At 74.1% G+C, this 48,644-nt stretch carries 40 protein-coding genes and 1 pseudogene; 23 read left to right on the top strand and 18 right to left on the bottom strand.

The window, feature by feature from the left end; genetic code table 11:
- Positions 1-158: 158 nt before the first annotated feature.
- Complete coding sequence (locus MWU57_RS14365; RefSeq protein ID WP_243400779.1) at positions 159-1,451, top strand: ABC transporter substrate-binding protein; 1,293 nt, start codon at positions 159-161, stop codon at positions 1,449-1,451.
- A gap of 110 nt (positions 1,452-1,561) precedes the next feature.
- On the opposite strand, the gene MWU57_RS14360 is transcribed toward MWU57_RS14365, so the two are convergent.
- Positions 1,562-2,632: a LacI family DNA-binding transcriptional regulator gene (locus MWU57_RS14360; protein ID WP_246910019.1), complete on the bottom strand. Its 1,071-nt coding sequence runs from the start codon at positions 2,630-2,632 to the stop codon at positions 1,562-1,564.
- Positions 2,633-2,775: 143 nt separating this feature from the next.
- Between MWU57_RS14360 and MWU57_RS14355 the strand changes: the two genes are divergently transcribed.
- From MWU57_RS14355 to MWU57_RS14345, 3 genes are all read left to right on the top strand, one after another.
- Positions 2,776-4,815, top strand: coding sequence for a DUF2264 domain-containing protein (locus MWU57_RS14355; RefSeq protein ID WP_246910017.1), 2,040 nt, complete (start codon positions 2,776-2,778; stop codon positions 4,813-4,815).
- Positions 4,812-5,813, top strand: coding sequence for a hydroxyacid dehydrogenase (locus tag MWU57_RS14350; protein WP_246910015.1), 1,002 nt, complete (start codon positions 4,812-4,814; stop codon positions 5,811-5,813). Before MWU57_RS14355 ends, MWU57_RS14350 begins: the two co-directional genes overlap by 4 nt.
- A 119-nt stretch (positions 5,814-5,932) precedes the next feature.
- Positions 5,933-8,659, top strand: coding sequence for a Tat pathway signal sequence domain protein (locus MWU57_RS14345; protein WP_246910013.1), 2,727 nt, complete (start codon positions 5,933-5,935; stop codon positions 8,657-8,659).
- A gap of 18 nt (positions 8,660-8,677) precedes the next feature.
- On the opposite strand, the gene MWU57_RS14340 is transcribed toward MWU57_RS14345, so the two are convergent.
- Entirely contained in the window at positions 8,678-8,938 is a 261-nt protein-coding gene (locus tag MWU57_RS14340; RefSeq protein WP_246910011.1) for a hypothetical protein, read from the bottom strand.
- Between the two features lie 121 nt (positions 8,939-9,059).
- Here MWU57_RS14340 and MWU57_RS14335 point away from each other — a divergent pair, with 121 nt between their 5' ends.
- A complete protein-coding gene (locus MWU57_RS14335) occupies positions 9,060-11,090 on the top strand; it encodes a cytochrome c oxidase assembly protein (protein WP_246909992.1) in 2,031 nt (676 codons plus the stop codon).
- Positions 11,091-11,132: 42 nt separating this feature from the next.
- On the opposite strand, the gene MWU57_RS14330 is transcribed toward MWU57_RS14335, so the two are convergent.
- Complete coding sequence (locus tag MWU57_RS14330) at positions 11,133-12,305, bottom strand: FAD-dependent oxidoreductase (protein ID WP_246909991.1); 1,173 nt, start codon at positions 12,303-12,305, stop codon at positions 11,133-11,135.
- A gap of 207 nt (positions 12,306-12,512) precedes the next feature.
- Between MWU57_RS14330 and MWU57_RS14325 the strand changes: the two genes are divergently transcribed.
- Both MWU57_RS14325 and MWU57_RS14320 read left to right on the top strand, forming a co-directional pair.
- A complete protein-coding gene (locus tag MWU57_RS14325) occupies positions 12,513-14,645 on the top strand; it encodes an alpha/beta fold hydrolase (RefSeq protein WP_246909988.1) in 2,133 nt (710 codons plus the stop codon).
- 176 nt (positions 14,646-14,821) lie between these two features.
- A complete protein-coding gene (locus MWU57_RS14320; RefSeq protein WP_246909985.1) occupies positions 14,822-16,312 on the top strand; it encodes a mannitol dehydrogenase family protein in 1,491 nt (496 codons plus the stop codon).
- Here the strand turns inward: MWU57_RS14320 and MWU57_RS14315 are convergent.
- Both MWU57_RS14315 and MWU57_RS14310 read right to left on the bottom strand, forming a co-directional pair.
- Entirely contained in the window at positions 16,233-17,375 is a 1,143-nt protein-coding gene (locus MWU57_RS14315; RefSeq protein ID WP_246909984.1) for a protein kinase family protein, read from the bottom strand. The two genes, MWU57_RS14320 and MWU57_RS14315, sit on opposite strands and share 80 nt — an antisense overlap.
- Positions 17,362-18,327, bottom strand: coding sequence for a sugar-binding transcriptional regulator (locus MWU57_RS14310; RefSeq protein WP_246909982.1), 966 nt, complete (start codon positions 18,325-18,327; stop codon positions 17,362-17,364). The genes MWU57_RS14315 and MWU57_RS14310 overlap by 14 nt, the downstream gene beginning before the upstream one ends.
- Before the next feature lie 155 nt (positions 18,328-18,482).
- Here MWU57_RS14310 and MWU57_RS14305 point away from each other — a divergent pair, with 155 nt between their 5' ends.
- The 3 genes from MWU57_RS14305 to MWU57_RS14295 are packed head-to-tail and all read left to right on the top strand — an operon-like array spanning position 18,483 to position 21,723.
- A complete protein-coding gene (locus MWU57_RS14305; protein ID WP_246909980.1) occupies positions 18,483-19,895 on the top strand; it encodes a sugar ABC transporter substrate-binding protein in 1,413 nt (470 codons plus the stop codon).
- Complete coding sequence (locus tag MWU57_RS14300) at positions 19,895-20,851, top strand: carbohydrate ABC transporter permease (protein ID WP_246909978.1); 957 nt, start codon at positions 19,895-19,897, stop codon at positions 20,849-20,851. The genes MWU57_RS14305 and MWU57_RS14300 overlap by 1 nt, the downstream gene beginning before the upstream one ends.
- Positions 20,848-21,723, top strand: coding sequence for a carbohydrate ABC transporter permease (locus MWU57_RS14295; protein WP_106264439.1), 876 nt, complete (start codon positions 20,848-20,850; stop codon positions 21,721-21,723). The genes MWU57_RS14300 and MWU57_RS14295 overlap by 4 nt, the downstream gene beginning before the upstream one ends.
- On the opposite strand, the gene MWU57_RS14290 is transcribed toward MWU57_RS14295, so the two are convergent.
- Complete coding sequence (locus tag MWU57_RS14290; protein ID WP_207767665.1) at positions 21,716-22,390, bottom strand: TetR/AcrR family transcriptional regulator; 675 nt, start codon at positions 22,388-22,390, stop codon at positions 21,716-21,718. The two genes, MWU57_RS14295 and MWU57_RS14290, sit on opposite strands and share 8 nt — an antisense overlap.
- A 142-nt stretch (positions 22,391-22,532) precedes the next feature.
- On the opposite strand from MWU57_RS14290, the gene MWU57_RS14285 reads away from it, so the two are divergent.
- Together MWU57_RS14285 and MWU57_RS14280 are read left to right on the top strand one after the other, a co-directional pair.
- The gene (locus MWU57_RS14285) at positions 22,533-25,457 is read left to right on the top strand and encodes an efflux RND transporter permease subunit (protein ID WP_246909976.1); all 2,925 of its coding nucleotides are present in this window, start codon (positions 22,533-22,535) and stop codon (positions 25,455-25,457) included.
- Positions 25,454-27,829 carry a YhgE/Pip domain-containing protein gene (locus tag MWU57_RS14280; protein WP_246909973.1) on the top strand — a complete coding sequence of 792 codons (2,376 nt, stop codon included), beginning with the start codon at positions 25,454-25,456 and terminating at the stop codon, positions 27,827-27,829. Before MWU57_RS14285 ends, MWU57_RS14280 begins: the two co-directional genes overlap by 4 nt.
- 1 nt (position 27,830) lies before the next feature.
- On the opposite strand, the gene MWU57_RS14275 is transcribed toward MWU57_RS14280, so the two are convergent.
- The gene (locus MWU57_RS14275; protein WP_106264444.1) at positions 27,831-28,055 is read right to left on the bottom strand and encodes a hypothetical protein; all 225 of its coding nucleotides are present in this window, start codon (positions 28,053-28,055) and stop codon (positions 27,831-27,833) included.
- Between the two features lie 129 nt (positions 28,056-28,184).
- Here MWU57_RS14275 and MWU57_RS14270 point away from each other — a divergent pair, with 129 nt between their 5' ends.
- Positions 28,185-29,261, top strand: a complete 1,077-nt coding sequence (locus MWU57_RS14270; RefSeq protein ID WP_246909970.1) for a S1 family peptidase — start codon at positions 28,185-28,187, stop codon at positions 29,259-29,261.
- Between the two features lie 21 nt (positions 29,262-29,282).
- Here the strand turns inward: MWU57_RS14270 and MWU57_RS18490 are convergent, their stop codons facing one another.
- The gene (locus MWU57_RS18490) at positions 29,283-30,002 is read right to left on the bottom strand and encodes a GntR family transcriptional regulator (RefSeq protein WP_165799928.1); all 720 of its coding nucleotides are present in this window, start codon (positions 30,000-30,002) and stop codon (positions 29,283-29,285) included.
- A gap of 7 nt (positions 30,003-30,009) precedes the next feature.
- A complete protein-coding gene (locus MWU57_RS14260; protein WP_106264448.1) occupies positions 30,010-30,471 on the bottom strand; it encodes a PTS glucose transporter subunit IIA in 462 nt (153 codons plus the stop codon).
- Between the two features lie 130 nt (positions 30,472-30,601).
- Between MWU57_RS14260 and ptsP the strand changes: the two genes are divergently transcribed.
- A complete protein-coding gene (gene ptsP, locus MWU57_RS14255; protein ID WP_246909968.1) occupies positions 30,602-32,275 on the top strand; it encodes a phosphoenolpyruvate--protein phosphotransferase in 1,674 nt (557 codons plus the stop codon).
- Here ptsP and MWU57_RS14250 read toward each other — a convergent pair.
- Both MWU57_RS14250 and MWU57_RS14245 read right to left on the bottom strand, forming a co-directional pair.
- Positions 32,256-32,543 carry an HPr family phosphocarrier protein gene (locus tag MWU57_RS14250; RefSeq protein ID WP_246909965.1) on the bottom strand — a complete coding sequence of 96 codons (288 nt, stop codon included), beginning with the start codon at positions 32,541-32,543 and terminating at the stop codon, positions 32,256-32,258. The genes ptsP and MWU57_RS14250 overlap by 20 nt on opposite strands.
- A gap of 48 nt (positions 32,544-32,591) precedes the next feature.
- Entirely contained in the window at positions 32,592-33,344 is a 753-nt protein-coding gene (locus tag MWU57_RS14245) for a TetR/AcrR family transcriptional regulator (RefSeq protein WP_106264452.1), read from the bottom strand.
- A 92-nt stretch (positions 33,345-33,436) separates the two neighbouring features.
- Between MWU57_RS14245 and MWU57_RS14240 the strand changes: the two genes are divergently transcribed.
- Both MWU57_RS14240 and MWU57_RS14235 read left to right on the top strand, forming a co-directional pair.
- On the top strand, positions 33,437-34,450 hold the full coding sequence (locus MWU57_RS14240) for an ABC transporter ATP-binding protein (RefSeq protein WP_246909962.1): 1,014 nt from the start codon (positions 33,437-33,439) through the stop codon (positions 34,448-34,450).
- The gene (locus MWU57_RS14235; RefSeq protein WP_106264455.1) at positions 34,447-35,286 is read left to right on the top strand and encodes an ABC transporter permease; all 840 of its coding nucleotides are present in this window, start codon (positions 34,447-34,449) and stop codon (positions 35,284-35,286) included. Before MWU57_RS14240 ends, MWU57_RS14235 begins: the two co-directional genes overlap by 4 nt.
- Positions 35,287-35,375: 89 nt before the next feature.
- Here MWU57_RS14235 and MWU57_RS14230 read toward each other — a convergent pair whose 3' ends face one another.
- Positions 35,376-36,218 (bottom strand): aldo/keto reductase, encoded by an 843-nt coding sequence (locus MWU57_RS14230; protein WP_246909960.1) that lies wholly within the window; start codon positions 36,216-36,218, stop codon positions 35,376-35,378.
- 80 nt (positions 36,219-36,298) lie between these two features.
- Here MWU57_RS14230 and MWU57_RS14225 point away from each other — a divergent pair, with 80 nt between their 5' ends.
- Entirely contained in the window at positions 36,299-36,520 is a 222-nt protein-coding gene (locus MWU57_RS14225) for a hypothetical protein (protein ID WP_106264459.1), read from the top strand.
- 8 nt (positions 36,521-36,528) lie between these two features.
- Here the strand turns inward: MWU57_RS14225 and MWU57_RS14220 are convergent, their stop codons facing one another.
- Positions 36,529-37,404, bottom strand: a complete 876-nt coding sequence (locus MWU57_RS14220; protein WP_246909958.1) for a potassium channel family protein — start codon at positions 37,402-37,404, stop codon at positions 36,529-36,531.
- 101 nt (positions 37,405-37,505) lie between these two features.
- Between MWU57_RS14220 and MWU57_RS14215 the strand changes: the two genes are divergently transcribed.
- Positions 37,506-38,693, top strand: a complete 1,188-nt coding sequence (locus MWU57_RS14215; RefSeq protein WP_246909956.1) for a GNAT family N-acetyltransferase — start codon at positions 37,506-37,508, stop codon at positions 38,691-38,693.
- Here the strand turns inward: MWU57_RS14215 and MWU57_RS14210 are convergent.
- Positions 38,690-39,115, bottom strand: coding sequence for a ChaB family protein (locus MWU57_RS14210; protein WP_246909954.1), 426 nt, complete (start codon positions 39,113-39,115; stop codon positions 38,690-38,692). The two genes, MWU57_RS14215 and MWU57_RS14210, sit on opposite strands and share 4 nt — an antisense overlap.
- Before the next feature lie 415 nt (positions 39,116-39,530).
- Between MWU57_RS14210 and MWU57_RS14205 the strand changes: the two genes are divergently transcribed.
- The 5 genes from MWU57_RS14205 to MWU57_RS14185 all read left to right on the top strand — a co-directional run bounded on the left by MWU57_RS14205 (position 39,531) and on the right by MWU57_RS14185 (position 45,843).
- Positions 39,531-40,232: a hypothetical protein gene (locus MWU57_RS14205; protein WP_246909952.1), complete on the top strand. Its 702-nt coding sequence runs from the start codon at positions 39,531-39,533 to the stop codon at positions 40,230-40,232.
- A gap of 65 nt (positions 40,233-40,297) precedes the next feature.
- A complete protein-coding gene (locus tag MWU57_RS18485) occupies positions 40,298-42,277 on the top strand; it encodes an ATP-binding protein (RefSeq protein WP_246909951.1) in 1,980 nt (659 codons plus the stop codon).
- The gene (locus MWU57_RS14195) at positions 42,274-42,945 is read left to right on the top strand and encodes a response regulator transcription factor (RefSeq protein WP_246909949.1); all 672 of its coding nucleotides are present in this window, start codon (positions 42,274-42,276) and stop codon (positions 42,943-42,945) included. The genes MWU57_RS18485 and MWU57_RS14195 overlap by 4 nt, the downstream gene beginning before the upstream one ends.
- A gap of 46 nt (positions 42,946-42,991) precedes the next feature.
- Positions 42,992-44,968, top strand: coding sequence for an NHL domain-containing thioredoxin family protein (locus MWU57_RS14190; protein ID WP_246909946.1), 1,977 nt, complete (start codon positions 42,992-42,994; stop codon positions 44,966-44,968).
- Between the two features lie 2 nt (positions 44,969-44,970).
- Positions 44,971-45,843, top strand: coding sequence for a PfkB family carbohydrate kinase (locus MWU57_RS14185; protein ID WP_246909943.1), 873 nt, complete (start codon positions 44,971-44,973; stop codon positions 45,841-45,843).
- A 1-nt stretch (position 45,844) separates the two neighbouring features.
- On the opposite strand, the gene MWU57_RS14180 is transcribed toward MWU57_RS14185, so the two are convergent.
- From MWU57_RS14180 to MWU57_RS14165, 4 genes and pseudogenes are all read right to left on the bottom strand, one after another.
- Complete coding sequence (locus MWU57_RS14180; protein WP_246909940.1) at positions 45,845-46,663, bottom strand: SDR family NAD(P)-dependent oxidoreductase; 819 nt, start codon at positions 46,661-46,663, stop codon at positions 45,845-45,847.
- 50 nt (positions 46,664-46,713) lie between these two features.
- A complete protein-coding gene (locus MWU57_RS14175) occupies positions 46,714-47,709 on the bottom strand; it encodes a phosphotransferase family protein (RefSeq protein WP_246909936.1) in 996 nt (331 codons plus the stop codon).
- A 41-nt stretch (positions 47,710-47,750) separates the two neighbouring features.
- Positions 47,751-48,443 (bottom strand): response regulator, encoded by a 693-nt coding sequence (locus tag MWU57_RS14170; protein WP_374108564.1) that lies wholly within the window; start codon positions 48,441-48,443, stop codon positions 47,751-47,753.
- Positions 48,440-48,644 (bottom strand): annotated as a pseudogene (locus MWU57_RS14165) (hypothetical protein); the annotation flags it as partial. The gene MWU57_RS14170 and the pseudogene MWU57_RS14165, both read right to left, overlap by 4 nt.

The following is a 48,644-nucleotide window of genomic DNA, read 5'->3' as shown; positions in this document are numbered from 1 at the left end:
GTGGCGTGCCAAAGCGGTCCGGACCACGACGTTCGGCACGGTGACGGTGGCGGGGGCGTGCACGTTTTTGTCCGCTCGTCCTCCGGCGCTCCCTCGGGCTGCCAGCATCGGGGCCAGGACGCCGTCGACCGACGGCACACGTGCGCAAGGAGGCACACATGGTGACCATGACTGGTCGACGGGTGCGCGGGGGCACCGCCGTCCTCGCCGCGAGCGCGCTGGCGCTCACCGGCTGTGCGGGCGGGGCCGACGGAGACGCCGGCGACGACGGCGCGGCGACGATCACGTTCGCGTGGTGGGGTGACGCGACCCGCGCCGACCGGTACGAGGAGGCGATCGACCTCTTCGAGGAGCAGAATCCCGGGGTGACGATCCAGACGTCGTACGCCGGCTGGGGTGACTACTGGACGGCACGCAACACCGAAGCGGCCGGCGGCGCCCTGCCGGACGTCTTCCAGATGGACGTCGCCTACCTGCGGCAGTACGGCGCGACGGGACAGATCCAGCCGCTCGACCAGTACGTGGGCGAGCAGATCGACATCTCCTCGTTCCCGGAGTCGGTGATGCCGGCGACGAAGATCGACGACCAGATCTACGGCATCCCCACGCAGACGACGATCCTCGGGACCTTCTTCAACAACGACCTGCTGGACCAGGTGGGTGTGGACGTGCCGTCGGGTGACCTCACCTGGGACGAGTACGACGCGTTCCTGGGCGAGGTCGGCGCGGCGGGTGCCGACGCCGACCCCCGGATCGAAGGGTCGGTCCAGTACGTGCAGATCTGGTCCGTCTTCGAGATCTGGCTGCTGCAGCAGGGCAAGTCGCTGTACGCCGAGGACGGTGGGTTCGGCTTCACCGAGGCGGACCTGGCGGCCTGGTGGGGCCGGGCGGCGCCACTGTTCGCGAACGGCGGGTTCATGGACCCGGGCAGGGCCGAGCAGATCGAGAGCGACCCGCTGAGCGCGCAGTACACCGCCAGCGAGATCAGCTTCTACAACTTTCTGGTGCGCTTCACCGAGGGCACCGGCGGCGACGAGTTCTCGATGACGGGCGTCCCCGCGGACGACCCGGCGAACCGGGGCGTCTACCTCAAGCCCGGTCTGCAGCTGTCGATGTCGGCCCAGACCGAGCACCCGGAGGTCACGGCGGAGTTCATCGACTTCCTCACGAACGACCCGGCCGTCGAGGAGATCTTCGAGATGTCCCGCGGTGTGCCTATCTCGGCCGGCGCGCGCGAGGGGATCCAGGCGGAGGGCCTCGACCAGGAGATCCTGGCGTACTGGGAGTCGGTCGAGGCCACGGCGATCGACGCCCCCGCGCCGCCGCCCCAAGGTGCGGGTGCCGTCGAGGCGGAGTTCACCCGCATCGCTCAAGACATCGGCTTCGGTGCCCTGTCCGTCGAGGACGGTGTCGAGCAGTTCTTCCTCGCCGGCACCGACCTGCTGGGATAGGGCGACCCACGAGACGTGGCCGCCGGCACGGGCCCTGATCCCGTGCCGGCGGCCACTGCGCTGCCGGCTGCGCGTCGAGATGCCGAGGTGCCGAGATGCCGAGGTGCCGCTCAGACCGCGGCGACGGCCCCGCACGACTCCCGGACGGTGAGCCGGGGGAGCAGCTCGACGTGCCGCGGGGGCCGCCGGTCGCCGTCGTCCTCGGTGAGCCGGTCGACGAGGAGCCGCAGCGCCTCGCGACCGAGCTCGCGTCGGGGCGGGGTGACGGTGGTGAGCGGTACCGCCGCGAGCTCGGCGTTCTCGTCGTCGTAGGCGACGACGGCGAAGTCGTCCGGCACCGTGACCCCCCGGTCGAGCGCGACCTCGAGGAGGCGGGCCGCATGGTCGTCGGTGTGCACGAACGCGGCGCGCGTCCCCGTCGCGAGGCAGTCGTCCAGGAACGACTCGAGCTCGGCACGCAGCCTCGCGGGGTCGTCGTCGCCCTTGGACAACGAGACGTCCGGCCCGGACACCAGGTCGAGGCGTTCGACGGCGGTCGTGAAGCCGTCCCGCACGTGGCGTGCGGTCGGCGTGCGGTCGTAGACGGCGACGGCTACCTGCCGGTGACCGAGCCCGTGCAGGTGCTCGACGGCCACCACGGCACCGTGGGCGTGGTCCGTCCGTACGAGGTCGAGCTCGCTGAGGCTCGTGGTGCCGTCGATCCGCCGTTCGACGAGCACGACGGGTACGGGGATCGATCGCAGCCAGGCGGCGAGCTCCTCCGAGGTCCGCCCACGAGTGGTGGGGGCGACGGCCAGCGCCGTGGCACCGAGAGAGAGCAGGCGGTCGACCTGGGTGGCCTCTACCTCGGGGCGGTAGTGGGAGACACCGAGGACGAGGCGGACGCGGAGCGCGGGAGCGAGGGCCTCCATACCGCGCACGACGTCGGGGAAGTGAGCGGTGGTGCTCGGCACGACCAGCCCGACGAGAGCTCGCGCCGCCTGCGGCCCACGGTTCGCGCTGAGCGCGATCGCGCCGCCGTGCACCCGCGCGAGCCGGCCCGCGCGGTCGAGCTCGATGATGTCGCGGCGGACGGTCACCTCGGAGACGCCCAGGTGGGTCGCGGCCTCGCCGGAGCGGACGCTACCGCGCAGCGCGATCTCACGCAGCAGGTACTCGTGCCGTGCGCGGGGCAGGTGCATGGATCTCCCGTCTCCGTCGACGTCGGTCGCGCGCCGTGGTCTCGTGGCGGTCCGGACCCCAGGACTGTAGCGCGGACGGTGGGCGGCTGATCGAAAATGTCCGAGCGGACGACATCGGCTCCGCACGCACGCAGGATGCCGATGTGACGGATGCAACGACAGCGGTGGTCACCGCGGCACTGGAGCCGACCCGACGGTGGGAGCGGCAGCACTGGCTCGCCACGGCCGACAGGCTGCTCGCCGCCGTCGAGCCGTACGCGTCGTCGGGGCGTTCCCTGATCCGGCTGCCCGGGCCCACCAGCGCCTCGGGAGCCTGGAGCGACGGGCTCGAGGGGTTCGCACGCACCTTCCTCCTTGCGGCGTTCCGCGTGCGGGGCGAGCAGGGGGCCGACCCGCACGGGCTGCTCGAACGCTACGCCGAGGGGCTGCGGCACGGTACCGATCCCGCCGGCGCCGAGCGGTGGCCCCGGATCGACGAGCGTCGGCAGGCCGTCGTCGAGGCGGCGTCCGTCGCGATCGGCCTGTCCGAGACACGCCCGTGGCTCTGGGACCGGCTCGACGACGCCACCCGAGGCCACGTCGTCGACTGGTTGGCGGGCATCGTCGGCACCAGCGGCTACCGCAACAACTGGGTCTGGTTCCAGAACGTGGTCGAGGCGTTCCTCGCCTCGGTCGGCGGCCCGTGGGACCAGGCTGACCTCGACCGCAACGAGGAGCTCGCCGAGGGCCTCTACGTGGGAGACGGCTGGTACTCCGACGGCCGCGGACGCGACGGGCGGCGCCAGTCGTTCGACTACTACGCGGGATGGGCGTGGCACCTGTACCCGCTGCTGCACGCGCGGATCGAGGGCCGTCCGCTGGACCAACGGCACGCGGAGCGGCTGCACGCCTACCTCGGGCAGGCGCAGCACCTCGTCGGCCCGACCGGCGCGCCCGTGCTCCAGGGAAGGTCGATCACCTACCGGTTCGCGATGCTGGCGCCCTTCTGGGCCGGGGCGCTCGCGGGCTCGACGCCGCTGCCACCGGGTGCGACGCGGGCGATCACCTCCGCCGTCGCGGAGCACTTCGTGGCCGCGGGATCCGTCGACGAGCGCGGGCTTCTCCCCACGGGGTGGCACCACCGGTACGACGGCGTGCGTCAGCTCTACAGCGGCGGCTCGTCGCCGTACTGGGCGAGCAAGGGGTTCCTCGGGCTGCTGCTCGACGCCGACGACCCGGTGTGGACGGCCGCGCCCGAGCTGCCGCCGTCGTGGGCGGAGGACCGCGTCACCGCCCTGCCCGTGCCGGGCTGGCTGGTGTCCGCGACGCCGGGCGACGGCATCGTCCGGGTCCTGAACCACGGGTCGGACCGGTTGCTCGAACCGGTCGTGCAGCAGCGTGCCGACGACCCGTTCTACCGCCGGCTGGGATACTCCAACGTGACGTCGCCGCAGCTGACGACCGACGCCGTCGCGGCGCCCGTCGAGTCACATGTCGCGCTGCTCGACGGTTCGGGGGCCCCGTCGCACCGCGACGGCATCGACCGGGTCCGGCTGTCCGAGGACGTCGCCGTCTCCAGGTCGCGCGTGCACTGGCTCGACCTGCCGGGCGGCCGGCCGAGCGACGCGGCGGTGTGGTCCTCGATGCGACGCGGACCGTTCGTGACCACGGCGGCGGTCGTCCGTGGCCGGTTCGAGGTGCGGCTCGCCTGGTGGGACCCGGTGCGTGCCGACGTCGGGCTGCCGCCCGCGACCCCGGTCCCCGCCGCCACCCTGGACGCGGAGGCGGCCTGGCCGGCCGACCCCGGACCCTGGCAACTGCACGTCGGCGGCTGGCCGCTCGCGGCGGGGCGCGACCGGGACCTGCACGTCGAGACCGACGTGGACTGGGTGCGGGTGACCCGGCAGGACGGCACCTCGTCGCTGGTCCGCGGGCTGCGGGGCCTCGATCGCGCCGGCACGACCTCCCGCACCGGTGCCGACCCGTACGGGGAGGCGTCCGTGACCCCGTGGGTGCGCAGCCGGTCCACGGTCGGCCCCGGCGACGTCTCGGCGGCGCTCGTCGTGCTCAGCGGTCGCGGTACCCCGTGGGTGCGCGACGTCGACGCGGTGACCGAGGTGCGGCACGACGAGGGCGAGGTCCACGTCGTGTGGCGGGACGGCCGGGTCGACACCCTGTCCGTGACCGAGGGGGACGACGCATGAGGCGTCTGCGTGCCGCCTTCGCGCTGCGACGGCCCGAGCTCCTGCCCGACCTGTTCGACGCCACGGCCCGCGAGCGCCTCGCGGCGGTGGCGGACGTCGCCCCGGAGGCCGTCACGGCCGCCGACGGCGAGGGCGTCGACCGTGTGCTGCGCGACGTCGAGGTCCTGGTGACCGGTTGGGGAGCGCCTCGTCTCGACGCGGAGCTGCTGGCCCGCGCGCCGCGGTTGCGCGCGGTGGTGCACGCGGCCGGGTCGGTGAAGAAGTTCGTCACCGAGGAGGTCTGGACGCGGGGGATCGACGTCTCCAGCGCCGCGACGGCGAACGCCCGACCGGTCGCGGAGTACACGCTCGCGATGATCCTCCTGGCCGGCAAGCGGGTGCTCGAGTCGGCGGCGGCGTTCGACCGGCATCGGTCCTTCACCGGTTGGCACCTGCCGCCGCACGGGAACAACGGCCTGGTGGTCGGCCTCGTCGGTGCCTCGCGCACCGGCCGGCAGGTCCTGGAGCTGCTCGCGCCGTTCGACACGGACGTGCTGCTCCACGACCCGTTCGTCGACGCCGCGGAGGCGCGCTCCCTGGGGGCCACCGCCGTCGGGCTCGACGAGCTGCTGCGCCGGTCCGACGTCGTCTCCCTGCACGCCCCCGCGCTGCCCGAGACGTACCGCATGATCGGCGGGCGTGAGCTCGCGCTCCTGCGCGACCACAGCACGCTGCTCAACACGGGACGCGGGCAGCTGGTCGACACCGCCGCGCTCACGGCCGAGGTGCTCGCCGGCAGGCTGCGGGCGATCCTCGACGTCACGGACCCGGAGCCGCTGCCCGCGGACCACCCGTTGTACGGGGCGCCCGGTGCGTTGCTGACGCCGCACGTCGCCGGGTCGTCGGGCAACGAGCTGCGCCGGCTCGGGGACAGCGCCGTCGCGGAGGTGGAGCGGCTGGCCGCGGGCCGGGGACTCGCGCATCCCGTCCGGCCCGAGCACCTGGCCCGGACGGCCTGACGTGCCGTCCACCTGGCCGCGTCCGGTTTTGATCGTTTGACCGCGGGTCCGCCACGGACCTCCCACCCTGAGGGTGTCCATCGAGGGGCACGACAACCCGTCACGAAGGAGTGACCACCATGGCCGACGTCAGTCGCCGAACCGTCCTGACCAGCGCCCTGACCGCAGGCGCCGCCACCGCGCTCGGGTCACAGACCGCCCACGCCGCGCCGACGACGGCGCTGCCCGCCGCGCCAGACCTCACGGGTCACGACCCCGTCGACGTGCGGTGGCTGGAGGGCACGCCCGCGGCGCTCGCCGCCGGGACCACGTGGGGCGTGCCCTGGCCGCGGGGTGCGCTCGGGACCAACCAGCGGTTCGCCCTGACGGCCACCACCGGCGAGGACGTCCCGCTCCAGACGTGGCCGACCGCCTGGTGGCCCGACGGCTCGGTGAAGTGGACGGCGCACGCGGTGAGCGGCGACGCCCCACGGGCCGCGTCGTACCGGCTCGGGCCCGGCCGACCCGCCCGGCCGGGGGTGGCCGTCGTCGTCGCCGAGCGGCACGACCGGGTCGTCGTCGACACGGGGACCATCGAGGTCGTCTTCGCACGTCACGGCCAGCGCGTCGTGCGCACGATCACCCGGGACGGCGAGGTGATCGCCCGTCACGGGCGGCTCGTCGCCTCGCGGCAGGACGCCGCCGACACGGACGACCCGCGCAGCGTGCGGTACGAGGACTTCGAGGGCACGGTCGAGGACGTCACGGTCGAGCAGGCCGGCCCGGTCCGGGCCGTGATCAAGGTGGAGGGCAAGCACCGCCGCGGGGCGCGCGAGTGGCTGCCCTTCGTGCTGCGGTTCGCGTTGTTCGCCGGCTCGGACGGCATCCGGCTGGTCCACACCTTCTTCTACGACGGTGACGAGGAGCGCGACTTCGTCCGCAGCCTGGGGGTGCGGTTCACCGTCCCGATGCGCGGGGAGCTCTACGACCGGCACGTCCGCCTCGCCGGCACGGACGGCGGCGTCCTCGCCGAGGCGGTCCGGGGGATCACCGGGCTGCGGCGCGACCCCGGGGAGGCGGTGCGGGCCGCGCAGGTCGACGGTCGGGCCCTGCCGGACCCCAGCACGTGGGACACCCGCGTCACGGACCGGCTGCACTGGATCCCCGCCTGGGGCGACTACAGCCTCTCCCAGCTCACGGCGCACGGTTTCGAGATCCGCAAGCGCACGGGGAACGGGCATTCGTGGGTCCGGTCCGACGCCGGGACCCGCTCGGCGGGCCTGGCCTACGTCGGCACGCCCTCGGGCGGGCTCGCCTTCGGCATGCGCAACTTCTGGCAGCTGCACCCCACCGAGCTCGAGATCGCCGGGGCCGCGGGCGACGAGGCGGAGGCCACGGTCTGGATGTGGTTCCCCCGCGCCGACGCCATGGACGTGCGGTTCTACCACGACGGCATGGGGCAGGACACGTACGAGGAGCAGCTCGACGCGCTCAACATCACCTACGAGGACTACGAGCCCGGCTTCGGCACGCCGTACGGCGTCGCCCGCACGACCGAGCTGATGTTCTGGGCGCTGCCCGCGACGCCCACGCCGGCCCGGTTCGCCGAGCTCGCCGAGGCCAGCGCGACGCCACCGCTGCTGGCGAGCAGCCCGCAGCACAACCACTCCACGGGGGTGTTCGGCTCCTGGACGCCGGTCGACCGCTCGAACGCCGCGAAGGCCGAGCTGGAGGACCGGCTCGACGCGATCCACCGGTACCACCTCGAGCAGGTGGACCAGCGCTCCTGGTACGGGTTCTGGGACTACGGGGACGTCATGCACTCCTACGACGGCGACCGGCACCAGTGGCGGTACGACGTCGGCGGGTACGCGTGGGACAACTCGGAGCTGTCGACGGACATGTGGCTCTGGTACCACTACCTGCGCACCGGCGACGCCGCGGCGTTCCGGTTCGCCGAGGCCATGACCCGGCACACGGGGGAGGTGGACGTCTACCACCTCGGGGTCTGGAAGGGCCTGGGCACCCGGCACAACGTCCAGCACTGGGGCGACAGCGCCAAGCAGGTTCGGATCAGCAACGCCAACTACCGGAGGTTCTACTACTACCTCACCGGCGACGAGCGCTGCGGGGACCTGCTGCGCGAGCTGGTCGACTCCGACCGGACGTACCTGGAGCTCAACGCGACGCGCAAGATCGACGGTTCGACCGGCGAGTACGACCCGGACCCACGGGCCCTGCCGCTGGGCACCACGACGGACTGGGGCGCCATCGCCGGCGCGTGGCTCACGGAGTGGGAGCGTCGCGGCGACCCGGAGGCGAAGCGGCGGCTGCTTCGCAGTGCGCGGTCGATCGCCGCGCTGCCCAACGGCTGGGTCCAGGCCGGCACCACGTACAACCTGCACGACGCCGTCTTCAGCTCGGGCGACGAGAAGGAGGTCGCCGTCGGCAGCCTCAGCTCCGTCTTCGGCCTGATCGAGGTCATGACCGAGCTCCTCGACCTGGTCGACGAGCCCGAGGTCGAGGCAAAGTGGGTGGAGTTCTGCCGCCTGTACAACGCCTCCCGGGAGGAGCAGGCAGAGGTCACGGGGGAGCACTGGGGCAGCCTCAACCTCCGCCAGTCGTACGCGCGGGCCACCGCGTACGCGGCGGTCCGGCTCGAGGACGACGCCCTGGCGGCACGAGCGTGGCAGGAGCTGCGCACCGGTCACGCCGGGTACCCGGACGACCACGACTGGGGCACGCGGCGCATCGAGCCGCCCGCCGTGCTGCACCCGGTCGACGAGGCGAACTTCTCGACCAACGCCAGCGCGCAGTACGGCCTGGCGGCCATGCAGTGCCTCGCGCTGGTCGGAGACCGCCTGTGAGGCGCTTGCGGCGGGACGTCAGGGCCCGAGCGCCCCGACCGGGATGACCTGAACACCGTCGTCGCGGCGATACCCGTACCCCGTCGCCGTGATCACGGCGTCGGGGGCTACGGACGCGGCTTCCCGTGCGGGGCGATCCGTGTCGAGGCGCACTGCCGTCGCGGCTTCCTGGGCGGTCGCTGTCTTGCCGCACGCCTTCGGCCCCTCGATCAAGACGGCCCCGGACGTCTGCAGAGCGATCCTCAACTCATCGTCGACGACACGGCGTCTGTACTCCACCGCTCCTCATCAAGGACTGGACCGACAGGTTGCACCGGTTCTGATCGACAGGTTGCACTGCGCGTCGCGTCTCACAGCGGTGGCGTCCGGGAGCGCCGGCGGGCCCCTCTAGTCTGGTGAGGTGACCTCCACAGCTCCTGCCGGCCAGCGCCCGCGCGGCACCGCGCCCGCGCCCGCCCGGCCCTGGTGGATCATCGCCGCCGGGCCGGGCGCCGTCGTGGCCGCGATCCTCGCGCTGCTCCTCGCGGGCTCCTGGTCCGGGGCCTTCGAGGCGCTCGGGACGTTCTCCGACCCGGGGGCCGTCGCCCGCTGGGGGTCGCCCCTCGCCACCGTCCTGGCCGAGCTCGGCGTGGCCGTGACGCTCGGCAGCCTGTTCGCGGCGGCGTGCCTCGTGCCGCCCGGGCGGGCGCAGGCGCGCCTGCTCGACGTCGCGGGGTGGGCCGCCGCGGTGTGGGCCGTCGCCGCGGTGGTCGAGCTCGTCCTGCAGTACGCCGTGGTCTCGGCGCTGTCGCCCACGGCGGGCAACTTCGGGCAGGGCCTGACGCAGTTCGTGATCGACGTCGAGCTCGGCCGCATCTCCCTCGGCATCATCGCGCTCGCGGCGGTGACCTCAGGGGTCGCGCTCGCCGTGCGGGGTCCGGTAGGTGCGCTCTGCACGGCGCTGCTGCCCGTCGCGGCGCTGACGTTGCAGTCCACCACCGGCCACGCCGCCGGGGCGGCCGACCACTTCCTGGCGATCGGCGCGATGTGGCTGCACCTCATGGGCGCCGCGCCGTGGCTCGGCGGGCTCGCGGCGCTGGCCGTCCTCGTCGTCGGCCGGTTCGACGACGTCACCACCGCCGCCGTTGCGCGGTACTCGCCCGTGGCGGCCTGGTGCCTGGTCGCGGTCGGGGTGTCCGGCGTCGCCAACGCGTGGATCCGGATGGAGGGGTTCGACGACCTCGCGACGAGCTATGGCGTCCTGCTGGTCGTGAAGATCGTCCTGACCGCTGCCCTGGGCGTGCTCGGGTGGGCGCACCGCACCTGGATCGTCGGCCGGCTGGAGCGCGGGGCGTCCGCGGTGCGCCGGCTGTTCTGGCAGCTCCTCGCCGTCGAGCTCCTCGTCATCGGCGCGGTCTCCGGGGTGGCGGTGGCGCTCGGGTCCACCGCACCACCGGTGCCGGACGAGGTGCCCACGGACGCCTCGCCCGCCTACCAGCTCACCGGCTACGCGCTGCCCCCGGAGCCGACGGCGACGCGCTGGCTCACCGAGTGGGCCGTGGAGCCGATCCTCGCGTTCGCCTGCGTCGCCGGGATCGTCGTCTACGTGCGCTGGGTGCTGCGGCTGCGGCGGCGCGGCGACCGGTGGCCCCTGGGGCGGACGCTGACGTGGTGCGCGGGGATGCTCGTGCTGATCTGGACCACCAACGGCGCCCCGACCGTCTACGGGCACGTCATCTTCAGCGGCCACATGGTCCAGCACATGACGCTGGCGATGCTGGTGCCGCTGCTGCTCGTCCTCGCCGCCCCGGTCACGCTGCTGCTGCGCGCGGTGCCGGCCCGCAAGGACGGCTCGCGGGGGCCGCGGGAGTGGGTGCTGGCGCTGGTCCACTCCCGGGTGGGCACCTTCCTCGCGCAGCCGGTGGTGGCCGCCGTGCTCTTCGCGGGCGGCATGATCGCGTTCTACTTCACGCCCCTGTTCGAGCTCGCCCTGACGAACCACCTGGGGCACCTGTGGATGATCGTGCACTTCACGATCGTCGGGTACCTGTTCGCGAACGCCCTCGTCGGCATCGACCCGGGCCCGCAGCGTCCCGGCTACCCGATGCGTCTCGTGCTGCTGTTCGCCACGATGGTGTTCCACGCGTTCTTCGGCGTGGTGCTGACCACCGGCACGTCCCTGCTCGTCGCGGACTGGTACGGCAACATGGGCCGCGACTGGGGCCTGAGCGCCATCGCCGACCAGCAGCGCGGCGGCGGCATCGCCTGGGGCATCGGCGAGCTGCCGACGCTCGCGCTGGCGATCATCGTCGCCGTGCAGTGGACCCGGTCGGACGAGCGGGAGGCCCGGCGCCGCGACCGGCAGGCCGAGCGCGACGGCGACGCGGAGCTCACCGCCTACAACGACATGCTGGCCCGGATGGCCGACCAGGACGAGACCGCCGGCCGCTGACGCTCCGACCGGCCGACGCGCCGGCACGTGCCCGACGGGCTGTCAGAACAGCCCGTCGAGGACCCGCGGCGCCAGGCCGAGCGCCGTCGTCGTCGCCAGGCCGTCCGCGACCGTCACCGTCCGCACGCCCGGCATGGGCTCGGTGAGCACGAACGGGTCGTCCGCGCCGGGCCCCGGGGCACGGACGATCTCGGTGACCGACCAGCGGCTGCGGACCGTCGGCCGGCCGGTGCCGAGCAGCGCCGCCGTCTCGCGCAGCAGCAGCTCGTCGACGTCCTCCGAGCGGCCCGTCGCGTCCGCGGGCGCCCGCCCGTCGCCGACGACGACGGACCCGTCCTGCTGCGCCGTGAGCGTCAGGTGGATCTCGGCCGCGAGCAGCTCGGGGTGCCGGGTGCGCAGGCGCTCGCGGACCCCGCCGAGTGCGCGGCTGTGCAGGTAGGCGCCGTCGCGTACGAGCGTGCTCGCGCCGACCAGCACGGGGCCGGTGGCGAGCCGCTCGGCCGGTGGGCCGCCGTCGGGCAGCGGGGGCGCGATCCGCAGCATCTGGCGACGCACGGGCAGGAGGCGGTCGCCGACCTCGCCGAAGAGCTGCCCGACGTCGTGCCCGACCGCGACCACGACGCGCTTGGCGACGACCTCCCCGCGCGAGGTCCGCACGAGGGTGCAGCCGCTGCCGGCGTCGAAGGTCTGGGCAGCGGTCGACCAGGCGACGTGCGCCTGGGGGCGCCCGCCGAGCCAGTCCGCGACGATGCCGAGCGCCGCCGCGGGCTCGACCCGCAGGTCGAGGGGCAGGAACACGCCTCCGACGGCGTCGGCCACGGGCGTGCGGTCCGCGACCTCGCGGCCCGTCAGGAGCGTGGCGTCCCCGGCGCGCGCGGCGACGAGGTCGTCCAGGACGGCGAGCTCGTCCGGGTGCCCGGCGGCGACGACGGCGCCGCACTCCCGGACGCCGAAGCCCGCCTCGCGGCCGAGCTTCAGCCAGCGTTCCCGGGAGGCCAGGGCGCAGGCGAGCGCGGTGGTGTCCTGGGTCGTGATGGCGAGGTGACCACCGCGCCGAGCGGCGCTGCCGACCGGTCGCCGGGCGGCGTCGACGACGAGCACCGACAGCCCGCGCGCGTGCGCCTCGACGGCGTGCGCGAGCCCGACCGCACCCGCTCCGACGACCGCGAGGTCGACCTTCGCAGGGAGCGGGGGCTGCGCGCTGTCGTGGTTCACGTCCAGAATCTGCCTGAGCACATGGCCGGCGTTCAAGGCGGGGATGGCCTGTGGACAAGGTGTTCGGCCAGTGTTCACCTGCGGTTCGGTCCGGCGTTCCCGCAGGGTCGCGCCGGCCCTCCGCCGGCCCTCCGCGGGGCCCTCCGCGGGGCCGTCCGTGGGCCCGTCCGCCGGGCGGTCCCGGGCAGTTGTGGTAGACCCGTCTGCGTGACCCAGGACACCTCGGCGGACGCCGCTCCGCACCCCCAGACCCCGTTCCACGACCTCGACTCCTACCTCGCGCTCGGGCGCGTCGGAGGGCTGGTGCTCAGCCCCGACGGCACGCGCCTCGTCACCGCGGTGCAGAGCCTCGACCCGGCGCGCACCGGTTTCGTCTCGGCGCTGTGGGAGGTCGACCCGGCCGGCGAGCGCCCGGCCCGGCGCCTCACCCGCAGCGCCAAGGGCGAGTCCTCCGCGGCGTTCACGGCCGCCGGTGACCTGCTGTTCACCTCGGCCCGCCCGGACCCGGACGGCACGCCGGACGACGACGCCCGCGCCGCGCTGTGGAGCCTGCCCGCCGGGGGCGGCGAGGCACGCGTGGTGGCGACCGCTCCCGGTGGCCTCGGCGGCATCTGCACGGCGCGGGACGCCGACGTCGTGTCGGTGACGGCGCCGGTGCTGCCCTCGGCGGCGGACCTCGCCGAGGACGCCGGGCTGCGCAAGACCCGCAAGGACCTCAAGGTGGACGCCGTCTGGCACACGGGCTACCCGGTGCGGCACTGGGACCACGACCTGGGCCCGGACGCGGACCGCCGGTTCGCGTTGTCGCTCGGCCGGCTCGCCGAGGGGGAGCAGGCCGAGCTGCGCCAGCTGACCGGGGCCGGCCGCCAGCTCGACGAGGCGGGAGCCGCGCTGTCGCCCGACGGCGCGACGCTCGTGACCTCCTGGACGGTGGACGACGCCGGTGCCGCCCGGCGCGAGACGCTGGTCGCCGTCGACACGGCCACGGGGGAGCGGCGCACCCTGGTCGACGACCCCGACGCCGAGGTCGGCTCGCCCGTGGTCTCGCCGGACGGGCGCTGGGTGGCCTACGTGACCTCGACGATCACCTCGCCGACCGAGTCGCCGGTGGTGCGGGCGGGCCTGGTGGCGCTGGACGGCAGCGGTGAGCCCGAGGTCCTCGCCGACGACTGGGACCGCTGGCCCACGTCGCTGGCGTGGCTCCCCGACGCGTCGGGCCTGCTGGTCACCGCGGACGAGGACGGCCGCGGCCCGGTGTTCCTGCTGACCTTCGGCGCCCCGGGCGCAGGTTCGGTGACGGTCGAGCGGGTCACGGCGGACGCCGCGACGTTCACCGACGTCCAGGTGGCGCCGGACGGCTCGGCGTTCTACGCGCTGCGCACCTCCTACGCCGCGCCGTCGGAGCCCGTCCGGGTCGACCTGGCGGCGTTCGTGGCGTCCGGCGCACCGGGGGAGCGCGAGCCGGTGGCCGCCGTCGTCCTCCCGTCGCCCGCGCCGGCGCCGGAGCTGCCGGGCACGCTCACCGAGGTGGAGACGACGGCGGAGGACGGCTCGCGCGTGCGGGCCTGGCTCGCGCTGCCGGCCGGTGCCTCGGCCGCGGACCCGGCGCCGCTGCTGCTGTGGATCCACGGCGGGCCGCTGAACTCGTGGAACGCCTGGTCGTGGCGCTGGAACCCGTGGATCATGGTCGCCCGCGGGTACGCGGTGCTGCTGCCGGACCCGGCGCTGTCCACCGGGTACGGGCAGGAGTTCGTGCAGCGCGGGTGGGGTGCGTGGGGCGACAAGCCGTACACCGACCTGCTGGCGATCACCGACGCCGCGGAGGCGCTCGACGAGATCGACGCCTCGCGGACGGCGGCGATGGGCGGCTCGTTCGGCGGGTACATGGCGAACTGGGTGGCGGGGCACACGGACCGGTTCCGCGCGATCGTCACCCACGCCTCGCTGTGGGCGCTCGACCAGTTCGGCCCGACGACGGACCACGCCTACTACTGGGCGCGCGAGATGACGCCGGAGATGGCCGAGGCGCACAGCCCGCACCGGTACGTCGGTGACATCCGCACGCCGGTGCTGGTGGTCCACGGCGACAAGGACTACCGGGTGCCGATCGGAGAGGGCCTGCGGCTGTGGCGCGAGCTCCTGGCCGACTCCGGGCTGCCGGCCGCCGACGACGGCACCACGGTGCACCGGTTCCTGTACTTCCCGACCGAGAACCACTGGGTGCTCGCACCGCAGCACGCGAAGGTCTGGTACTCCGGCGTGCTGGCGTTCCTGGCCGAGCACGTGCTCGACGTGCCGGACGGCGAGGGCGACAGGGTCCTGCCGACCACGCTCGGCTGAGGCCCCACGCCGAGGCCCCACGCCGAGGTGCCGAACGTCGAGGTTCGGACCGTTATCGGGAGTCATAGCGGTCCGGACCTCGACACTCGGCGAACGGGGTGGGTGCTCATCTGGGCGAGCGCCATCGCTCATCTGTTACGTTGGAGTCCCTGGACCCGACGGAGCAAGGACGCGCCATGACCGCACTCAGCGACGAGAACCTGGGCACCCTGCGCAGCGCCGGGGGCGGCGCCGGCGGGCTGGCCCTGCCGGGATACGACCGTTCCGCGCTCCGCGCGGGGATCGTGCACCTGGGGGTCGGCGGCTTCCACCGGGCGCACCAGGCGATGTACCTCGACCGGCTCATGGCCCAGGGCGAGGCGCTCGACTGGGCCATCTGCGGCGTCGGGGTGCTGCCGCACGACGCGCGCATGCGCGACGCGCTCCGCTCCCAGGACGGCCTGTACACCCTGGTGCTCAAGCACCCCGACGGCGCCCTCGAGGGCCGCGTGATCGGGTCGGTCGTGGACTTCCTGCTCGCCCCGGACGACCCGGAGGCGGTCATCGAGAAGATGGCCTCGCCGCAGATCCGCATCGTCTCCCTGACGGTGACCGAGGGCGGCTACAACGTGCACCCGGTGACCGGGGAGTTCGACGAGTCCGACCCGGCCGTGCAGGCCGACCTGGCACCCGGTGCCGAGCCCGCGACGTCGTTCGGGCTCGTGACCGAGGCCCTGCGCCGGCGCCGGGACCGGGGGATCGCCCCCTTCACCGTGATGAGCTGCGACAACATCCAGGGCAACGGCGAGGTCGCGCACAAGATGTTCGGTGCCTTCGCGCGGCTCAAGGACCCCGAGCTCGGCGCGTGGATCGAGGAGCACGTGCCGTTCCCCAACTCGATGGTCGATCGGATCACGCCGGTCACCACGGACGACGACCGCGCCATGGTCGCCGAGCAGTTCGGGGTCGACGACGCCTGGCCCGTGGTCGCCGAACCCTTCTGCCAGTGGGTGCTCGAGGGCCGCTTCGCCGACGGGCGGCCGCCGCTCGAGGAGGTCGGCGTCCAGGTGGTCGACGACGTCGAGCCCTACGAGCTGATGAAGCTGCGGCTGCTCAACGCGAGCCACCAGGCGCTGTGCTACCTCGGCTATCTGGCCGGCTACCGGTACGCCCACGAGGTGTGCGCCGACGAGACGTTCGTGCGGTTCCTGCTCGACTACATGGAGCGCGAGGCCACCCCCACGCTGCAGCCGGTCCCCGGCATCGACCTCGACGACTACCGGCGCACGCTCGTCGAGCGGTTCGCGAACCCCGCCGTGCGGGACACGCTCGCGCGGCTGTGCGCCGAGTCCTCGGACCGGATCCCGAAGTGGTTGCTGCCGGTGGTGCGGGAGAACCTGGCCGACGGCGGTGAGATCCACCGCGCGGCCGCCGTCGTCGCCGCGTGGGCCCGCTACGACGAGGGCGTCGACGAGCAGGGCGAGCCGATCGAGATCGTGGACCGGCTCGCCGACCGGCTCCGCGCGGCGGCCGCCCGGCAGAGCGAGGACCCGCTGGCGTTCCTGCGCGACCGCGAGCTGTTCGGCGACCTCGTGGACGACCAGCGCTTCACGGCCGCCTACCTCGCGGCGCTGGAGTCGCTGCACCGGGACGGCGCCCAGGTGACGGTGGAGGTGCTGGCAGGCTGACGAGTGCCGCCTGCCGGGCTGCCTCCTGCGGGTAGGGCGTCTCCCGGCTCTCCTGCTGGAACCGGCGGTGGAAGTCGCCCACCACCGCGGCGACCGGCGCGTCGCGCGCGAGGATGGCCGCGACCGCCGTCGGAGCTCCCTCCGGGACGACACCGTGGGCGCAGGCGCGCACGAACGCGCGGCGTTCCTCCGGCGCGTACCCGTACAGGGCGACCGCCAGCCAGTTCACCAGGTACGTCGCGGCGTAGTCCTGGTCGTAGGTCTGGTGCTCGTCGAAGAACGTGGCCTCGTCCGGCGCCAGCTCGAAGCGCGACGAGACGGCCAGGCCGTAGTCGGCGACGTAGAGCCGGTGGCCGTCGGTGAGGATGTTCTCGAAGTGGGCGTCGAGGTGCAGCAGCCCGCGGGCGCTCATGAACCCGACGGCGGTCCGCAGCTCGTCGTCCACCCAGGCGCACGCCGCCTCGGCCACCTCGCCGCCGGCGTCCACCCGGGCGCTCAGCCAGTCGTGCAGGGTCTGCGGGATGTGCTCGAGGAACAGCAGCAGGCTCGCGGACGAGTCCCGCAGCTCCTCGATCCGGCGGCGCACCGCTGGTCCGCCGCCCCAGTAGGCGACGGCTCGCTCCACGTCGGCCAGCTCCTCGGGCAGCGGGTGGCCGCCGTCCGGCAGCACCCGCCAGTGGTGCATCAGCGGGAAGCCCTCGTGGTCCCCGGCGATCACCCAGCCCGTGGTCATGGTGTGCACGGCGAGCTCGCGCCAGGCGCCCCACCCCGGACCGCCGATGGTGCCGATGCCGTAGTGGCAGAAGCTCGGCAGCCCGAACAGGTTCGCCGTGGAGCGGACGTGCTCCGGTCGCCGCTCGAGGTCGGTCAGCCGCACCCGCTTGACGAACACCGGGGTGCCGTCGACGTCCAGCCGCACGGTCGTGCCACCGATCCCGGACCCGATCGCCGGAGCGGCGTCCACGAGCTCGCGCAGCCGGTGGTCGCTGTGCAGGGACAGCGCGGTGGCGACGGCGGCGTGGGCAGCGAGGCGAGCGACCCGCGTCCTGTCAGAGGTGGTCAAGGATGCCGGCGGGCGGGTCCGCCAGGAGGTGCTCGAGCTCGACCGCGGCGGCGTCGTCCATGACGAGCACCGTGGCGATCCCGCCCAGGACGGCGCCCCGCAGCCCGGCCGCCGCCTCGGTGCCGTAGCCGATCGCCACCACGTCCGGCGTGCGGACGAGCTGGTCGAGCGTGACGCCCACGACGCGGGCGTCGAGCGGCGTGACCACCGCGCGCCCCCGGGTGTCGAAGAGCCGGCCGGAGCACTCGCCGACGGCGCCGGCCTCGGTGGCGGCGCGCCGCTCGGCCTCGGTGACCTGCGGGTAGACGGTGGAGCCCGTGGCGTTCCAGCTGCCGATCGACACGACGGCGAGGTCGAGGGCGTCGGCCCGGTCGAGCGCGGCGGCGATCTCCGGCTGCTGCCGCATGCCGCGCGCCGTCGCGGGGTCGCCGACGAGGAGAGGGGACCAGACGGGCCAGGTGCGCACGCCGGCCATGGTGGTGAAGCGCTGGATGAGCTCGAGCGAGTTCCCGCTGCCGTGCACGGGCAGCGCGCCGACGAGCTGGACGACGTCGCAGGGCGGCAGGGTGCCGAGGGTGCGGACCGCCGCCTCGATGGTCCGGGACCACGAGACGCCGACGGTCGCACCGGAGCTGACCCGGGCCGCCATGACGCGCGCGAGCTCGCGGGCGAGCGCCGCACGCGTCGTGTCCCGGTCGTCGGCGCCCGGGACGATGACGACCTCCTGGGCGCCGAGCCGCTCCGCGAGGCGCCGGGCCCGTCCCGCGTCGAGGTGGGCCGGTGCGGCGATCTCGATACGCACGATGCCGGCGTCGCGGGCCTCGGTGAGCAGCCGGGCCACCTGGAACCGCGAGATGCCGCGGTTCTTCGCGATCTCGACCTTCGACAGCCCGTCGAGGTAGTAGTCCGTGCTCACCTCCACGAGGAGGCGCGTGTGCTCGGCGTCGGTCACTGGTCCTCGTCTCCCCGGCGACGCTGGTCTCCGGCAACGCTGCGCGAAAGTTTGAGCGGATGGCCTTGCTCACGTGAGCATATCGAACTATGGTCGGTTCAGATGAGCAGCGCTGCTGCTCTCATCTGAGCGGACGACTCGACGTGAGGACAACGATGTTCCAACCATCCGGCGCGCGGCGCCGACCGGATCGACGCAGGGCACCACGGCTCCTCGCCGGTGCGGCAGCCCTCACTCTCGGTCTCGCGGGGTGCGCCGGTGCCGGTGCCGTCGGCGGCGACGGGGAGCAGATCGTCGTCGCGATCGTCTCCAACCCGCAGATGCAGGACGCCATCTCGCTGCAGGACCACTTCCGCGCCGAGCACCCCGGCGTCGACGTCCAGTTCGTCAGCCTTCCCGAGAACGAGGCGCGGGCCAAGATCACCGCCTCCGTCGCGACGGGCGGCGGCGAGTTCGACGTCGTGATGATCTCCAACTACGAGACCCCCATGTGGGCCGAGAACGGCTGGATCGAGAACCTCCAGCCGTACGCCGACGCCACCGAGGGGTACGAGCCCGACGACTTCGTGCCGAGCGTGCGGGAGGCCCTCTCGGTGGACGGCGACCTGTACTCGGTGCCGTTCTACGGGGAGTCGTCGTTCCTGGCCTACCGCCAGGACATCTTCGACGAGCGGGGTCTGGAGATGCCCGAGCGGCCCACGTGGGACGACGTCCGCGACCTCGCCGCCGAGCTCCACGACCCGGCCCAGGACTTCTCCGGGGTCTGCCTGCGCGGGCTGGCCGGCTGGGGCGAGGTCATGGCCCCGATGGGCACCGTGATCAACACCTTCGGCGGCCGCTGGTTCGACGAGGACTGGAACGCGCGGCTCGACAGCCCCGAGGTCCGGGCCGCCGCCGAGACGTACGTCGAGACCGTCCAGCAGTACGGCCAGCCCGGCGCGGCGACCTCCGGGTTCGGCGACTGCCTCACCCGGTTCGCCCAGGGCAACGCCGCCATGTGGTACGACGCGACCTCGATGGTCTCCAGCGTCGAGGACCCGGCGTCGTCCAACGTCGCCGGCGACGTCGGCTACGTCCCGGCGCCGGTCAGCGAGACGGACGCCGCGGGGTGGCTCTACTCCTGGTCGCTGGCGATCCCCTCGACGAGCGAGCACAAGGACGCCGCCTGGGACTTCGTCTCCTGGATGACCGACCCGGACTACATCGAGCTCGTCGGTGAGGAGCTGTCCTGGGAGCGGGTGCCGCCGGGCAGCCGGTTGTCCACGTACGAGATCCCCGAGTACGCCGAGGTCTCCGAGGCCTACGCCGAGGCCACGCTGACGGCGATGGGCGAGGCGACGCAGGAGAACACGATGACCGAGCCGGTGCCGTACCCGGGCATCCAGTTCGTCGGCATCCCCGAGTTCCAGGACCTGGGGACCCGCGTGGGTCAGCAGATGTCGGCCGCGATCGCCGGGCAGAAGACGGTCGCCGAGGCGCTCGAGCAGTCCCAGTCCTACGCCGAGACCGTCGCCGAGACCTACCGGGACGAGGCCGACGCCGCAGCCACCACCGACGGAGGCTCCTGATGACCACGCTCACCTCCCAGGCGGCGAGCGCCCGCCGCGCGCAGGAGCAGCGCGCCGCGCGCGCCGAGCATCAGACGAGTCGCGCCGAGCGCTGGCGCCGGCGCGGGCCGCTGCTGCCGGCACTGCTCTTCACGATCGTCGTCACGCAGATCCCGTTCCTCGTGACGATCTGGTACTCGCTGCACTCGCGCAACCTGCTGCGACCGGACTCCGACCTGTTCGTCGGCTTCGCCAACTACGGGGACATCGTCGGTGACTCGACGTTCCGCGGGGCGGCGGTGAACTCGGTCGTCATCACGCTGGGGTGCGTGCTGGTCGCGATGGTCCTGGGCATCGTGCTCGCGCTGCTCCTCGACCGGCCCTTCCGCGGGCGGGGGGTGGCCCGGACGCTGCTCATCACCCCGTTCCTCATCATGCCCGTCGCGAGCTCGGTGCTGTGGTCGATGGCGATGCTCAACCCGACGTACGGCCTGTTCAACTGGACGCTGGGCCTCGTCGGGATCGACCCGGTCGACTGGACGTCGACGTACCCGATCGTCGCGATCCTCATGGCGCTCGTGTGGCAGTGGACGCCGTTCATGATGCTGCTCGTCCTCGCCGGCCTGCAGGCGCAGCCGAAGGACGTCATCGAGGCGGCGTCGGTCGACGGCGCAGGCCCGTGGCGCACGTTCACGTGGATCACGATGCCGCACCTGCGCCGCTACGTGGAGCTGGGCGTGCTGCTCGGGATCATCTACGTGGTCAACACGTTCGACCAGATCTACCTCATGACGGCGGGCGGGCCCGGCACGGCGAGCGCCAACCTGCCCTTCTACATCTACCAGCGCGCGTTCCTCGGCTTCGACGTGGGTCAGGCCGCCGCGATGGGCGTGGTCGTCGTGATCGCCACGATCTTCGTCGCGATGGCCGCGCTGCGCCTCATCTTCCGCAGCTTCGACGTCAAGGAGCGCTCATGACCACCACCGCACCGGCCCCGACGTCCTCGCGGCCCGCCGCGCCCGGCGGTGCACGGCGGCGACGCCCCCGGACCGCGGGCACGCTCCTGACGGCCCTCACGTGGATCCTCGCCCTCGGGTTCTTCTTCCCCGTCGCCTGGATGGCGATGACGGCCTTCAAGCAGGAGAGCCAGGCGTCCTCCAACCCGCCCACGTTCTTCTTCGAGCCCACGCTCGACCAGTTCCGCGCCGTCGTCGGCGAGTCGGGCACCTACGTGGCGAACTCCCTCATCGCGACGGGCTTCTCGACGCTGCTCGTGCTCCTGCTCGGGATCCCGGCCGCCTACGCCCTGTCGATCCGGCCGGTGGAGAAGGTCGGCGACGTGCTGTTCTTCTTCATCTCGACGAAGATGCTGCCGGTCGTGGCCGTCATCGTCCCGATCTACGTCATCGCGGGCCAGCTGAAGGTCCTGGACAACATCTGGACCCTGGTCGTGCTCTACACGGCGATGAACCTGCCGATCGCGGTGTGGATGATGCGCTCGTTCCTCCAGGAGGTGCCCGCCGAGGTTCTCGAGGCGGCGTCGGTCGACGGGGCCGGGCTGCTGCGGACCATGCGCTCCGTCCTGCTGCCGATGGTCGCGCCCGGGATCGCCGCGACGGCGCTCATCTGCGTGATCTTCGCGTGGAACGAGTTCTTCTTCGCCCTCAACCTCACGGCGTCGCAGGCGGCCACCGTGCCGTTGTTCATCGTGTCCACGATGACGAGCGAGGGCCTGTTCCTGGCCCGGCTCTGCGCGGCCGCGCTGCTCGCGTCCCTGCCGGTGATCCTGGCCGGGTGGATCGCCCAGAAGCAGCTCGTGCGCGGCCTGTCGATGGGCGCCATCAAGTAGCGGGCGGATCCTCCCGCGGAGCGAGGAGCAGGTCCACGAGGGCCTCGAGGCGGCGGGTCGGCGGTGCGGGCTCACCCGCGCCGGCGGCCGGCCGTTCGAGCAGGTCCGCCCGCCCGGCGGCGTCCTCGGCGGACATGAGCAGGTCGACGGCGGTGGGCATGTCGACGACGAACCGGAGCCCGAGGCCCTCGAGGATGCGGTCGAGCACGGCGCCGACCTCGGCCCGGATGCGCCGGTGCTCGGTGAGGTACAGCTCGGCGACGGCGGCGTCGCGCAGGGCGAGGAGCTCGAACTCGGCGGCCACGAGGCACCACTGCCGGCGCGCGCTGCCGTCGGGACGCACGGCCGCCATGACGGTCCCGAGCGCCGCGCGGAAGCCCTCCGGGGTGCCGAGGCTGCCGGCGTCGATGGTCTCGACGGCCTGCTCGAGCGCGCCGAGCTGACGCGTCGCGTCGCGCTGCATGAGCGCGAGGAACAGCTCCTCCTTCGACGCGAAGTTGGAGTAGAACGCGCCACGCGTGAACCCGGCCGCCTCGCAGACCGCCTCGATGGACGTCGCCTGCATCCCGACCTCGGCGAACACGTCGAGCGCCGCGTCGAGCAGGCGCTCCCGGGTGCGCGTGCGGCGCGGGGAACGCACGCTGGTCACGTGCTCCGTGGTCCTCACAGGGTGGCCTCCTCGGTCGGGCGGTTGACCCACTCTAGTCAATGCAGGGCTGTATCGGATACATTCCTGTATCGGATACAGTGCTGTATCGGCCCGCTCGAACCAGCGGGGCCCTGACCCTCCGTCGCACCCGGGAGCCTCTGTGTCCTCCGTCCTCTACCAGCTCGGTCGTTGGGCCGTGGGCGCCCGTCGCCTCGTCGTCATCGGCTGGCTCGGCATCCTCGTGATCACCGGTGCGGCCGGGGGCCTGGTCTTCCAGGGCTTCGACAACTCGATCACGATCCCGGGCACCGAGTCGCAGGACGCGCTCGACCAGCTCTCGGCGACGTTCCCGGAGGTGAGCGGCACCTCGGCCCAGGTGGTCGTCGTCGCTCCCGACGGCGGCACCATCGAGGACGCCGACGTCCGTGGCCCCGTCGAGGACGCCGCCGACCGCATCGGTGACCTCGACGAGGTCGCCGCCGTCGCGACCCCCTACGACGAGCAGGCCCCGTCCCCGGTCAGCGACGACGAGGCCGCGACCATCGTGACGGTCCAGCTCGACGGCGACGCGTTCGCCATCAGCGACGCGACGAAGGACGAGCTCGGCGAGATCACCGACGATCTCGCCGCGGCGCTGCCGGACGGTGCGCAGGCGTCCCTGGGCGGGCAGCTCTACGCGAACGAGCTGCCGCACCTGAGCATCATCGAGGTCATCGGCGTCGTCGTCGCCCTGATCGTGCTGCTGTTCACGCTCGGGTCGCTGGTGGCCGCCGGCCTGCCCCTGGTCAACGCGCTGCTCGGCGTCGGCGTGTCGATGCTGCTGCTCCTGGCGGCCACGGTGTTCGGGCCGATCAACTCCACGACGCCGATGCTCGGGCTCATGCTCGGTCTCGCCGTCGGCATCGACTACGCCCTGTTCATCGTCTCCCGGCACCAGGAACAGCTCCGGGACGGGATCGACGTGCGTGAGTCCGTCGCCCGGGCGACGGCGACGGCCGGGTCCGCGGTGATCTTCGCCGGCCTGACGGTGATGATCGCCCTGGTCGGCCTGGGCGTCGCGGGCATCCCCTTCCTCAGCGTCATGGGCATCGCCGCGGCGGCCGCCGTCGGCGTGGCCGTCCTGGTCTCCCTCACCCTGCTGCCTGCGCTGCTCGCCATCGCCGGCGACCGGCTCCGTCCCCGCGCGACGAAGCGCCGCACCTCCCGCCGTGCGTCGCGCCGGGCGGACCGCGGTGCGGACGCTGCGCCCGACGGCGCCGCCCACCACAACCGGTTCTTCGCCGGCTGGGTGCGGGGCGTCACCAAGGTGCCGATCGCGACGATCGCGATCGTCGTGGTCGCGCTGGGCGCCCTCACCCTGCCCGCGGCGAACCTCCGTCTCGCGCTGCCCGACGCCGGGTACCTGCCCGAGGACAACTCGGCACGGCAGACGTACGACCTGGTCAGCGAGTACTTCGGCCCCGGCTTCAACGGGCCCCTCATCGTGACGGGGTCGATCATCACCAGCACGGACCCGGTCGGGCTCATGGACGACCTCGCCGCGGAGATCGAGGACCTGCCGGGGGTCGCGAGCGTCCCGCTGTCCACGCCGAACCAGACGGCGGACACCGGCATCATCCAGGTGGTGCCCGAGGGCGCGCCGGACTCGGAGGAGACGAAGGCCCTCGTCGAGGAGATCCGCGGCTTGCACGACCAGTTCCTCGACGAGTACGGCGTCGACCTGGCCGTCACCGGTGCGACCGCCGTGGGCATCGACGTCTCGGACAAGCTCGGTGACGCCCTGGTGCCGTTCGGGCTGGTGGTGGTGGGGCTCTCGCTGCTGCTGCTGACCATGGTGTTCCGGTCCGTCTGGGTCCCCGTCAAGGCGACCCTCGGCTACCTGCTCAGCGTCGGGGCGGCGTTCGGTGCCGTCACGCTCGTCTTCGAGGAGGGGCTGTTCGCCGAGGCGCTGAACGTCACCAAGCTGGGCCCGGTGATCAGCTTCATGCCGATCATCCTCATGGGTGTGCTGTTCGGCCTTGCGATGGACTACGAGGTCTTCCTGGTCTCGCGCATCCGGGAGGACTACGTGCACAACGGCGGCCGCGCCCGCCAGGCGATCCTCACGGGCTTCCAGGGGTCGGCGAAGGTGGTCACGGCGGCGGCGATCATCATGTTCGGGGTCTTCGTGGCGTTCGTGCCCGAGGGCGACATGACGCTCAAACCCATCGCGCTCGGGCTCGCCGTCGGCGTCGCCGTCGACGCGTTCGTCGTACGGATGGTCCTCGTCCCGGCGGTCCTCGCGCTGCTCGGCGACAAGGCCTGGTGGATGCCGCGCTGGTTGGACCGCGCGCTGCCGACGTTCGACGTCGAGGGCGAGGGCCTGGCGAAGGAGCTGCGGCTCGCGTCCTGGCCCGGCGCGCGCCCGGACGGCGGGGTCGACGCCGTCGTCGTGCGCGACCTCGAGGTGAGCGGCCCCCGTGGCCCCGGCCTCGGTGAGCCGCCGCTCGTCGGCCCGGTCAGCGTCCGGGTGCCCGACGGCGGCACGCTCGCCGTGCACGGCGACGCCGCGGCCCCGGTCAACGCGTTCCTCCTGGCCGTCGCCGGACGGATCCGCCCGGACGCCGGCGTCGCGAAGGTCACCGGTCTGGTCCTGCCCGAACGGGCGTCGTCGGTGCGCTCGCGCGTCGCCGTGGTCGACGCCGTGGCGGAGGACGGCGACCCGGCCGCTGCCGTGACGGCCGCGGTGCGCCAGGGCGCCACCGTCGTGGTGGTCGACCGCACCGACGTCGTCGCCGACCGACCGGCGCGCGAAGCGCTCGCCACGACGCTGTCCCGCGCGCACGCCGCCGGGGTGACGCTCCTGGTGGGCGCCACCGGGGTCGTCGCGACCGACCTGCTGCCGGGGCCGACGCCGGTCCTCGACGTCGGCGTCGGCTGGGGCGCTCCGGCGACCCTGCAAGGCGGGGAGGAACCACCACCCGTGCCCCGGCACGAACCCCGGCACGCACCGGGGCACGAGGCCGAGGACGGCGCCGGGCCGGACGGCCAGGGCGAGCCCGAGGCCGCCGAGACGGACGACACCACCGAGGAGGTGCGGGCATGAACCGCGTCAAGCAGAACCCCTGGGCGATCGTGCTGGTCGCGCTCCTGCCCGTCCTGGTGCTCGGCATCCTGCTGGCCGCCCTGTGGAACCCGATGGACCGGCTCTACACGGTGCCCGCCGCCATCGTCAACAACGACGAGCCCGTCGAGGTGGACGGCCAGACGGCGCCGCTCGGGCGCCAGCTCGCGGCCGGTCTGGTCGAGGGCGGCACCGACGACGCGGAAGGGTCGGACGTCAACTACGACTGGACGGTCACCGACGCCGAGCACGCCACCGAGGGGCTCGCCGACGGCACGTACGCGGCCGTGGTGACGATCCCGGAGGAGTTCTCCGCCGCGGCGACGTCGTTCGGCGGGGACGACGCCGCCGACGCGCGGCAGGCCACGATCGACATCAGCACGCCGCCGGGCGGTCGGGTGGTCGACGACGCGCTGGCCAGGATCGTGGCCACGACCGCGACCACGGTGATGGGGTCCACGCTCACCGAGACCTATGTGGACAACGTCCTCATCGGGTTCGACCAGCTCTCCGACGGCATCGGCCAGGCCGCGGACGGTGCCGACCAGCTCGCCTCGGGCGCCGGGGACGCGGCGGACGGTGCGGACGAGCTCTCCGACGGGGCCGGGCAGCTCTCCGACGGTGCCGCGCAGCTCGCGGACGGTGCGACCGACGCCTCCTCGGGTGCCTCGCAGCTCGCCGGTGGTGCCGGCGAGCTGGCCGGTGGTGCGGACCAGGCGGCGGCGGGCGCGTCCGAGCTCGCGGGCGGCGCCGGGCAGGTGGCCGCCGGCGCGACCGGGCTCTCGCAGGGGGCGTCCCAGCTGGCGGACGGCGCCGGGCAGGTGGCCGACGGCGCGAAGGGGATCACGGGCGGGATCACCGAGAGCGCCCGCGGCGCCGACGACCTCGCCGACGGTGGCTACGCGTTGGCGGACGGTGCGGACCAGGTCGCCGACGGTGTGGGGCGGCTCGCCGACCAGGTCGGTGCCGTGAACGACGACCTTCCCGGCACGGAGGAGATCGAGGAAGGGCTGGGCGAGGTCGAGGCAAGGCTCGAGGGCAGCAGCGCCACCGTGGAGACGGCGCTCGACGAGGCGTCGACCGCGCTCGGGTGCGACGGCGCCGAGGTGCCGGACCCGGCCGCCTGCGAGCGGGTCGCCGACGCGCAGGCTGCGCTCGCGGGCGCGTCCGAGGACTTCGTCGACGAGTTCAACGCGGCGTCGACGGCGATCGTGGACGCTCGCGGCCAGCTCACCGGGCTGGCTGAGGGCACCTCGCAGCTCGCGCAGGGCGCCGAGGAGGTCGCCGTGGGCACGCGGGGCATCGCGGACGGCAACGCCGAGCTGGCCGACGGGCTGGACGAGCTGGCCGACGGCAACCGTCAGGTGGCGGCGGGTGCCTCCGGCGTCGCCGACGGCGCGAACGAGCTCGCCACCGGTGCCGGGCAGCTCGCCACCGGCGCCTCCGGGATCTCGAGCGGTGCCTCCGGCCTGGCCGACGGCGTCGGGCAGCTCGCCACCGGCGCCTCCGGGATCTCGAGCGGTGCCTCCGGCCTGGCCGACGGCGTCGGGCAGCTCGGGTCCGGGGCGTCCGAGCTCGCGACGGGTACCGACGGCCTCGCCGACGGCGCCTCCGGCCTGGCCGACGGCGTGGACCAGGTCGCCGGGGGCGCCGACGACCTCGCTGACGGCCTCCAGCAGACGGCCGACGGCATCCCCACCTACAGCGACAGCGACCGGGAGAACCTGGCGTCGGTCGTGGCCGACCCGGTCGCGGCACCGGGCGTCGACGACCTCACGACCGGGGCGACCGGACCGCTGTTCGCCGTCGTCGCGCTGTGGCTCGGAGCGCTGGGGCTGATGACGGTCCTCCCGCCGGTCGCGGCCCGCGCCCTCGGCTCGACGCGGTCCGCGCTGCGGCTCACGCTGGGCACGCTGGCCGTGCCCGCGGCCGTCGGTGCCGGGACGGGTGCCATCGTCGGCGCCGTGCTCGCCGGGGTGGAGGGCCTCTCGCCGGTCGGGTGGGTCGGCACGATCCTGCTCGGGGCGCTGGTCTCGGTCAGCTTCGTGGCCGTCCACCTGGGGTTCCTCGCGTGGCTGGGGAACGTCGGCCGGGGGATCAGCCTGCTGATCGCGGTGCTGATGATCGGCACCGGCGTCGTGGCGACCGTGCCCGCCGTGCTCGTCTCGGTGGCCGACGCGCTGCCGACCGGGGCGGCGCGCGACGCGCTCGCTGCCGCGGTGGTGCCGGAGGTCGGCGGCCTCGGCGGGGCGGTGACCGCGGTGGTGCTGTGGGGTCTGGTTGGCCTCGGGCTCGGCGTCGGGGCGGCGGCCCGGGCGCGCCGCACCCGCGTCGCCACCCTGCTGCGGGCCTGACTCAGCAGTGCGCCCGCGGGAGCTCGGCGACGAGCCCCCGCGGGCCGGCGTCGCGGAGACCGGTCCGGGTGGCGTCCTGCCACCGCGCGACGAGCGCCGCGTCGGCCTGCCAGCGTGCCGAACGGTCGAGGTGGCCCACCTGCCGGTAGGCGAGCAGCGCCGCCAGGTCGTGGCTCAGCGCCCAGTGGACCGCGGAGTGGACGTCGTCGGGCGTCGGATGTGTCATCACCTGGTGAGAGGGTGAACCTTCGACTTCATGACGTGGGTTGCGTCACATTTCTTCGAAGCGCTTCCGCGTCAGTGCTCCCGGCGTGCCGGACGCGCGCCGTGCGGCACGGTCCGCCAGACTCCCACCATGGACCTGACGCACGCTCGCGAGACCAAGGCGCAGCTGACCGCCTACGCCCGTGACCTGGCCGAACGCTACGGAGCGGTCGCGAGTCCGCAGCTGGCCGACCGCACCCCGGCCGACGCCGTCCGCGCCCCCACGCTGGCCATCGGGATCGCCCCGTCGACGGCGCCGGGCGGCTACGAGATCGCGATCCGCTACCGCCTGGGCGTGCCGGCGGCGCGCGCCGTCGTCCGCAAGGTCGTGGCGGAGGCCGGCTCCGCGGTGGACGTGCGCCGTACGGGGCGCATCCGGCGCCTGGGGCCCGGACGGCGGGGCAGCGTCCGGGCCGACGTGCTCGAGCGCCAGCCACCGGTCGCCACGGCGCTCGCCGAGGGCGAGACGGACCGCGTCCGGCCGCTGCGCCCCGGGGTGTCGATCGCGCACGTCGACGTCACGGCGGGGACGCTCGGCGGGTTCGTCGTGGCCGACCCCGCCCGCTCCGGCCCCGGCGTCCCGGAGCTGCCGGGCGGCGCCGACGCGCTGTACGCGCTGTCCAACCGGCACGTGCTGGACGGCGTCCCCGGGGACGGCGTGCTGCAGCCCGGCCCCGCGGACGGCGGCACGGACCCCGCGGACCGGGTGGGCACGATCGCCGCCGTCGTGCCGCTCGCCCGCGGTGAGCGGGCGTCGGTCGACGCGGCCCTCGCGCTGCTGGACGACCCGCAGGTGGACCTCGACTACCCGGTGGGCCGGGTGACGACGACGGCGGAGGCCGTGCCGGGCGACGAGGTCGAGAAGATCGGGCGCACCACGGGCCACACCCACGGGCGGGTGTCCGCGATCGAGATGGACGACGTGCTGGTCGGCTACGGCCCGGAGCTGGGCGTGCTCGCGTTCGACGGCCAGATCGAGGTCGAGTCCACGGGGCCCGGGCCGTTCTCGCGCGGCGGCGACTCGGGCTCGCTGGTGTACCGGGCGGACGGCGTCGCCCTCGGCCTGCTCTTCGCCGGCTCCGAGACCGGCGGCCCGGACGGCGCGGGTCTCACGTACGTCAACCCCGTCGACGCGGTGCTCGGCGCGCTGGGGGTCCGGCTGCGCTGAGCGGGCCGGGCGTCCCTCGGGTCACGCCCACCGGGGGACCGGTGAGCGAGCCTCCCCGAGGGGGACGAACACGCTGTACCGGTCGCCCCGGTAGGAGAACCGTGAGTGGATGAGCGGCACGTCAGCGGCGTACGTGCGCCGCTCGATCCGCATCACGGCGTGCGCGGTGGTCATGGCCAGCAGGCGCCGCTCGGAGTCCGTCGCGTCGGCCGCGCTGATCGTCTCCTCGCCACCGGTGGGCACGTGGCCCCGGTCGCGCAGCGCCTGGTCGAGGGACTCGGGCACGCCGTCGTCCAGGAGATCGGGCGCCAGGTGCGCCGGGATCCAGGCGTCCTCGACCGCCCAGGGCTCCGCGTCCGCCGTGCGGACCCGCAGCACCCGGTGGGCGGGCTCGCCGACGGTGAGGGCGAGCAGCTCGGCGACCGCCGCGGGGCACGGCGTGGTGTGCGCCCGCAGCACCTGGGAGGCGGGGGTCATGCCGCGGCGGCGCACCTCCTCGCCGAACGTCGTCAGCCGCATCTCGAAGTCGGCCCGCGGGGGAGCGACGAACGTGCCGCGGCCCTGCGCACGCTCGAGGACGCCCTCGATGACGAGGGCGTCGATCGCCTGGCGCACCGTGGTGCGGGAGACGCCGAGCTGCCGGGTCAGCGCCCGCTCGGAGGGAACGGCGTCGCCCACGGTCAGCTCGCGTGCCACCAGGTCCGCCAGGTGGGCGCGGACGGCGACGTACTTCTGCGTCACCCGCGGCTCACCGGTCACCCAGCTCGAGCAGCGGGTCCCCGGCCGAGACCTCGGTGCCGGGCAGGGCGGTCAGCCGGACGTCCTCGACCGGCGCCTCCAGCAGGACCACGGGGCACACCGCGGACAGGCCGCCGGCCCGGACCGCGGCCGGGTCCCACTCCACGAGCAGGTCGCCGGCGCGGACGAGGTCGCCCTCGCCGACGTGCAGCGTGAACCCCTCGCCGCCGAGCCGGACGGTGTCGATCCCGAGGTGGACGAGCACCGCCTGACCGCCGGCCGCCTGGACGACGCAGGCGTGCGGGTGCAGCTTCACCAGGCGACCGTCCAGCGGTGCGAGGACCCGGTGGCCGGACGCGCCGGGCTCGACGGCGGTCCCGGGGCCGACCATCCCCTCGGCGAACACGGGGTCGGGCACGTCGGCGACGGGGACGACCGTCCCGGCGACGGGGGAGCGGACGAGCAGGGTCATGGTTCTCCTGGCGTGAGGGCCTGCGGCGTGCCGGATATTGACACAGGGTGCCGCATCGACCACTGTGCGAGCCAACGGTCCTGCTTGCGTGTCGAACGATGCCGTCCAGGGCGTACGGAGGTCAATGTCGATGAGCACGACTCTCACCGGTGCGCCGGTCAGCCCCGGACGCGCCGCGGGCCCCGCCGTCACGATGCCCGACCCGGTGCCGGAGCCCCGGACGACCCGGCTCGCGAGCGCCGACGTCGAGGCGGCCGTCCAGCACCTCACGGCGGCGGCCGCCGCGGTGCGCGACGACCTCACCGAGCGCGCCGGTCAGGTCACCGGGACGGCCGCGGACCTGCTGTCGGTGACGGCCGCGATCGCGGCCGACCCGTCGCTGGCGGCCGATGCGGAGCGGCTCGTCCGGGCCGACCACCTCACCCCGGAGCGGGCGGTCTGGGACGCGGCCCGGGCGCTGGTCAAGCAGCTCGAGAAGCTCGGTCCGCCACTGTCCGAGCGTGCCCGGGACGTCCGGGACGTCCGCGACCGGATCGTCGCCGAGCTCATCGGTGTGCGGCCACCGGGCGTCCCGCGGCCCGACCACCCGTTCGTGCTGGTGGCCGACGACCTCGCGCCGGCGGACACCGCGACGCTCGACCCCGCCGTCGTCCTCGGCGTCGTCACCGCCGGCGGGGGGCCGACGTCGCACACCGCCATCCTGGCCCGCGCGCTCGGCATCCCCGCCGTGGTCGCGGTCCGGGGAGCGGAGCGGATCCGCGACGGCGAGACGGTGCTCCTGGACGGGGGTGCCGGCGTCGTCGTCCTCGACCCGGCTCCGGAGACGGTGGCGGCCGCGCAGCAGCGCGAGACCACGCGGCGGGCCTTCGACGGTCGCGGGCGCACCGCCGACGGCACCCGCGTGGAGCTGCTCGCCAACGTCGCCGACCCCGCCGGGGCGCAGGCGGCGATCGAGGCCGCGGCCGAGGGCGTCGGCCTGTTCCGCACCGAGTTCTGCTTCCTGGGACGCAGCTCGGAACCGTCGGTCGAGGAGCAGGTCGCCGCCTACCGGCGCGTCCTCGCCGCGTTCCCCGGGCGCAAGGTCGTGGTGCGCACGCTCGACGCGGGCGCCGACAAGCCGCTGCCGTTCGTCACGTCCGACGGCGAACCCAACCCCGCGCTCGGCGTGCGGGGCCTGCGCACGGCGGCGCCCCACCCCGGGGTGCTGGACCGCCAGCTCCAGGCCGTCGCCACGGCCGCCGAGGCGGAGAACGCCGAGGTCTGGGTGATGGCGCCGATGGTCGCCACGGCGGCCGAGACGGCCGAGTTCGTGACGGCCTGCACCCGGCACGGACTGCACACCGCGGGCGTGATGATCGAGGTGCCCGCCGCGGCGCTGCGGTCGGCGGACATCTTCGCCCGGGCCGCGTTCGGGAGCCTCGGCACCAACGACCTCATCCAGTACACGATGGCCGCGGACCGCATGCTGGGCGAGCTGGCTGCGCTCTCGACGCCGTGGCAGCCCGCGGTGCTGGAGCTCGTCCGGCTGTCGTGCGAGGGGGCCGCCGTCCACGACCGGCCCGTCGGGGTGTGCGGCGAGGCCGCCGCGGACGCCACGCTGGCCCCGGTGCTCGTCGGCCTCGGAGTGCGCTCGTTGTCGATGACGCCGCGCGCGCTCGCGGACGTGGCGGCGGTGCTCGCCCACGTGACCCTGGACGAGTGCCACGAGCTGGCCCGCGTCGCGCTGGCCGAGCACGATCCCGTCGCGGCCCGCAACGCGGTGCGAGACGCGATCCGGCCGGTGCTCACCGACCTGGGTCTGTGAGGAATTCCTCGAGGGCGTCCAGCGCGTCCCGGGCGCGGTCCAGCTCGGCCTCGGCCGCGTCGTCGGGCACGTCGACCTGCAGCGTGACGTCGCTGCCGGCGTCGGCCCCGAGCGTCATGATCGCGAGGATGCTCGCGGCGTCGACCGGAGGGTTCCCGTCCCGGGAGATGCGCACGGGGACGGGCTGGGCGGCGGCGAGCCGGGCGAACTGCGCGGCGGGGCGGGCGTGCAGTCCCTCGGGGATCGCGACCACGGCGTGGCGTTCCATCGGGCCATCATGGCGGATGCCTCCGGCGCGCGCCGGAGAAAGCGGCCGTCAGGCCGCCGCGCGGTCGATCGCGAGCTCGATGCCGTCGAGCAGGCGGTCGAGGGTCGCGTCGAAGGACGCGTGCCCCGCGTCGAAGCCGCCGGCCTCCCAGACCTGGGTCATCGTGGGGTACCTCTCGGGGTCGAAGTAGGTGCCCCAGAACGTCGACATGGAGTCCCAGTAGTCGTCGTTGCTCAGCCCGGACTCCGAGCCCTCGGACTGCTCGGCGATGCTGGCGCGCGCCACGCCGCGCACGTACGTGTCCACGAGCCCGATGACCTCGACCACCTGGGTGGCGGGCAGGCCGGCGCCGACGAGCACCCGCAGCCCGGCCTCCTCCGCGTCGAGCACGTGCGGCGCCAGCGGGAGCCGCCACATGTTGGTCTGCAGGATCCACGGGTGGCGCAGGTAGAGGTCGCGGTGCTCGCGGGCGTACCGGGACATGGCGGCGCGCCACGGCTGGTCGGCACCGGGCAGGTCGAGCTCGGCGAAGGCGCGGTCGATCATGAGGTCGACCAGCTCGGTGCGGCCGGGGACGTAGGTGTAGAGGGTCATGGCGCCGACCCCGAGGTGCGCGGCGACCTTGCGCATGGACAGGCCCTCGAGGCCGGCGTCACGCACGACGGTGGTCCCGGCGTCGACGACCTCGTCGAGGCTGAGGCGGGCCTTGCGGCCGCGGCCGGAGGGCTGCGGCGGGTCCCACAGCAGGGCGAGGCGGCGCTCGCCGTCGGTGGGCACGGACGTCGGCAGGCTGCTCGTCATGGTTCCTCTGTCGGGGGTTCCTCACTATTCTCGTACAGTGTATGCTCAACTCGACCAAGCATTCCGGTACAACGTACGAGAGGCGGGTCGCGATGATCCGAGCGAGAGGTCTCACGAAGACCTTCACGCGGGGCAAGGACACCGTCGAGGCGGTCAGAGGAGTGGACATCGACGTCGCGGAGGGCGAGCTCGTCGCCTTCCTCGGGCCCAACGGGGCCGGCAAGTCCACGACGCTGCGCATGCTCACCTCCCTGCTGCAGCCCACGGCCGGCACCGCCACGGTGGCCGGGTACGACGTCGGCACCCACCCCGCGCAGGTGCGCGCCCGCCTCGGCTTCATCGGCCAGGGCAACGGCGGCGGCTTCAGCTACCAGGTGCGCGACGAGCTGCACAACCAGGGCCGCTTCTACGGGCTCGCACCGGCCGAGTACAAGCGGCGGGCCTCCGACCTCGTCGAGGCCCTCGAGCTGGGCGGGCTCGAGAAGCGGACCGTCCAGTCGCTCTCCGGCGGGCAGCGGCGGCGCCTCGACGTCGCGCTCGGCCTCATGAACCACCCGCCGCTGCTGTTCCTCGACGAACCCAGCACCGGCCTCGACCCGCACGCGCGCGCCAACCTGTGGGAGCACATCGTCGCGATGCGCGAGCGGTACGGCATGACCATCGTGCTCACCACCCACTACCTGGACGAGGCGGACGACATGGCCGAGCGCGTCGTCGTCATCGACCACGGCCAGATCATCGCGGACGCCTCGCCCGAGGCCCTCAAGCGCGAGCACGCGGACGACGTCCTCGCGCTCACCGTGCGGGGCGGCTCGGCCGAGGCCGTCCGGGCGGCGCTCGGGACCGTCGTCGGCCCGGACGCCGCGCACCCCGGCGAGGTCACCGTGCCCGACGGCGGCACCCCGGCCGCGGACGGCGGCCTGCGGGTCCGGGTGGCCACCACGCACGGGGCCGACCGCCTGCCCGAGGCCATCGAGGCCCTGCGGCTCGCCGGCCTGACCACCACGTCGGCGGCCGCCCGGCAGGCCAGCCTCGACGACGTGTTCCTCAACCTCACCGGCCGCAGCCTGCGCGAGGAAGCGACGACCCAGGCGGTGGCGGCATGACCACGCACGAGGACACGAGCACCCGGACCGAGGCGGTGCACGAGGAGGCCCGCATCGTGGTGCGGACGGGGCCGGGCAAGTTCGTGGCGGACACCCGCGCGGTGTTCGTCCGCGAGATCCTGCTCATGCTGCGCGACCCGTTCACGCTGATCTTCTCGCTGCTGCAGCCGCTGGTGTTCCTGGGGCTGTTCGCCCCGCTGCTGACCGGGACGTTCGGCGGCACCGGGATGTCCACGGCGGACACCCTGCAGTGGTTCGTGCCAGGCGTGATCGTCATGATCTCGCTGTTCGGCACCTCGATGACCGGGTCGAACCTGCTGTACGAGCTGATGACCGGGTCCTACGAGCGGGTGCTCGCGACCCCGCTCGACCGGTCGGCGATCCTGGTGGGGCGCGCGCTCAAGGAGTTCGCCCCGCTGGTGGTTCAAGGACTGCTGATCGCGGTGCTGTGCCTGCCGTTCGGGTTCCGGTTCAACCCGCTGCACGCGGTGGCCGCGCTGGTGCTGCTCGGCGTGTTCGGCGTCGGCGTCGGGGCGTTGTCCTACGCGCTGGGCCTGGCCGCGAAGAACCGTGAGTGGCTGTTCTGGGGCGTGCAGCAGGCGCTGATCTTCCCGCTGCTGATCCTCTCCGGGATGATGCTGCCGCTCGAGGCCGGCCCGGGCTGGATGCAGGTCGCGGCGCGCTTCAACCCGCTGACCTACATCGTGGACGCCGAGCGGGCGCTGTTCGCCGGGAACGTCACCGACCCCGTGGTGCTGTGGGGCGTGCTCGCGGCCGCGGTGACGTGCGCGGGCGGTCTGTTCGTCGGGATCCGCACCACCCGCCACGCCACCTGAGCCTCCCCTTTGGGGTTGTGGGCGGGAAATCTGGCCCGGTATGCGTTATTTATACCGATGCTGACCCCAGATTTCCCGCCCACAACCCTTCAGCGGCCGGTGTTGTTCATCTCGTCCGGGTGCGAGCCGACGCGCTCGCCGCGGTCGAGGGCCGTGATGTCCGCCATGTCGGCTTGGGACAGCTCGAAGTCGAACAGCCGGAAGTTCTCCTCGATGCGCGCCGGCGTCACCGACTTGGGGAAGATCACGTCACCACGCTCGATGTGCCAGCGCAGCACCACCTGGGCGGGTGTCCTGCCCAGGTTCTCGGCGATGCGCGCGATCGTCGGGTCCTCCAGCACGCGGCCCCGGCCCAGCGGCGACCACGCCTCGGTCACGATGCCGTGCTCGGCGTCCACGGCCCGCACGTCCTCGTTGCCCAGCCACGGGTGCACCTCGACCTGGTTGACGGCCGGGACCACGGTGGTCTCGTCCATCAGGCGGCGCAGGTGGTGCGGCTCGAAGTTGGACACGCCGATCGCCCGGGCGCGGCCCGAGCGGTAGATCTCCTCCAGCGCGCCCCACGCCTCGACGTACCTGTCGACGGCCGGCAGCGGCCAGTGGATGAGGAACAGGTCGACGTGCTCGAGCTGCAGCTCCTCCAGGGTCAGGTCGAACGCCGCCAGGGCGTCGTCGTGCGCGTGGAAGGCGTTGTTGAGCTTGCTGGTGACGAAGTAGTCGGCGCGGTCCAGGCCGGAGGCGGCCAGCGCCTCACCGACGCCGCGCTCGTTGCGGTACATCTGGGCGGTGTCGATGTGCCGGTAGCCGATGTCCAAGGCGGTGGACACGACGTCGCGGGTCTGCTCCGGCGGCACCTGGAACACCCCGAAGCCGAGCTGCGGGATCTGCACGCCGTTGTTGAGGGGCAGGGACGGGATCGACTCGTTGCTCATCCGACCATCCTGCTCATATCTCGGATCATGATGCGACCCGTCCAGCGGGTGCACAATGGAAGGGCACCGGGAGGTTGGCGATGGTCACGAGGGACGAGGCGCGGACGGCCAAGAGCACGTTGCGCGAGAGGCTCGGCCGCGTCGAGGGCGTGTGCGGGGTCGGCCTGGCGCAGCGCGGCGACACCCACGACTGGGTGCTGCAGGTCAACGTGCAGAACGTCAGCGCCCGCAAGGACGTGCCGCCCGACGTCGACGGCGTCCCGGTCCGGGTTCACGTGGTCGGCGCCGTCGAGGCGCTCTGACCCCAGCCTCACGCCGGCGCGTCGACGCGGTGGTCGGCCCGGAAGGCCTCGACGATGCGGTCGGTGCCGCCCCCCACGTGGAGGAACTGGGCGTCCAGCACGCGCGCGAGCTCGTCGAGGGCCTCCTCGAGCATGCTCCCCAGGTGCCGGACGTCCGGCAGCTCCGAGCGCTGGGCCGCTTCGGTCAGGTCCTGGGCGTGGACGATCGTGTCGGCCAGCGACGTCGACCGGTCCTGGTCCCGGAAGTAGTACGTCTCGGAGTACTGGATCAGGTCCACGTGCACCTGCTCGACCTGCTGGGTGACACCCTCGAGCAGGAGCGCCGCGGTCGCGTTCTCCATCGAGGGCAGCCTCGCCGCGGCCCCGCTGCGGTGCAGCGTCATGAGGCGCAGGGCGAGCACGCGCCGGCGGGTCAGCGCCGGGTAGACCTGCAGCACCCAGGAGACGGCGGCGGTGAGGAGGGCGAAACCCAGCAGCCCCTCGACGGGGGTGACGATCCGCAACCAGGGGGCCAGCGGGGTGATGTCGCCGTAGCCCAGGGTCGTGACGGAGACCAGCGAGAGATAGAGCGCGTCCACCACGGTGCTGCGCGTCGCGGGGTCGATGCCGGTGGCGTACAGGAATCCCGCGGGCATCCACGACCAGAAGATCAGGGCCCAGCCGAGCACCATGAAAACGGCCCAGCCGCCGATCGCCGCCACCATGGCCGCCGCACCGCTGAGGCGGCGACCGTACGTCCCGAGGTGTCGCGACGCCCGCCACACAGCGTGCATCAAGGACTTGCTGAGGCGACCCTGGCCCGTCGGGTGCCACAGCGTGTGAAAGACGTCCCACATCACGACCAGGACGAGTGCCCCGCCCAGACCGGTCATCAACCAGCTCACCCTCGGACGCTAGGCGGGCGGGCGGGTGCAGGCACGTCGGGGCGGCGCCGTCGCGTCGGATAATCCCTCGCCTGCCGCTCTCCGCAGGCGCACAGTGGAGCATGACCACGGCACCGACGCCCGCCCCGCAGGCCACCTGGCGCATCATCGACGCACCCCACGGCGCGTCGCTCGACGCCCCGGAGGCGTGGGCCTACCGCGGCATCGCGGAGGTCGAGCGGGAGTGCGCCCTGGACGAGTTCGGGCACGACGACGTGGCGCAGCGTGCGATCGACGTCCTGGTCGGCATGCAGGACCAGCGGTACCTGCGCCGACGTCGGTTGGTCGCCGTCGAGGACCAGCCCGACGGCACGCCGCGCGTCGTCGGGCACGCCGTGCTGTACCTGCCGCAGACGTCGAACGAGCACCTCGCCGACGGCCGGGTCGCCGTGCTGCCCTCGCACCGCCGTCGCGGGATCGGAGCCCAGCTCGCCGAGCGCCTGCGGCAGATCGCCGTGGCGGAGGGGCGCACGACGGCGTTCGCCGAGGTGGACTTCGCCCACGAGCCGGTGCCCGCCGAGGACGAGGCGGACGACCGCGTCCTGGTGCCGCCCACCGGCAGCGGGGCCGTGGCCGCCGACCACCCCGGCATGGTCCTCGCGCGGCGGCTCGGGCTGCGGCTCGAGCTCGTGTCACGGCGTTCGGTCCTCGAGCTCCCGCTGCCCGACGGCGCGGCCGAGCGCTTCGCCGCCGACGCGCGGGCGGCCGCCGGCCCGGACTACCGCGTCCACACGTGGCAGGACCGCACCCCGGAGGAGTGGATCGAGCAGTACGCCGATCTCGAGACGCGTCTGACCATGGACGAGCCCAACGCCGACCTGGACCTGCTGCCCGAACGGTGGGACGCCGACCGGGTCCGCTTCCACGACGCCGAGCACGCGGCCGCCGGCCGGGGCTACGTCGTCACGGCGGCCGAGCACGTCCCGACGGGGCAGCTCGTCGCCGTGACGATGCTGCTGTTCGCGCGGGACCGGCCCGAGCTCAGCGAGCAGGAGACCACCGTCGTCCTGCCGGAGCACCGCGGCCATCGCCTCGGCATGCTCGTCAAGGCGGTGAACCTGCAGGCCCACGCCCGCGTGCGCCCCGCGACGCGGCGCATCTCCACCTGGAACAACGAGAACAACCCGCACATGCTGGCGATCAACGTCGCCCTGGGGTTCCGGCCGGCCGGCGGGTGCGCCGCCCTGCAGGCGAACGTGGCGGACGTGGTGCCCGCGGACGCCGGTGCGGCGCCGCCCGCTGGAACCTAGCCGTCCTCCCGGGCGTGGCGGCTCTCGCGGTCGTTCGCCTTCTGGATCGCCTCGACCAGCTCGTCCTTGTCCATGGTCGACCGGCCCGGGACGTCGAGCTCCTGCGCGATCTCGTACAGGTGCTCCTTGGAGGCGTTGGCATCCACGCCCCCTGCGGTCGAACGCGAGGTGTTCGCCCCGCCCTCGGCCTGCCGGTCCGACGGGCCGGCCTCGTCCTTCGGCTGCCAGTGGTCGCCGACTTTCTCGTGCGTGTGCTTCAGCGCGGCGTAGGCGACGCGGTGCGCGCGCTCCTCGTCGTCGTACTCGTCCATGGCGGAGTCGTACGCCTTGGTGAACGTGCGCTGGGCCTTGTCGTCGGAACGCTGCAGGGTCGAGGGCAGCTCGCTCTGCCGGGCGTCGCCGCTGCGGGTGGTCTTCGGCATGGTCGGACTCCTTCCTCTCAGGTCCCACCGTGCGTCACCGCGCCGATCTTCGCAGCGGCTGTCGGTGCCGGGCGCGAGGTTCCCGGCCATGAGCGATGACACCGGCACCCGGATCGGCACCGCCTTCGTCCCTGGCCGCGACCCGGCCGCGGCAGCCGACTAGCACGCGAGAGCGTTCGGGCTGACGGTCGACGACGTCTCTACCCACGCCGCCCAGCTCAGCTCGGCGGACGGCCGGCGGACCCTTCCGCGCAGGCGCGCAGGTGAGCGGGATCGACGGCGACCCCGGTCCGGCCGGCCGCCCGACAGCCCGGGACGTCTGCCCCTGGTGCCCGGGACACCTCCCGCCGGATCGTCCTTCCCCAGCGACCAGTCCGCGGCAGCCCGCCGCGGCCGCACCAGGAAGGACCCTCCCGTGCCCGACAGCTCCGCCACCACCGCACCCTCCACGGCACCCGCCGGCTCGCGCCGCGCAGCCACCGCACGACCGACCGGCCGGGCCTGGGCATGGACCGGCGTCGCCGCTGGTGCCCTCGGCATCGTGTCGATCCAGGCCTCGCTGGCTCTCAGCGCCAACTGGGAGGCCGTCGCCGGCGACGCCGACGCGATGGTCGCCGACCTCGCCGACCGTACCTCCACCCTGCTCCTCTTCCACACGACGACGATCGTCGGTGCCCTCCTGCTCGTCGTCTTCGCCGCGGGCCTCAGGCGTCGCCTCGACGCCCAGGCGCCCGCCGGCTCGTTGCTGCCCACGGTTGCGGCATGGGGCCTGCTCCTGACCTCCGTCGCCGGGTTGCTCGGCTCCGGGCTCGACACCCAGTTCCTGTTCGCGGTCACCGAGCCGAGCACGATGGTGGCCGAGTCCGGGGCGTTCTTCAGCGACTGGGTCGCCACGATCCCGTGGCTCTGGGTGGGAGCCGGGCTGGCGGGCGTCTCGCTCGGCCTCGCCGCCCTGCGGCACGGAGCGGCACCGCGGTGGATCGGCGTCGTCGGTCTCGCCCTCGGGGGACTCGCGCTCCTGGCCGGCGTCTCGCCCTTCCAGTACCTCGCCGGGTTCGTCGCACCGGTGTGGTTGCTCGTCACCGCGCTCGGTTTCGCGCTCGGGGACCGGCGCTGAGCGCACCGGGTGAGTTCTTCCCCGCGGCCTGGCCGGAGGCGCGGCAGCGGACTTACCGTGAGTCCGTGGTCGAGTCCCGGCCCGGCCGCGCCGGGATGCCGCGCACCGCGTGGGCGGTCGGTGCCCTCGCGTGGCTGCTCGGCCTGGCCGGGCTCGTGCTGCAGCTCGCCTCCGGCGTCACCATGGTGCTCGGAGACGTACTCTTCGTCGTCGTGGACGCCTCGGTCGCCGTCGTCTACGGCACGGTCGCCGCCGTCGTCCTCGCACGTCGGCCGCACGTCGTCGCCTGGCTGACGGCGCTCGCGGCCGTGGGCGGTGGGCTGGCCGCCCTCGGCGGGGGCTGGCGCAGCTACGCGTCCACGCATCCCGCGCTCCCGCCCCTGGAGAACGTCGCCGACGCGTACGGCTGGGCCTGGATACCGGGCACGGTCGGGTTGTTCGTCGTGCTGCCGTGGTTCGTGCGCTCCGGCAGGCCGGGCCCGGCGGGCACGCTCGGCGCGGCGGCCGGCGTCGTCTCGATCGTCGCGTTCCTCGCGGCAGGGCCGACCGACCCCCGGCCCGCGATCGCCGGCGTGGTGGTCATGGGACTCGTCACGGCGGGGGCGACCGCGTGGCGTTGGCGGCGGGGACCCGTCTCCGACCGGCGCGGTCTCGGGCTCCTCGCGCTCGGCACCGCCCTCATGGCGCTGTCGTTCCTCCCGCTCCTCGCGACGTGGGCCTCCACGCAGGTCACGTACGTCCTCCCGCTCACCCACCTGGCGTGCCAGGCGCTGTTCCCGGCGGCGATCCTCGTCTGCGTCCTGCGCAACCGGCTGTGGGGCATCGACCTCGTGCTGTCGCGCGCGACAGTCGCGGCGATGCTCGCTGTCGGTCTCGCGATCGTCTACGCGCTCGTCGTCGTGGTCGCCGCGACGGTCGTCGACCGCCCGGCCGCCCAGATCGTCGCGGCGGTCGGCGTGGCGGTCGCGGTCCAGCCGTTGCACGTCTGGCTGCGCGCCCGGGTGAGCACCCTCGTGTACGGGGACGCCGGCGACGCCGGTCGGGCTGCGCTCAGCGTGGGCCGACGGCTCGCCACGGCAGCGGAGTCGGCCGACCTCGTGAGCGCCCTGGGTGCTGCGATGCGGGAGGCGCTCCGGCTCGAGTCGGTCACGATCGAGTGGCCCGCCGCGCCGGGCGGCGTGGCGCACGAGACACCGGGGGAGCAGGGCACGACGGTTCTGGACGTCGAGCACCGCGGCCGGCTGCTCGGTCGGGTCCGGGCGCAGGCGCGTGCCGGGGAACGGCTCGACCGGCGGACCCGCGAGGCGTTCGACCACGTCCTGCCCGTGATCGGCGCGGGGCTCGCCCTGGCCCAGGCCGCTCGTGACCTCGCGGAGGCCCGCGACGCGACGACACGTGCCCGCCTCGCGGAGCGGCGCGTGATCCGCCGGGAGCTGCACGACGGCATCGGCCCCTGGCTCAACGGCCTGCGACTCGGCCTCCAGGGCGCCCGCAACGCCGTCGAGGCCGAACCCGCTGCAGCGGTCGACGTCCTCGACGCGCTCGGCGACGAGGTCCGCCGTCGGGTGGAGGACGTGCGGATGCTGTCCCGGAGCCTCCTGCCACCCTCGCTCGACGACCTCGGCCTGGAGGTCGCGCTGGGGGAGCTCGCCGGGCAACAGGCGGTCGCGGGCTTCGTCGTCGACCTGCGGTGCGACCCGTGCGCGCACCTGGATCCCCGCGTTGCCGCCGCGGCCTACGGGATCGCGAGCGAGGCGGTCGTCAACGCCGCCCGGCACTCGGGCGCGGACGAGTGCCGCCTGGTGGTCGAGGTGACCGCCGACCGGCTCGTGGTGACCTGCGAGGACACCGGGCACGGCATCGCGGAAGGCGCGCGGGCCGGCGTCGGGTCCCGGGCGATGCGGGAGCGCGCCGAGGAGCTCGGCGGCCGGTTCTCGGTCGGACCGCGGGCCCCGGAGGGTGGCGGCACGCGGGTCCGCGCGGAGCTGCCGCTCGTGCCCGGCCGCCCGGCCGACGCCCTCGACACCGCCGAGGCGGCCCGATGAGCGCCCCGGTGCGAGTCGTCGTCGTCGACGATCACCCGGTGTTCCGGCTCGGCATGGTCGCGCTGCTCGACTCGCTCGCCGGGATCGAGGTCGTCGGGCAGGCCGCGTCCGCTGCCGAGGCACGGCTGCTCCTCGGGCCGGATCAGGGCCCGCACGGCGGCACGGACGCCGACGTCGTGCTCATGGACGTGGACCTCGGGGACGGCTCCGGCGTCGAGGTCACCCGCGACCTCGTCCGTGCCCGGCCGGACGTCCGGGTGCTCGTCGTGACGATGCACGAGACCGACGACGCCGTGGTGTCCGCCGTGCGGGCCGGTGCCCGCGGGTACCTCGTGAAGTCCGCGAGCCCGGAGGAGGTCGAGCGAGCGGTGCTCGCGGTGGCAGGCGGCGCCATGATCCTCTCGGCGACCGTCGCCGAGCGGGCGATGGCGTACGTCGTCGGCGGGGGCGCGGCGTCGCGGCTGCCGTTCCCGCAGCTGACCGGTCGGGAGCGCGAGGTGCTCGACCTCGTCGCCGCCGGTCTGGACAACACCGCGATCGCGCGTCGGCTCTCGGTGAGCCCCAAGACCGTGCGCAACGCCGTGGCCAACGTCCTCACGAAGCTGGCGGTCCGGGACCGGGCCGCCGCGATCGTCCGGGCGCGCGACGAGGGGCTCGGGACGGCGTGACCGCCCCGGGTGCCGACCGGCCGCCGCGGTGTCCCACAATGGGTCGGTGAGCACCACACCTGCCCTGCCCAAGGTCCGCGCGTCCGAGCTGGTCGGCCGTGGCTGGTTGAACACGGGTGGCCAGGACCTGCGGCTGAAGGACCTGCGCGGGAAGGTCGTCGTCCTCGACTTCTGGACCTTCTGCTGCTTGAACTGCCTGCACGTCCTGGACGAGCTGCGCGAGCTCGAGGAGTCCCGGCGCGAAGAGCTGGTCATCGTCGGGGTGCACTCCCCGAAGTTCGCGCACGAGGCCGACCCGGACGCCCTGGCCGCCGCCGTCGAGCGCTACGACGTGCGCCACCCGGTCCTCGACGACCCGGAGCTGACCACCTGGGACGCCTACACCGCGCGCGCCTGGCCCACCCTGATGGTCGTGGACCCGGAGGGCTACGTGGTGGCGCAGATGGCGGGGGAGGGGCATGCGTCGGCGATCGCCGCGATCGTGGACGACCTGGTCGCCGAGCACGAGGCGAAGGGCACCCTGCACCGCGGTGACGGCCCCTACGTCCCGCCGACGCCGGAGCCCAGCACCCTGCGCTTCCCCGCCAAGGCGGTGGAGCTGCCGGGCGGGAACCTGCTCGTCGCGGACGCCGGCCACCACTCGCTCGCGGAGCTGGGGCCCGACGGCGAGACGCTGGTCCGGCGCATCGGCTCCGGCGAGCGCGGGTTCGCCGACGGCGGGCCCGGCCCGGACGGCATGCACACCGCGCGGTTCAGCGAGCCGAACGGGCTCTGCCTGGTGCCGGCGGAGCTCCGGTCTCGGCTCGGCTACGACGTGCTGGTCGCCGACACCGTCAACCACACCCTCCGTGGTGTACATCTCGACACCGGCCAGGTGTACACGGTCGCAGGGACCGGTCGGCAGTACATGGTCGGCGGTCAGGAGAACGTCGAGGTGCCGGGCGCCGGTCGCCGGCCCCACCACGACGACGAGCGGCTCCCGGCGACGCACGTCAACCTCTCCTCCGCCTGGGACGTGGCCTGGTCCGAGCCGCTGGCTGCGTTCGTCGTGGCCATGGCGGGCAACCACACCCTGTGGGCGTACGACCCCGAGACGGCGACCTTGCGCCTGCTCGCCGGCACGATGAACGAGGGACTCGAGGACGGCGCGGGCAGCACGGCCTGGTTCGCCCAGCCGTCCGGCCTGGCGCCGTCGCTCGCCGCCGACGGGCGCCCCGACGGCGGCTTCTGGCTCGCCGACGCCGAGACCTCGGCCCTGCGCCACGTCGCACCCGCCGACGGCTCCGGCGTGGAGGTGCGCACCGCCGTCGGGCAGGGACTGTTCGACTTCGGTCACCGGGACGGCCCGGCCGGCGAGGCGCTGCTGCAGCACCCGCTCGGGGTGGCCACGCTGCCCGACGGCAGCGCCGTCGTCGCCGACACGTACAACGGCGCGCTGCGGCGGTACGACCCGGCCTCGGGCGAGGTCACCACGCTGGCGACCGGCCTCGCGGAGCCGAGCGACGTCGTCGTGCAGGCGGACGCCGACGGCGGCACGGTGCACCTGCTGGTGGTCGAGTCCGCCGCGCACCGGCTCACCCGGCTCGCCCTGCCCGCCGACCTCGCCGGCGAGGTGCTCGACGCCGGCGCGCACCGGGTCGCGCGCGCGGCCACCGACGTCGCCCCGGGCGTGCTGCGCCTGGACGTGCCGTTCGTGCCGGCACCAGGGCAGAAGCTCGACGACCGGTTCGGCCCGTCCACCGAGCTCCGCGTCAGTGCGACACCGCCCGAGCTGCTGCTCGACGGCGCCGGCGACCGCACCGACCTCGTCCGGACGCTGCGCATCAACCCCGAGGTACCCGAGGGCGTCCTGCACGTGACCGCCAAGGCCGCCTCCTGCGACGAGGTGCCGCTCGGCCCGGACGGCGAGCCGGACCCGGACGTGTTCCCGGCCTGCCACCTCGCCCAGCAGGACTGGGGCGTGCCGGTCCGTGTCACGCCCGACGGCGGCACCACGCTCACGCTCCCGCTGCGGGGCGCGTAGCCGTGGAGCCCGCCGAGATCCTCGTCGCCGGACCGGCGTCGTGGAACCAGCTCGTCCACCTCGACCGGCTGCCGGACCCACGCCCGCACACCACGTTCGCCCGCGGCCACCATGCCACGGTGGGCGGGACGTCGGCCGGGAAGGCGCTCAACCTGCGATGGCTCGGCCGCACCGTCCAGCTCCGCACGGTGCTCGGCACGGACGCCGAGGGTGCGCGCGTGCGCCGGCGGCTCGAGTCCGCGGGCGTGGACCTCGTCGTGACCGACGCCCCGGACGGCCGCACGGAGCGGCACCTCAACCTCCTGGACCCCGACGGCGGACGCGTGTCGATCTACCTCCAGGCACCCGACGCGCTGCCGGAGCAGGACCACGGCGCCGAGGCCGAGACAGCAGCGCTCGGGCGCGCCGTCGACGCCGCCCGCGCCGTCGTCGTCGACCTCGCCGTCACGGCCCGCCCCGTGCTGGAGGCCGCGACGGCGCGGGGCGCCGACGTGTGGGTGGACCTGCACGACTACGACGGCGCCTCGGCGTTCCACCAGCCCTGGGTCGACGCCGGGACGCACATGTTCCTCAGCTCCGACCGGATGCCCGGCTACCGCGACTTCCTGCGGTCCCGGCACGACGCCGGTGCCCGCCTCCTGGTCTGCACCCACGGGGCAGGGGGCGCCACGGCCCTGACGGACGAGGGGTTCGTCGACGTCCCCGCGGTGCGGGTCGACGAGGTCGTGGACACCAACGGCGCCGGGGACGGGTTCTTCGCGGGATTCCTCGACGCCCACCTGGGCGGTGCAGGGGTGGATGCGGCGATGCGGGCGGGCGCCGAGCACGCCGCGCGCGTGGTCCGGAGCCCCGAGCTGGCACCTGCGGCCCGCTGACTCACACCATCGCGGCCGACCGCTCCCAGAGCTCGTCGGCGACCCGGGGGTCCGTGGCCTCCCGGCTGACCCCTGACGCGATCCGGTGGCCCTCGTAGTAGGCGCCCGGCTGGAAGGTCGAGCCCGGGGTGCCCTCGGCGAACCGGACGAGCTGGTCGGCGCCCTTGTCGGGGCTGACGGTGAACAGCCGCCGGAGCGGACCACGGTAGAGGTACCGCAGCACGTGGTTCGTCTCCCCGGCGAAGCTCGTGCCCACCACGCCGGGGTGGAACGCGACCGCGCTGAGTCCCTGGTCGCCGTAGCGGCGCTGCAGCTCCTGCGTGAACAGGATGTTGGCCAGCTTGGCGTTGCCGTACGCCCGGTGCGCGGCGTAGCGGTGGGCGTTCTGGAGGTCGTCGACGTCGAACCGGCTGAACAGCTGGGCGGCCCGGCTCGCCGTCTGGATCACGGTGGCACGCCCGGCGACCAGGGCGGGCAGCAGCAGCTCGGTCAGCAGGAACGGCGCCAGGTGGTTGACCTGGAAGGTCTTCTCGTGGCCGTCGACGGTGAGCTCGCGCTCGCCCATGATGCCCCCGGCGTTGTTGGCGAGGACGTCGATCCGCGGGTACGCGGCGAGCAGGTCGCCGGCGAGCCGGCGCACCTGGGCCAGCTCGGCGAAGTCGGCCAGGTAGAAGGGGGCGTCCAGCTCGGCGGCGACCGCCTCGGTCTTGGCCGCCGAGCGCCCGACGAGCACCACGTGGTGCCCGTCGCGGACCAACCGGCGGGCGGCGGCCGCGCCGATCCCGTCGCTGGCTCCGGTGAGGACGATGGTCCGCGGCATGTGTTCTCCCGTCGTGCGGTCGGTCGGCGTGCGGTCGGTCGGCAGGCGCGTCAGGGCGCCTCCAGCTCGTCGAGCATGCGCTCGAGGTTGCCACGGGCGGTCGCGGCGTACCCCTCGACCCAGTCGCCGGTGTAGGCGCGGGGCACCACCTCGACCACGAGCAGGCAGGCGAAGTAGGCGCGGTACAGCCGCAGGCGGGTCCATGCCGAGGGGTCGCCCGCACCCGGGGTCCCGTCGCCGAGCCCGAGCTCCCCGCCCGTCTCCCGGTACCCGGCGAGCAGCTCGGGGTCGACGGCGCCCGCGCCGAGCTGGTCGGCGCCGACCAGCTCGAACACCGGGTCTCCCCACAGCGCCCGCTCCGCGTCGAGGAACGCGGTGAGGCGGTGGTCGGCCGGGTCGAGCAGCACGTTGCCGGGCCACAGGTCGGCGTGCACCAGCCGAGGCGTGGCGACCGCCGCCAGGACCTCGTGCCCGGCGCGGACGGCGGCGCGCAGGCGCCCGTGCGGCAGCGGCACGTCCCAGCGGTCGGCGTCCGCGAGGACCGCCTCGACCATCGCGCCGAAGGCCTCGGGCCAGGTCTCCCGGCTGAGGTCGGCCGACGGCGCGGGGTAGCCGAACCGGTCGCCGGTGATCCGGTGCAGGCGCGCCATGACGGCGCCGAGGGAGCGCCGCACGGCTCGCGCGGCGCCGTCGTCGAGGTCCGCGCCGTTCCACAGCACGCCGGCCAGGTGCTCGGTCACGACGACGTCACCGTCGACGTGCTCCCGGCTGGCGTCCACGTGCAGCACGGCGGGCACGGGCAGGCCGGCACGGTGGGCGAGGCGGTAGACGGCGGCCTCCGTGCCGGAGATCCCGTGCTCGTAGCGCAGCAGCCGGGTGGTGTCCGCGCCGGTCACCTTCACCACCACGTACCGGCCGTCCGCGAGGCCGACGCGCAGCACGGTGGCGAACAGCCCGCCCGCCAGCGGCTCGACGTCCCGGACGGTCCCGACCGGAGCGAGGACCGCCGCGACCTGGTCGTCCGTGACGGCGGTCTTGGTCAGCACGCGCCGAGCCTAGCCCCGCGCCGACGCGGCGGACAGGTCCCTCAGGCCAGGCCGGTCCGCCGGGCGACCACGGCCGCCTGCATCCGCGACGGCACCTGCAGCTTGGCGAGCACCCGGGACACGTGGGTCTTGGTGGTGGCCTCCGAGATCACCAGCTCGGCGGAGATGTCCTGGTTCGACAGCCCGCGGCCGAGCGCGGCGAGCACGTCGACCTCCCGCGGGGTCAGACCGTCGAGCCGGGGGTCGGCCTCGCGAGCTGCGGGATCGGGTGCCACGGCGTCGGACGGCGCCGGTGGGGTGCCGGCGATCCGGGCCAGCACGCGCCGGGTCACCTCGGGGGCGAGCACCCCCTCCCCGGCCGCCACCTGCCGCACGGCACGCAGCAGGTCGGCCGGCTCGGCCGACTTGAGCAGGAACCCGGCAGCGCCTGCGTCGAGGGCGCCGTGGACGTACTCGTCGAGGTCGAACGTGGTGAGCACGAGGACGTCGGCCAGCCCCTCGGCGGTGATGATCCGTGTCGCCTCGACGCCGTCGGTGCCGGGCATCCGCAGGTCCATCAGCACGACGTCGGGCCGCAGGGCCCGCGCGTTCGCCACGGCGGCGTGGCCGTCGGCCGCCTCCGCGACCACCTCGATCCCTTCCGCGGCCTCCAGCAGCAGGCGCAGGCCTGCACGGATCGCGGCGTGGTCGTCGGCGACCAGGACGCGGACCGGTCGCTCTGCCGGCACGGTCACGCGGACTCCCTCCCGACGGGCAGCCGGGCCTCGACGTGCCAGGTGCGGTCCGCCGTCGGCCCCGCCGTGAACGTCCCGCCGAGGCCCTCGGCCCGCTCGCGCATGGTGGCCAGCCCGGTCCCCGCGCTGAGCGGCCCCGCCCCTCGCTGTGGGTGCACGACACGCCGCTGAGCCGCGTGACCCGACGGCGCGTCGTGCACC

The organism is Isoptericola sp. S6320L, assembly GCF_023015685.1.
GTDB classification, from domain to species: Bacteria; Actinomycetota; Actinomycetes; order Actinomycetales; family Cellulomonadaceae; genus Isoptericola; species Isoptericola halotolerans_A.
The sequence above is the reverse complement of the archived record's forward strand: the minus strand, read 5'-3'. Positions and strand labels throughout refer to the sequence as shown.

What these genes read in the sequence shown, in the direction of transcription:
- MWU57_RS14365 (WP_243400779.1), top strand. Translation starts at nt 159, where the DNA reads ATGGTGACCATGACTGGTCGACGGGTGCGCGGGGGCACCGCCGTCCTC.
- MWU57_RS14360 (WP_246910019.1), bottom strand. Translation starts at nt 2,632, where the DNA reads ATGCACCTGCCCCGCGCACGGCACGAGTACCTGCTGCGTGAGATCGCG.
- MWU57_RS14350 (WP_246910015.1), top strand. Translation starts at nt 4,812, where the DNA reads ATGAGGCGTCTGCGTGCCGCCTTCGCGCTGCGACGGCCCGAGCTCCTG.
- MWU57_RS14345 (WP_246910013.1), top strand. Translation starts at nt 5,933, where the DNA reads ATGGCCGACGTCAGTCGCCGAACCGTCCTGACCAGCGCCCTGACCGCA.
- MWU57_RS14320 (WP_246909985.1), top strand. Translation starts at nt 14,822, where the DNA reads ATGACCGCACTCAGCGACGAGAACCTGGGCACCCTGCGCAGCGCCGGG.
- MWU57_RS14305 (WP_246909980.1), top strand. Translation starts at nt 18,483, where the DNA reads ATGTTCCAACCATCCGGCGCGCGGCGCCGACCGGATCGACGCAGGGCA.
- MWU57_RS14300 (WP_246909978.1), top strand. Translation starts at nt 19,895, where the DNA reads ATGACCACGCTCACCTCCCAGGCGGCGAGCGCCCGCCGCGCGCAGGAG.
- MWU57_RS14295 (WP_106264439.1), top strand. Translation starts at nt 20,848, where the DNA reads ATGACCACCACCGCACCGGCCCCGACGTCCTCGCGGCCCGCCGCGCCC.
- MWU57_RS14280 (WP_246909973.1), top strand. Translation starts at nt 25,454, where the DNA reads ATGAACCGCGTCAAGCAGAACCCCTGGGCGATCGTGCTGGTCGCGCTC.
- MWU57_RS14275 (WP_106264444.1), bottom strand. Translation starts at nt 28,055, where the DNA reads ATGACACATCCGACGCCCGACGACGTCCACTCCGCGGTCCACTGGGCG.
- MWU57_RS14270 (WP_246909970.1), top strand. Translation starts at nt 28,185, where the DNA reads ATGGACCTGACGCACGCTCGCGAGACCAAGGCGCAGCTGACCGCCTAC.
- MWU57_RS14260 (WP_106264448.1), bottom strand. Translation starts at nt 30,471, where the DNA reads ATGACCCTGCTCGTCCGCTCCCCCGTCGCCGGGACGGTCGTCCCCGTC.
- ptsP (WP_246909968.1), top strand. Translation starts at nt 30,602, where the DNA reads ATGAGCACGACTCTCACCGGTGCGCCGGTCAGCCCCGGACGCGCCGCG.
- MWU57_RS14250 (WP_246909965.1), bottom strand. Translation starts at nt 32,543, where the DNA reads ATGGAACGCCACGCCGTGGTCGCGATCCCCGAGGGACTGCACGCCCGC.
- MWU57_RS14245 (WP_106264452.1), bottom strand. Translation starts at nt 33,344, where the DNA reads ATGACGAGCAGCCTGCCGACGTCCGTGCCCACCGACGGCGAGCGCCGC.
- MWU57_RS14240 (WP_246909962.1), top strand. Translation starts at nt 33,437, where the DNA reads ATGATCCGAGCGAGAGGTCTCACGAAGACCTTCACGCGGGGCAAGGAC.
- MWU57_RS14235 (WP_106264455.1), top strand. Translation starts at nt 34,447, where the DNA reads ATGACCACGCACGAGGACACGAGCACCCGGACCGAGGCGGTGCACGAG.
- MWU57_RS14230 (WP_246909960.1), bottom strand. Translation starts at nt 36,218, where the DNA reads ATGAGCAACGAGTCGATCCCGTCCCTGCCCCTCAACAACGGCGTGCAG.
- MWU57_RS14225 (WP_106264459.1), top strand. Translation starts at nt 36,299, where the DNA reads ATGGTCACGAGGGACGAGGCGCGGACGGCCAAGAGCACGTTGCGCGAG.
- MWU57_RS14215 (WP_246909956.1), top strand. Translation starts at nt 37,506, where the DNA reads ATGACCACGGCACCGACGCCCGCCCCGCAGGCCACCTGGCGCATCATC.
- MWU57_RS14210 (WP_246909954.1), bottom strand. Translation starts at nt 39,115, where the DNA reads ATGCCGAAGACCACCCGCAGCGGCGACGCCCGGCAGAGCGAGCTGCCC.
- MWU57_RS14195 (WP_246909949.1), top strand. Translation starts at nt 42,274, where the DNA reads ATGAGCGCCCCGGTGCGAGTCGTCGTCGTCGACGATCACCCGGTGTTC.
- MWU57_RS14180 (WP_246909940.1), bottom strand. Translation starts at nt 46,663, where the DNA reads ATGCCGCGGACCATCGTCCTCACCGGAGCCAGCGACGGGATCGGCGCG.